Raw genomic sequence first — 57,671 nt, 5'->3', positions numbered from 1 at the left:
GATTAAGGAAGCAGGGATGAAAAACGTATTGAACGTATTTAAGGCGCTATTGCTTATGGCAGTCAGTGCTCAGTTGGCTTTTGCTGGAATAACGGATGAAGCTAGCTTTACCAAGGCGCTAGTTGGTAAGAAAACATCGGATAAAGAATTGGCTATCGATTGGGTCATTGAGGCACAAACTGAAGACGTGTCGAAACCTATTTTGGATGGCTGGTTAAACGGAAATCTCTATTACTTTAATGACAAACAGAGCGAGCAATATAAACAGCTCTACCTGATTCAAAGCATTAAAACAGCAACCTCGGCTCAGTCGGTGTGGGATGAGTCAAGCCTCAGTATCGAGAATGCTAGGCAGTTTAAGAAGGTTCGCGTGAACAACAAGCTTCGCGGGATCTTGCGTGGGGAAATTGCCTCGATTGGACTGAACAGCAGTAACCCAGATACACGTTATAAAGCGGTTCTGGATCTGCTCGGTACCAAAGATCCTGACATTATCGATCGTTTAGCTGTGCTGAGAACCAGTGAGTCAGAGGGCAAAGTCGCTGAGTTGATGGACTTGTCGTTAGCCATTTTCACCTCTCTTGATAAGAGCGCCACAATTGAAGCTCGTGTGGCTTCAATTGAACGAGTTGGCGACTTCAAACAATCCGTCGTGCTAAAGACGCTAAACCAGCTGCTCAACAGCGAACAAGCTCCAAAGGTCTTGGCTGCAACTGAACGTGCAATGGACGATTATCAACAGAGCCAAGCACTCTATTCGGGTGTTGAGACCGTGTTCTTTGGCTTGAGTTTGGGCTCTGTGTTGGTGTTGGCAGGCATAGGCTTGGCGATCACTTTTGGTGTGATGGGCGTAATCAACATGGCCCATGGCGAGCTGATCATGATTGGCGCTTACACCACCTATGTACTTCAGTTGCTAATGCCGAACCACATCGGTTTAGCGCTGATTCTATCTATTCCGGCTGCATTTATTGTGTCTGGTCTGGTCGGTATTGCGATTGAGCGCAGTGTGATTCGTCATCTCTACGGCCGTCCACTGGAAACCTTGCTCGCGACCTTCGGTATAAGCTTGATCTTGCAACAAGCCGTTCGCTCTATTTTCTCTCCACTTAACCGCTCAGTGAGCACGCCTGAATGGATGTCTGGCGCACTTCAATTGAACCCAATGTTATCTCTGACCTACAACCGACTTTATATCATCCTGTTCTGTGGTTTGGTGTTCATGGGCTTGTTGATGGTTCTGAAAAAGACACCACTAGGTTTACAGGTTCGTGCCGTTTCTCAAAACCGTGGTATGGCGCGTGCGATGGGTATTCGATCTGAACGAGTTGATGCGATGACCTTTGGTTTAGGTTCTGGCGTAGCGGGTGTCGCGGGTGTGGCACTGTCTCAGTTGACTAACGTTGGCCCGAATATGGGGCAAGCGTACATCATCGATTCTTTCATGGTGGTGGTGTTCGGCGGAGTCGGCAACTTGTGGGGAACACTCGTCGCAGGCTTAAGCCTTGGTTTATTCAATAAGATCTTAGAGCCCTGGGCTGGCGCAGTACTCGCTAAGATTTTAGTACTGGTTTTCATTATTCTATTTATTCAAAAACGCCCACGCGGATTGTTCCCGCAACGTGGTCGTGCGGCTGAAGGTTAAGGACAACATCATGCAGTCTAAATCATTTGTACTTTTGGCGATGCGTGGTGATAAAGGTGGCCAACTGACCATCCTTGCCATTCTTGCGGCCGTGATTCTTATTCCACTGGCTAACACCATGTTGCCAAGTGGACACCCACTTCATGTTGAGACCTTCACTATCTCACTAATGGGCAAATACTTGAGCTATGCGATGTTGGCTTTGGCGCTCGATCTGGTGTGGGGCTACCTCGGAATACTGAGCCTAGGCCACGGCGCTTTCTTTGCGCTTGGCGGTTATGCGATGGGCATGTACTTAATGCGTCAGATTGGTGACCGTGGGGTTTATGGTGATCCAATCCTACCTGACTTTATGGTGTTCCTTGATTGGTCAGTGTTGCCGTGGTTTTGGCAGGGCTTTGATCAGTTCTGGTTTGCTTGTCTGATGGTGGTGTTGGTGCCGGGCGCATTGGCTTATTTGTTCGGTTATCTGGCTTTTCGCTCTCGTGTGTCAGGGGTTTACCTCTCTATCATGACTCAGGCATTAACTTACGCATTGATGTTGGCGTTCTTCCGCAACGAGATGGGCTTTGGTGGTAACAACGGATTGACGGATTTCAAAGACATCGTCGGCCTGAGCTTGCAGAGTGATGCCGTTAAGATTGGCCTGTTTGTCGCGACGGGTATCTCGCTGATCCTAAGCTACATCGCGTGTCGAATGGTAGTGACCAGTCGATTAGGTCGTGTGGCACTGGCGATTCGTGATACCGAGTCTCGTACTCGTTTTATGGGGTACGACGTCGATGGTATCAAGTTATGGGTCTTCGTTTTGTCTGCAGTTATCGCGGGGATTGCGGGTGCTTTATATGTTCCTCAAGTCGGCATCATCAACCCGGGAGAGTTTGCGCCACTTAACTCGATTGAGATTGTGGTTTGGGTTGCATTGGGCGGTCGCGCCACTCTGTTTGGTGCCATTGTTGGTGCGTTGATCATCAACTACGCCAAGAGCTGGTTTACGGTTGAATTCCCAGAGGTATGGCTTTTCGCTCTAGGTGGTCTATTCGTTCTCTCGACCATGTACTTCCCACAAGGTGTGATTGGCTTTGTCAGTGAAAAGTGGCAACAGTTACGCAAGGCATCGAATTCAAAAGGCGAAGGACAAGGTAAGGATGATCAACATAAAGGCAAGGAGGTGATCGCATGACCACATTTAACAGCGTAAAGGAATCGGTTCAGGCGTTCACTCGTCGAGACGAAGTTTTTGATTACCTCAAACCCGATGTTCATCCCGCCATCGATACCCGTCACAACGTGTTGTTGTACGTGGAAGGCGTTAATAAAAGCTTCGATGGTTTCCAAGCGATAAACGACCTCAATCTTTATATCAAAGAGGGCGAACTGCGCTGCATCATCGGTCCGAATGGCGCAGGTAAAACCACCATGATGGACATCATTACAGGCAAGACTAAGCCCGATACTGGAGAAGTGTGGCTAGGTTCGAACATCAACTTATTGAAGATGAACGAAGCTGAAATTGCCAATGCAGGCGTTGGGCGTAAGTTCCAAAAACCGACCGTGATTGAGTGTTTAACTGTGTGGCAGAACCTTGAGTTAGCGATGGCCGGTGACCGTTCAGTGTGGGCGACGTTCACTGCTGTGATGTCTGGTGAGCAGAAAGACAAGCTGACCTCGGTACTTGAGTTGATTCACCTCAAAGACGAAGCGGCGAATTTGGCAGGTAACCTGTCTCACGGTCAGAAACAGTGGTTAGAGATAGGCATGTTATTGATGCAAAACCCTAGGCTATTGCTGGTGGATGAACCCGTTGCAGGGATGACTCACCAAGAGATGGACCGTACCTCTGAGTTACTCAATTCACTGGCAGGTAAGCACTCGGTTGTGGTAGTTGAACACGATATGGATTTCGTTCGTTCTATCGCAAGCCATGTCACCGTGCTTCATCAAGGTCATGTGTTGGCTGAAGGCACCATGGATCAAGTGCAGGCCCACCCTGAAGTTAAACAAGTTTATCTCGGAGAATAGGATGCTAGAGGTTAAATCAGTTAATCAATATTACGGTGAGAGCCACACGCTGTGGGATTTGGATATGCAGATCCCTGAAGGCAAGTGCACAGTGTTAATGGGACGAAACGGTGTCGGTAAAACGACGTTGCTGCAATGCATCATGGGGCTAGTTAAGGTCGAGAGCGGTGACATTTCGTTATCGGGTGAGTCTCTTCTTAAAACCGATGCCGAAGAGCGTGCTCGCCAAGGTATCGGTTATGTGCCGCAAGGTCGCCAGATCTTTCCGATGCTCACGGTTCAAGAAAACCTAGAAGTAGGCTTGCCGATTCGCGAAAAGGGCGACCGTAAGATCCCAGAGTTCATCTTCGATATATTCCCAGTGTTAAAAGAGATGCTGCATCGTCGCGGTGGTGATTTATCTGGTGGTCAGCAGCAGCAACTGGCGATTGGGCGTGCGCTGGTAGTTAATCCAAAACTGTTGATCTTGGATGAACCGACAGAAGGTATTCAGCCCAATATCGTGCAAGAGATTGGTGACATCATTCGTATGCTCAACGAGAAGATGGGACTCACCGTCCTGCTTGTTGAACAGAAGCTGCCATTTGCGAGAAAGGTCGGTGACCGATTTTGCATTCTCGACCGCGGTCGTCAGGTAGCAGAAGGTGAAATGAAAGGGCTCAATGAGTCTTTGATTAAGGAGTACCTAACCGTATGAGCTCTCTATATTCTTCGAGTGAAGCAATAAACACCTCTTTAGCGGGAGTGTTGTCTCTGAATGAGACCATCGAGCAAGATATCCGAGACGGTTGGCAAGCGAGTTTAAACCTCACCTTTGTCGACCGTGGTGATAAAACTGTTTTAAAGAATCGTCAGCAGTCTGGTCCGCTTGCGGTGCAACGCCCCTTGTATCCTGATGGGGAAACGTGTCACACCTACTTACTCCATCCCCCCGGCGGAGTGGTAGGTGGTGACACTCTCAATATTGAAGCGATCATCGAAAGCGGTGCGCATGCGTTGATCACCACACCCGGTGCGACCAAGTTTTACCGCTCAAACAACAAGTACGCCAAGCAGAAGCAGACCTTACGAGTGAAGAAATATGCTCGCTTGGAATGGATGCCGCAAGAGAACATCTTTTTCCCGAATGCACACGTTCGTTTAGACACTGAAATTCGCCTAGAAAAGGGAGCACAATTTTGGGGTTGGGAGATGCACTGTTTTGGACGTCCTGCACAGAATGAGGGATTCGAGCATGGTCACCTCGTTGGGAAAACAGAAATCTATCTTGATAATCAAAGGCTTCTGACTGAAGGTTTTAATTTTCACGGTGGCGATAAGTTAATGATAAATATGGGCTTACTTGATTATTCAATGATGGGAACCTTTTATATTACCTCAAATGAGAAGCAAGATTTAGAGTTGGTACAGAGCTTGCTCTTATCTATTACACAGCAAGCTTCACAGCAATCAGTTACATCAAAAACGTCGAGTGAACCCACATTAATATTGGGCGCGACTCAGATAGAAGGATTGATTGTGGTGCGAGCCTTGGGTAATTGGAGTGAAGACATCCTCCAGGCCTTTGGTCAGATATGGCAAGCAACTCGCTCTCATTTATGTGGTACGACTCCTGATTTACCAAGGATTTGGGCGACTTAGCGATTAGCCCTTTTTGTACCTAGGGTGACTTCCGACCCTAGGTACATTTTTTCAAGCTTGCTGTGATTGAATCCCACTTACTGCTCATGTGTTTTTGAGCACTAAGAAAACAACACTAACAGCGGGCGGCTAAATGGAATTAACACCAAGAGAAAAAGATAAGCTACTTATCTTCTGCGCAGGAATGCTGGCACAGCAGCGCAAACAAAAAGGCTTAAAACTCAACTATCCAGAATCTATTGCACTGATCAGCAGTGCCATTCTTGAAGGTGCCCGTGAGGGTAGAACAGTTTCAGAATTAATGGATTTTGGGCGCACACTGCTTACTGTCGATGACGTTATGGAGGGGATCCCTTCTATGATCCCTGATGTACAAGTCGAAGCCACTTTTCCTGATGGCACCAAGTTGGTGACCGTTCATGAACCTATCGTGTAGGGGGAAGTAATATGGCTGGTTCCACAAAAAAATACTCAGGATTCGTTCCCGGAAAAGTCGAAACCGCTCCCGGTGACATCACTCTCAATGAAGGCCGCGACACAACGTCCGTTAAGGTGCAAAACATTGGCGACCGTCCCGTGCAAATCGGCTCTCACTACCACTTCTATGAAGCAAACCCTTCGCTGATCTTTGACCGAGAAGCCACTAAAGGCTTTCGACTCAATATTCCTGCAGGTACTGCAACCCGCTTTGAGCCGGGTCAGTCGCGCAGCGTCGAGTTAGTGCGTTACGCCGGTAAGTTAGAGATCTATGGCTTCCAAGGAAAGGTGATGGGCAAGCTCTAAGCGCTCCCACGGAATAATGAAAATAACAAAGGATTGATCATGGCGAAGATATCCAAACATGCTTATGCCGAAATGTTTGGGCCTACAGTCGGTGACCGAGTGCGTCTTGCTGACACCGATTTATGGCTAGAAGTTGAAAAGGATTACACCGTATACGGTGATGAAGTGAAGTTTGGCGGCGGTAAAGTGATCCGTGATGGACAGGGACAAAGCCAACGTCCAAGCGCCGAAACACCTGACTTGGTGATCACCAATGCGATTGTGTTGGATTATTGGGGCATCGTAAAAGCCGATGTCGCCATCAAAGACGGCCGAGTTCAAGCTTTAGGCAAAGCAGGTAACCCAGACGTTCAGCCGGGCGTCGATATAGTAATTGGCCCGGGCACGGAAATTTTGGCAGGTGAAGGCTCGATTCTCACCGCGGGTGGTATCGACTCACATATTCACTTTATCTGCCCGCAACAGATTGAAGAAGCCTTAGCATCTGGTGTTACGACCATGATAGGCGGTGGTACGGGGCCAAACACAGGGACTAACGCGACGACATGTACACCGGGTCCATGGAACATGCACCGCATGCTGGAATCGCTCGATCAATTCCCAATGAACTTTGGTTTGTTAGGCAAAGGCAATGCCAGCCAGCCAGAAGCTCTACGCGAACAAGTAGCGGCAGGTGCAGTGGGTTTGAAGTTGCACGAAGACTGGGGAACAACCCCTGCTTCAATCGATACCTGCTTAAGTGTTGCTGACGAGATGGACGTACAAGTTGCGATTCATACCGACACTCTGAATGAATCTGGTTTTGTTGAATCGACACTTGGCGCAATCGGTGATCGCGTGATTCATACCTATCACACCGAAGGTGCGGGTGGTGGTCATGCTCCCGATATTATTCGCGCTGCAGGTGAGCCGAACGTTCTGCCTTCCTCAACTAACCCGACACGTCCTTACACTATCAATACCGTCGATGAGCATTTGGATATGTTGATGGTGTGTCATCACCTTTCACCATCGATTGCTGAAGATGTCGCGTTCGCCGAATCGCGTATTCGCCGTGAAACCATTGCCGCAGAAGACATTCTTCATGACTTAGGCGCGTTCTCGATGATCGCTTCGGATTCACAAGCTATGGGGCGAGTGGGTGAAGTAATAACTCGAACTTGGCAAACCGCGCACAAGATGAAAGTTCAGCGCGGCAGCCTAAAAGAAGATTCAGACTACAGCGATAACTTCCGATTAAGGCGATATGTCGCTAAGTACACTATCAACCCAGCGATCACTCATGGTATGTCTCATGAAATCGGTTCTATCGAAGCAGGGAAATTAGCAGACTTAGTGTTGTGGAAGCCCGCTTTCTTTGGTGTGAAACCGAGTGTGATTTTGAAAGGCGGCATGATCGCCATGGCGCCGATGGGTGACCCAAACGCTTCAATCCCAACCCCTCAGCCAGTTCACTATCGCTCTATGTTTGGTAGCTATGGTAAGGCGTGTCAGAACACATCGATGCTGTTTGTTTCGAAAGAAGCCAAAGCACAGAACATTGATAAGCAGTTGGGACTGAAGAGCCTGATTGGTGTTGTGAGCAACTGCCGAAACATCAGTAAGGCTGACATGAAGCTGAACGACTGGATGCCAAAAATAGAGGTCGACTCTCAGACTTATCAAGTGCGCGCTGATGGTGAACTGCTGACGTGTGAACCTGCTGAAGAGCTGCCAATGGCTCAAAGATATTTTCTATTTTAATAACTCGGCTGAAGCTCGTATTTTAGCTCTTGGCTGAGGGCTCTTATTTTGAACGTTATAAATCTCACAAGGAGATTGAGGTAATAGCATGATTGAACTGACTCAACTGAATACTCAAATACAAAATGCACCGGACGGCTATTTAAGCCTGCCTATCGATAGCCGCATTAAAAGTCGCCTTAAGGTGATGCTCGATGATGGGCGAAATGCTGGATTGTTTCTACCACGCGGTCATATCTTGCGTGGCGGAGAGCAATTAACTAGTGAGTGTGGCTTAACTGTCGAAGTAAAAGCGGCGCCGGAAACCGTGTCGACCGTTTACTGTGAAGACTCGCATCTGCTAACTCGTGTTGCTTACCACCTTGGTAACCGACATGTTCCGCTTCAAGTAGAAGCGGGCTGGGTGCGTTATCAACACGACCATGTTTTGGATGAAATGGTTGAAGGTTTGGGCGCGACAGTGACGACCGAAAAACAACCGTTTGAACCTGAAGGTGGCGCTTATGGCGGTCGCTCAGGTGGACATCATCACCATCATTAATCGAGTCATTGATGACTCACTAAACGATTTATATAACAACGATATTAATAACTATAAACGCAAGGAACTCGCGATGAACTTTAAAACAGCTGCAGGCTTATGTACTTTCACACTGGCTTCTCTAACAACATCGACATTGGCTTTGGCTCACCCGGGACATGGTTCGCATTCGGTTCATGAGTCTCACTCATTTATGTCTGGCCTAACTCACCCGGTAACAGGTATGGATCACCTGATCATGCTGATCGCTTTCGGTCTGTTAATTGGCGCACTGTCGTTTTCAACCAAGATAAAAGCCGCGTTGATTGGCGGTGGATTGGCTTCACTAGTCGTTGGGCTTATCGCAGGCCAAGCCTTAGGTTTCTCTGTGATTGTTGAACCAGCAATCATCGCTTCTCTGTTCGTCGTCAGTTTATGTCTATGGCACGTATTCTCACCATCAACCAAGCGTGTAAACAGCGTATTAGTCGCTTCCATTGCGATGTTGTTTTTTCATGGTTACGCACACGGCGTTGAAGCTGCGAGCAACCTAACTCAATTTGCAACAGGTATGAGCATCACTGCTTTGGCATTAATGGTTGTCGGTACGTTTGTTGGGCGCGCAGTTTACTCTAAATGGTTGTCAGTCGGTGTTGCTTCAGCAAGCGCAGTATTACTGTTAGGCGCGTAAGCTCTCGAACTTTTCGAATTTAGAAGACAGAGAGCAGAGTATGAGCACAACAGAAAATGTCGCGATTTATCGTCTGTTCCAATTGATCAGTCCCTCTTTGCCGATTGGTGGTTTCACTTATTCGCAAGGGCTAGAGCTAGCGGTTGAGGCGGGGTGGGTGACCAATCGCGATAGCATGGAGCAGTGGCTTAATACCATCGTCAGTTCCAGTGTCGCGACCTTGGAATTACCTATCTTAGAGCGTCTTTACCATGCTCTAGAAAAAGGTGAACTCGATGAGATTGAGCACTGGTGTAACTACTTGTACTCAAGCCGTGAAACCAGTGAATTGCGAGCAGAAGAAAAGCAGCGCGGGCATGCATTGAATGCCTTGTTGAAGCGCTTAGATATCGATATTTCGCTGGTGGACTCTGTTGATAGTCACCCAAACCAGCTGTTAGGAATGTGCATCGCGGCTCAACATTGGGATATCGATTTAGAAAGCCTTAAGCAGGGTTATCTATGGAGCTGGCTTGAGAATATCGTTACGGCAGGAGTCAAACTGGTGCCTTTAGGCCAAACCGATGGGCAGTTGGCGCTGATTAATATCACTAACACCTTTCCTGAGGTGATTGAGAAAGCACGCATGATAGAAGATTGGATGATAGGTAGCTTTTCGCCTTCGATGGCATTAGCGAGTTCACTGCACGAAACACAATACACACGACTATTTCGTTCGTAGCGATCAGCGCTAACGAGGTAGCAAGAAAAGAATATAAGGAAGTAGATTATGGAAAGTTATAAGCAACCACTTCGAATTGGTATTGGTGGCCCTGTGGGGTCTGGTAAAACCGCACTGTTGGAAGTGCTGTGTAAGGCAATTCGCGACAAGCTAAACATTGCCGTAGTAACCAACGACATTTACACCCAAGAAGATGCAAAGATACTGACACGAGCTGAAGCTCTCGAACCTGACCGTATTATCGGTGTGGAAACAGGCGGTTGTCCGCACACTGCGATCCGTGAAGATGCGTCGATGAACCTCGCGGCAGTCGAAGAGCTGGCTAAGCTACATAAGAACCTTGATGTGGTGTTTGTAGAGAGTGGTGGTGATAACTTGAGTGCGACGTTCAGTCCTGAGTTAGCCGACCTTACTATCTACGTGATTGATGTAGCGGAAGGGGAAAAGATCCCACGTAAAGGTGGTCCGGGTATCACACGTTCTGATCTGTTGGTTATCAACAAGATCGATTTGGCACCGTATGTTGGTGCGTCACTTGAAGTCATGGAGCAAGACACACAACGTATGCGTCCAACCAAGCCTTACGTGTTCACCAACCTCAAAGAGAGCCAAGGGTTAGATTTCATCATCAACTTTATCGTGACCGAAGGGATGCTAACCATGAAAGAGCCTTCTACTACTGAGTAGGGTTGGAATCATTGAGTTTTTAAGCCGTTAGATACTAAAAAGCCCTGTCGATTATTGATAGGGCTTTCTGGTTTCAAACGTTCGAGTCGAACTTAAAGCTCGCTCTTAGTCACTCTTGTGGTCACTTGCGACTCAATCACACCGTCTTCAACTTGAGTGGTGATCACTTCACCTACTTCTACGTCATTAATCGATGACACGGTCTTGCTCGATGCTGAATGAGTAATGCTGTAGCCACGCTTTAGGGTTGCCAGCGGACTTACGGTTTCTAACTTCTCTGCGGCCATAGCGAGCTGGTGGCGAGTCGTTAGTAACGTCTTATCCATCGCATCTAATAGCTTTTGCTCTGAACGTTGTAGATGCAGCTTCTGTTCGCCAAGGCGCTTAACAGGTGAGCTCAATTGAAGCTGGTGCTGTTTACGTTCCACACGTTGTGCATGCTGTTTTAGGTATTGAGTCATACCACGACGCAAACGCATGTCTAGGTCATCAAGTTGCTGGCTCTGCTTTTGCAGTTGGTAGCTAGGATGCTGCTTCTCTAAGCGGTATTTCAAGGTTTGAGTGGATTGCGCTTGTTTGATTAACACGTGACGAATAGCACTGACTAAGCGAGCACGTTTAGAAGCAAAAGCTTGTTCTTTATGGCTGTTGTCGCGGCTAACTAATTCAGCAGCTGCAGATGGTGTTGGAGCTCGCATATCAGAAACGAAATCGGCGATAGTTACGTCAACTTCGTGGCCTACGGCGCTGATAATCGGGATTTGGCTTGCTGCGATTGTGCGAGCTACGAGCTCGTTATTGAAGCACCATAGGTCTTCTAAAGAGCCGCCGCCACGACCCACAATCAACACATCACACTCATTACGTTCGTTAGCTCGTCCAATTGCTTGTGCAATCTGAATAGCTGCCTCTTCGCCTTGAACCATGGTTGGGTAAACCACCACTGGCAGCGAAGGATCACGCCTCTTCAAGACATCAAGGATATCAAATAGCGCTGCACCGGTTTTCGATGTGATAACGCCAACACGCTTTGGATGCTCAGGAAGCGGTTGTTTACTGGATTGAGCAAATAGCCCTTCTGCAGCGAGGTTCATCTTCAGCTTTTCAAACTCTTGCTGAAGCTTACCATCACCCTCTGGCTGCATGCTTTCGATGATTAGTTGATAGTCACCGCGTGGCTCATAAAGAGACAAACGTGCTTTGACTAAAACTTGATTGCCGTTCTGAGGCTTAAAGGTGACTCGGCGGTTATTGCCACGAAACATAGCGCACTTAACTTGAGCGCGAGAGTCTTTAAGCGTGAGGTACCAGTGACCAGAGACAGGTGCAGAGAAGTTTGAGATTTCACCAACGAGCCACACTATTCCCATTTCGTTTTCTAATAGGAGACGAACCTCTGAGTTGAGGCGAGAAACAGTAAAGATGTTTGGATTAGTCATAGAAGCACTATCTTTCCTTGAAGGAAGGTCTTTCTTGGAATCTCACAGGGCGTGAGTATGGAAGATAGCGGCAATATAATACATAGCAAGGGGGTAAATGCAAATTAAAAATACAAAAATGTGTAGCCAAGCGATTTCGCCGTGCGTATAATCCGTCTGCAATATCAAATCCAAATCACTTTATTATGCGAAACGATAAAGTTGGGTTTACTCCTTTTAACACCTTTGTTGTGAGATATTGCAAATGCTACGAATCGCAAAAGAAGCTTTAACTTTTGATGACGTTTTACTCGTCCCAGCACACTCAACCGTTCTTCCGAACACAGCTGATCTTCGCACTCAGTTAACGAAAAACATTTCTTTAAACATCCCAATGATCTCTGCATCTATGGATACTGTTACGGAAGCACGCCTAGCAATTGCCCTTGCGCAAGAAGGTGGTATTGGCTTTATTCATAAGAATATGTCAATCGAGCAGCAAGCTGAAATGGTTCGCCAGGTTAAAATTTACGAAGCTGGTGTGGTTTCTCACCCAGTAACTGTAAGCCCTGACGCGACAATCGCTGATGTTGTAGCCCTTACTCAAAAACACGGCTTTGCCGGTTTCCCTGTTGTTACAGAAACAAACGAATTGGTTGGTATCATTACTGGCCGTGACGTTCGCTTTGTTACTGACCTTTCTAAGAAAGTTGATGTAGTAATGACACCTAAAGCTCGCCTTGCTTCTGTTAAAGAAGGTGCAACTCGTGAAGAAGTTCAAGAGAAAATGCACGAAGCGCGTGTTGAAAAAGTTCTTGTTGTAAATGATGACTTCCAACTGACTGGAATGATCACTGCAAAAGATTTCCACAAAGCAGAACGTAAACCAAACGCTTGTAAAGATGAGCGCGGCAGCCTACGTGTAGGTGCAGCTGTTGGTGCTGGTGCTGGTAACGAAGAGCGCGTTGCTGCTTTAGTTGAAGCTGGCGTAGACGTTCTACTTATCGACTCTTCACACGGTCACTCTGAAGGCGTACTTAACCGTATCCGCGAAACTCGCGCTGCATACCCAGATCTACAAATCATCGGTGGTAACGTAGCAACTGGCGCTGGCGCTCGTGCTCTTATCGAAGCGGGTGTTAGTGCGGTTAAAGTTGGTATCGGCCCTGGTTCAATCTGTACGACTCGTATTGTTACGGGTGTTGGTGTTCCTCAGGTAACAGCAATCGCAGACGCAGCTGAAGTTGCAAACGAATACGATATTCCAGTAATCGCAGATGGCGGCATCCGTTTCTCTGGCGATATCTGTAAAGCTATCGTTGCTGGCGCATCTTGTGTGATGGTTGGCTCAATGTTCGCTGGTACTGAAGAAGCACCGGGTGAAGTTATCCTTTACAACGGTCGTTCTTACAAGTCTTACCGTGGTATGGGTTCTCTTGGCGCTATGTCTCAAGGTTCTTCTGACCGTTACTTCCAATCTGACAATGCTGCAGACAAGCTTGTTCCAGAAGGTATTGAAGGTCGTATCGCATACAAAGGTCGTCTAAAAGAGATCGTTCACCAACAGATGGGCGGTCTACGCTCAAGCATGGGCCTAACCGGTTCTGCAACTGTTGAAGACATGCGTACTAAAGCTGAGTTTGTTCGTATCTCTGGTGCGGGCATGAAAGAATCTCACGTACACGATGTTCAAATCACGAAAGAAGCACCTAACTACCGTTTAGGTTAATAATACGTCCAAACGTTTGAATAATGTGCTGATTTAGTCGGCACATTACTATACCAATCGTAGTAAATAACTGGTCATCCTAGCTTGTTAAAAAACTCGATAACTTCGTTAGGATTTTTGATTGTAGAATAACTACTTATCAGAAAATCCTGCCTTGTTCTCAAGCTTTTTTCCTGCGCTATTCCTGAACACTTACTTACTGTGATTGGTATCATATCTACCGCCTGTTTTGATGAAAGTCTGATTTTCTCAAAATACGAGGTTAAAGATATCCAACGAAAACGTTTGCTTTATTTCTTGAAGAGTTAATCAGAGGTGAGTAAACTCGCCTCCGTTTTATCACATAGCCAATAAGACTGCTTACAATGACTAAAAATATTCATGACCAACGTATTCTAATTCTGGACTTCGGTTCTCAATACACACAGCTAGTAGCTCGTCGTATTCGTGAGATCGGTGTTTACTGTGAACTTTGGAGCTGGGACGTAGACGAAGCGGATATTCGTGAATTCAATCCAGACGGTATCATCCTATCTGGTGGCCCTGAAAGTGTAACGGAAGAGAACTCTCCACGTGCACCTCAGTACGTATTTGATTCAGGTGTTCCTGTATTTGGTATTTGTTACGGCATGCAAACTATGGCTGAGCAACTTGGCGGTAAAGTAGCAACGTCTACTGAGCGCGAGTTCGGCTACGCTGCTGTACAAGTGACTGGTGAATCTGCACTTTTCGCTGACCTTGAGTCTACTCAAGATGTTTGGATGAGCCACGGCGACAAAGTAGTTGAAATCCCAGCTGATTTCACAAAGATCGCTGAAACAGACACTTGCCCATACGCTGCAATGGCAAACGAAGAGAAGAAGTACTACGGCGTACAATTCCACCCAGAAGTAACACACACTAAGAACGGCCTGAAAATGCTTGAGAACTTCGTTCTTAACGCATGTGGTTGTGAAGGTCTGTGGACTTCAGCTTCAATTATTGAAGATGCTGTTGCACGTATTAAAGAACAAGTAGGTGACGACGAAGTTATCCTTGGCCTTTCTGGTGGTGTTGATTCATCTGTAGTTGCGATGCTTGCTCACCGCGCTATCGGCGACAAACTAACATGTGTATTCGTAGATAACGGCCTTCTTCGTTTAAACGAAGCAGAGCAGGTTATGGAGATGTTCGGCAACAAGTTTGGCCTAAACATCATCAAAGTAGACGCTGAGCAACGCTTCCTTGACGCTCTTGAAGGCGAAGCTGAACCAGAAGCTAAGCGTAAGATCATCGGTCACGTATTCGTAGATATCTTCGATGAAGAGTCTAAGAAACTGAAGAATGCTAAATGGCTTGCTCAGGGTACTATCTACCCAGACGTAATCGAGTCTGCTGCATCTAAGACAGGTAAAGCACACGTAATCAAATCTCACCACAACGTTGGTGGTCTTCCTGATGATATGGAAATGGGCCTTGTTGAGCCTCTACGTGAGCTATTTAAAGATGAAGTACGTAAGATTGGTCTAGAGCTTGGTCTTCCATACAACATGCTTTACCGCCACCCATTCCCGGGTCCAGGTTTAGGTGTTCGTGTACTTGGCGAAGTTAAGAAAGAGTACTGTGATTTGCTGCGTCGTGCTGATGCTATCTTCATTGAAGAGCTTCATGCTGCTGACCTTTACCACAAAGTATCTCAAGCATTCACGGTATTCCTACCAGTACGTTCAGTTGGCGTAATGGGCGATGGTCGTAAGTACGATTGGGTTGTATCTCTACGTGCTGTAGAAACTATCGACTTCATGACTGCTCACTGGGCACACCTACCATACGACTTCCTAGGTAAGGTATCTAACCGTATTATCAACGAAGTTAACGGCATTTCACGTGTTGTTTACGATATTTCTGGTAAGCCACCAGCAACTATCGAGTGGGAATAATCTCTTAGAGATTTAACCAGCGTTGATTAAAACCTTAAGCCTCGAACTCATTTCGGGGCTTTTTTCTTTTCGATTCATTATATTGATTCATTGCATTAAAGGCTTATGAGCAATACCTCGAAATCAAATGAACAATACCTAGAAACCAAATGAGTTGGAAACTAGATATCAGCTCAAGAAACCATGAGACGCTTTGTTGTGTTGAGCTATATATCAAAAATATCACTCGCACTTTTTATAAATTCATACAGCTACAGCTAGGCCATTTCACATGTGAAGCATACTCTTTGATGGACTTATTAAGGACAGATAAGAGAATCCATCATGTTAAAAATCAAATATTTGGCGACAGTACTGGGCTGCACTTTGGCAGCACAAAGTCATGCGTCTTTGAACATTCAACCTGATCCGCAAAACCCGAGTGGTTACCTTGTTGAAAAGTCGGCATTACAAGCTGCTGAACAAGCGAAAACCTCGGATCCTATGTACGCGATCTGGTCACAAGCATTACAAACTCGTTCGAACACTATCGTTGAAGCGATTGCACCCGGTTCACCTTCTAACCCTGAAAACGTAAAACGGGTTGAGCGTGTATTCCCCCAATCTGAATGGGACTTCCTCACTCAAATGGCTGCGCCAGAATACACATACACTCGTTTCTTACGTGCGATTGGTAAATTCCCAGCCTTCTGTGGGGAGTACACCGATGGCCGTGATTCTGATGCCATCTGTAAGAAATCCATCATCACCGCTTTTGCCCACTTCTCTCAAGAGACGGGCGGTCACATTGCAATAGACAACACTTCTGATAACCCATTAGCTCTTGAAGAGTGGCAGCAAGCGCTGGTGCATGTTCGTGAAATGGGGTGGTCTGAAGGGCAAGAAGGCTACACAACAGGTTGTGGCCAGAACGATTGGCAAAATGCACGCTGGCCATGCGCCGCGGGGCAGGGCTACTTCGGTCGTGGTGCTAAACAGCTTTCTTACCACTTTAATTACGGTGCATTCTCGGAAGTGATGTTCGATGGTGACGCAACCGTGCTTCTCAATAATCCGGGCTTAGTGGCGGATTCTTGGTTGAACTTGGCTTCTGCTATTTGGTTCTTCTTAACCCCACAAGCGCCTAAGCCAGCTATGCTTCATGTGATTGACCGTACATGGACGCCATCTCAACGTGAACTGGATGCGGGTATTGGTTATGGCTTTGGTACCACAATCAATGTGATCAACGGTGGTATTGAGTGTGGTGAACAGAATAAAGACAAAGGCCAACCAGTTAACCGCATTCGTTACTGGGAAGGGCTCGCGGCGCACTATGAAATTCCTGTAGAAGCTGATGAAGCGAATACTTGTTGGCAGCAAACTCCATACGGAAGCTTGAACCTCAACGGCGCAACAGATGTGCTGTACACCAACTGGGATGGTAACTGGAAATACTACGCAGACCGCCCTGAAGGATATTCATTTGAATGTGAGCTTGTTGGATTCCAAACGGCTTATTCAGCTCTGGTTGCTGGCGATTACGAGAAGTGTGTGACCAACTTCTATGGATCTCATGCAAGCTGGCCTGAAGTGAAGGTGGTCGATAAGCTTGATCCGGTAGACCCAGGAACCGATCCGGGTGGCAATGGTTGGAACGCGACTAAGGTTTACAATGCGGGCGACCAAGTGACTCACAATGGTGCAACCTACGAAGCGAAATGGTGGACACAAGGGGATGACCCTGCCAATGGCGGCCCTTGGAAATTAGTGGCGGGTGAGCCAACACCACCGGTAGTGACTGATCCTGCGCCAGTCGACCCAGCTCCTGTTGATCCTGATCCGGTAGAGCCAACACCAGTTGACCCGCCTGTTACCGAGCCACCTGTCGTTGTTGACCCGTCGGTGTTTATCACATGGGAAGCGGGCGTTAGCCAAGTGAGTAACGGTGACAAGGTGACACATAACGGTAAGTGCTTCTTGGCTAAAAATGCTCCGGGTGTTTGGGAGAGTCCTGTTCAGTCGAATTGGTTCTGGGATGAAATCAGTTGTAATTGATAGTCTGAATACCGAAAAGGCGGTTTAAATGACGAGTTCAATATTACGACTGTAGCGATATAAATAATTAAAAGCCGAAAGTTTTTACTTTCGGTTTTTTTTCGTTTCGAACTTGGTGGCCTAGGAAGGTCGACTGGTCTATTAGGCTATGTTAAAGCGTATTTAAAGACTAATTATCCAGTTAGAGAATAAAGTCCTGTACAAATGATGGTTGTGAATTTATATTCAAATTTAATTTATATTTATTCTTTTATTTTAGGGTTAAGGTGTACCTATGGAACAGACAGATATCACGTCACTCATCCCCATTGTGATTACTTTGGTGTTGTCGTTGGCGACAAGGAATGTAGTGATAGGCCTATTTGCAGGCGTGCTGAGTGGTGTGGCAATGCTCACTGGTTTGTTTAGCGAACTTAACCCGCTTGATACGTTTGGTACCATGGTGAAAGGTTACTTAGTCCCTCAACTTACCGACAGCTATAACGCAGGTGTGATCATGCTGTTGGTGTTCATCGGTGGCTTTGTTGCTTTGATGGAGAAGTCGGGTGGTGGTGTTGCGTTTGCCAAGCGTGTTACCCAATGGGTCAGCAATAAATGCCAAGCTCAAATCTCAGCATGGTTTGGGGGAATCGTGATATTTTTCTCTGACTTAGGTACTCCGTTAATTGTTGGTCCTGTCTTTCGTCCCCTTTTCGATAAACTAAAACTTTCAAGACAGAAGCTAGCATTTATCATCGACTCAACATCATCACCTGTCGCGATTCTTATCCCTTTTATCGGGTGGGGCGTTTACATCATGAGTCTGATTCAAAAAGAGTTTACCGCCTTGAATGTCAATATGTCTGACTGGGATGCCTTTATCGGTGCGATTCCTTTCCAGTTCTACGCATTCTTAGCGATTTTCATTGTTCCTTTGGTTTCTGTTAAAGGTTTAGACTTCGGACCAATGGCAAAAGCTGAACGTGATTGCCAAGCGGGAATTAATTCTGGCGTGAATAGCGAATCACTTAATCCTTTCTCGCATAAAAATGCAAAGGCCTCTTTTGTTTGGGCTCCGTTGTTAGTGATGCTTATAGTGTTGTGTGCCATGTTGGTTCCACAAGGCTTCCCATTTCAAAAGGTCGCAGGCTCATCATTCAGAGCAGCGCTGTCTTCGGCTTATTTCTTTGCTGCGATTACCTTGATCTCGCTGATGGCTTACTACGGAGTGAGAAAGCTGTCGGATGGTGTTTCTGTGTACCTAAAAGGCATGGGCAACATGATGCCGGTTGCGATTATTTTGGTACTGGCGTGGGCATTAAGCACGATTGGTAAAGAGTTAGGTGCGGCGGCTTATATTGCAGAACAAGCGCAGAGTGGTTTCCCTTACTGGTTAGTGCCTGCGGTCGCGTTTCTACTGTCTGCCATTATCTCATTCGCAACGGGCTCTTCATGGGGAACCTTCGCGATTATGATGCCACTGGTTATTCCAACCGCGATTGCGATTGACGCACCGCTACTTGTCGCAATTGGTGCAGTGTTGTCTGGTGGTTTGTTTGGTGACCATTGCTCACCGATCTCAGAAACAACGATTCTTTCTTCAACAGGATCTGGGTGTGATCAGTTTGAACACTTTAAGACACAACTGCCTTACGCATTGATGAATGGTTCTATCGCTTTAGTGAGTTTCGTAGTGGCTGGTTTTACTGGAAGTTCGTTGGTTGTGTTAGGTGCGCTTGTCGCTCAGTTGGTTGTTGTAACGCTGCTGGCCAAGCGTGATGCAAGTAAGCATGCTCAATCAGAGGTGCAATCTCAAGTCTCTGAATCTAAAGCTCAACAAGCGTAGTTTAAGATGACGGGTGAGTGAATAGATACGGGATGCGAGTAAACGAGTAACGAAAAGCTCGCTCTCTTGTTCTTCATCTCACTTACTCGAACCTAAGTAATCCTCGTCATTCCCCACAGTGAGGGACGAACGTGATAGGGAATCTCTTTAGTGCGCCAAACGTGCTTATATCGAAGAGGAGATTCCAGGTACCTCGTTCCTCGATTCTGGAATGACGACTGAGAGCTAGGTACGGGATGTGAGTAAACGAGTATCGAAGAGCTCGCTCTCTATTGTCTAAGCTTGCTATTAAGCAGTCTCGCATACTCAAATCTAAAGACTCTTTTCGTGTCTCGTATCTCGTTACCCGCACCTTTTTCATATGCATATCACTTATTTCAATCTCAATACGCTCCTCTTATCCCGCTTACTCGAATCTACAGACTCTTTTCGCATCCCGTATCTCGTTACTCGCATCTTTTTTATAGCGTGACAGGGAATTTGTTTACTTATAGTTTCTATGAATTGATTGGTGTTGTTATGAAACTAATTTTCCATAGGATCATTTATACAATCTTAGTTTTCGATAACTGGATTACCTAGTTGAGCGGTTTATAGATTAAAATTTTCTTACAAATTTTATCGATTTTTTTAATCAACCACTTTAATAAGGTAAATTCGCAATGTCGACCAAACTAGCTAACCCAGCGCCACTAGGCTTAATGGGTTTCGGTATGACCACTATTCTTCTTAATATCCACAACGCAGGTTTCTTTCCAATCGATTCAATGATTCTTGCTATGGGTATTTTTTACGGTGGTTTGAGCCAAGTTATCGTGGGCACAATGTGTTTCAAACGTGGTGACACGTTCGGTACAACTGCGTTTACTTCTTACGGCCTATTCTGGTTGTCTTTGGTTGGTTTAATCGTGATGCCTTACATGGGCCTTCCTGCAAGCCCTGCTGCATTCATGGGTTGGTACCTACTACTATGGGGCATCTTCACAGGCTTTATGTTCATCGGTTCTCTATGCTACCCAGTTGCGAAGCAAGTAGTATTCGGCTCACTGACTATCTTGTTCTTCCTACTTGCAGCTCGTGATTTCACTGGCAGCTCACTGATCGGCACTATCGCTGGTTTTGAAGGTATCTTCTGTGGTGCTTCAGCTATCTACTTTGCAATGGCACAAGTAATCAACAACGAATACGGCCGTACAGTACTGCCTATCGGTGAGAAGAAAGCACCTCAAATGGCAACACAAGAAATCGCTGCTTAATACTCCAACTCGGGAACAGTTAGTTTGTTATAAGCCGTTTATTGGTTATGAATAAAACAAAAGGGGTTAGCCGAAATGGCTAACCCCTTTTTTATGCGTTATGAATAGCGCTATTTGTCAAAGCGATCTATTTGCTAAGGAAAGCTTAAGCTGAAGGTTGCTCTACAGGTTTAGTGTCTGTAGCTTCTGCTTCAGGAGACTTGCCTGTTTTACGTTTGTACTTCTCTTCCCAGTAAGTTGCACCTTTAATGCCTAGTTTTACAGGGTTGAATGTGTACTCAGTTACGCCTTGTTTCTGCTGTTCTTCGTAGTCAGCTAGAGCTTTAAGCGCAGGCTTAGACATGAAGAAGATGATCAGAATACCCACGATGTTTAACCATGCCATCAAGCCAACGCCAACATCACCCATTGCCCATGCAAGGTTCGCTGTTTTAACTGTGCCATAGAAAACCGCAGTGATAAGAACAAGCTTAAGTACGAACATCATGCCAGGGATCTTGATGGTACGACGTAGGTAAGCAATATTCGTTTCTGCGATGTAGTAGTAAGCAAGAATCGTTGTAAATGCGAAGAAGAACAGAGCAAATGCGATGAATGGCTTACCAATGCCTGGTAGTGCACTTTCAATAGCAAGCTGTGTAAATACAGGACCATTCGCACCGATGTTTGCTGCTAGATTCTGAACAAGGAATACCCCCTCAGCGCCGCCGTGAACGTTGTATGCACCAGTGATGATGATCATGAACGCTGTAGCAGAACATACTAGAAGAGTATCGATGTAGATAGAGAATGCTTGTACCAAACCTTGCTGAGCTGGGTGATCAACACTTGCAGCCGCTGCCGCGTGAGGACCAGTACCTTGACCCGCTTCGTTTGAGTAAACACCACGCTTAACACCCCAACCAATTGCAGCACCGAAGCCTGCCATAGGTGTGAATGCATCACCAATAATCATTGCGAAAACAGTTGGCACTTGGCTGATGTTTAGCAGAATGATAACGAACGCGATAATGATGTAAGCCAATGCCATGAAAGGCACAACGATCTGTGTGAAGTTCGCAATACGTTTAACACCACCAAAGATGATGAAAGCAAGGATGATAGCAACAACAGTACCGGTGAAAATTTTAGCGAAACTGAATGTACCGACAGCTGTTTCAATCATATCACCTGAGCCAAATGCAGCTTCTACAGCATTACCAATACTGTTTGACTGAACACCTGGAAGCAAAATACCACATGCAAAAATAGTCGCGATTGCGAAGATCCATGCGTACCACTTCTGACCCATTGCTTTTTCAATGTAGTAAGCCGGACCACCACGGAACTGGCCTTCGTCTTCTTCTTTGTAGATTTGCGCTAGCGTAGATTCTGCATAAGCAGTCGCAGCGCCAAAGAAGGCTACAACCCACATCCAGAATACTGCACCTGGGCCACCGAAACCTATAGCGGCAGCAACACCTGCAATGTTACCTGTACCTACACGGCCAGATAGCGAAACGGCTAGAGCTTGAAAAGACGAGATGCCTTTTGATGAGCTTTTACCCGATAGTAGCAAGCGCCACATTTCAAAGAAGTGACGGATTTGAACAAATCGAGTCATGATGGAGTAGAACAAACCTGCACCTAAACATAGGTAGATAAGTACTGGGCTCCAGATTATTCCATTCAAAAAATCAACGAATGACTGCATGAGTATTTTCCCTGTTAGTTTTACTTATGATTGTTTTTCGAACAACACAATACTTCACTTGTAACCCAAGTGTTAAATTATTTAACTGCTCATTAGGATTACTGTGACATAAAGCAAGTTATAGAGGGCGTTTGTTAATGCTTAGTGCTAATTCTATAATCATTCCATTTAACTTGATATGCAACTAGTTTTGCTCTGTGGTGTTTTGCAAAGTGAATAAATAGTGATTAATACAAAAAGGGGGAATTTGAGGTGCGCATAAGAAACGAAATTGCGAAAAATAACGATTAAAGCCGCTTAGCATGAACGGCTGATATAGGAGTGGTGGGATAAGTAGGTTGGAATATATCACCTCTATCGTATGAACTAGCAGGCCTAAGAGATTGTGATTTTTGAAAGTTCGATAATTAAGGCTTTCATGTTTACCTAGTGAAAGTTGCTAATTTGATGCCTGTTTCAAACAACCACGAACCCTCGCACCTGCAATTCTTTAGTGAAGTCAGACTGAGTGTTTGGTTCGCCGTGAATCAAATGCACCTTTTTCGGTGGAGTCGCGATGCCCTCTATAAATCGATAGAGATCCTCTTTATCGGCGTGAGCCGAGTAGCCAGACATGCCATGAATTTGAGCATTCACTTCCACTTGTTTGTTGTCGATTGAAACCTGCATTTCACCTTGTTGCAACTCTCGTCCGAGCGTCCCTTGCGCTTGATAGCCCGCTAAAATTACATCGGTTCGTATATCGGGAAGCAAAGCCGATAAGTAGTTCATTATCCTGCCGCCCTGACACATTCCAGAAGCTGCAACCACAATCGCGGGTTCACCTGTCGACTTAAGGCGATTAACGATTTTCTTGTGCATTCTATGCCCATCAACCGTAATGCACTGCTCAAATGCAAGTGGGTGACGTTTCAGTTCTAGCCGTTGCTTTGCTTCTTGTCCCCAGAGTTCTTTAAAACGTCGATAGGAACGTGTCACTTTCTCTGCCATAGGAGAATCGAGGATGATAGGAATATCGGCGCTGAGTTGATGCTCATAGATCAGGTGTTCGATATCAAATAGCAACTCTTGTGTTCGACCGATACTGAAGGCCGGAATTAGGATGACACCGCCATCGAGTAGTGAACGATCAATGATCGCTTTAAGACGCTGCGCTCGTGTTGCAATATCATCATGTGTACTGGCGCCATAAGTGGATTCGATAAACAGATAGTCGGCCTGTTGTGGTGGTTTTGGATCGGGCAGCAGTGGTGTGTTACTTGGGCCCAAGTCGCCAGAAAACACAACTACTTCTTGGCTTGGTAATTTTATCTCGATATAGGCAGAACCTAAGATGTGCCCAGCGGGTTGAAAACGGGCATGCAGAGTATTTGGCCTATGATGATCCTTTCCGTTGTTTTGCTGTTTAGATGTGATTGGAAACCATTCCCCGTAAGGCTTGGGAGCCATTAACGAATGAATTTTTTGAGTATCAGCTTCGATTGTTTATTGCTGAGCCCTTGCAGTTTTAAACCATCCTCAATCATTAAAGGGGCGAGTTCAGCGGTCGCTTGCGTGCAATAAATCGGTTGGTTAAACCCACTGGCGAGTAACCAAGGTAATCGACCAATATGATCAATGTGAGTATGGGTCAGCAGCAGAGCGTTGAGGTGGGACGTTTCAAATTCAATATCAAGAGGGCGGGTATCTTCTCCTTGAAGCTTTTTACCTTGAAGCTTTTTACCTTGAAGATCTAAACCTTGAAAAAGGCCACAGTCGATGAGCACCGCTTGGCCTGAATCTCTTAACTCGTGACAAGATCCGGTGACAGTATGTTTGCCGCCATGGTGAATCACTTCCATCGTTTACTCCCATTGCTCTATAAAGCCGTTAACGCCTGTTTTTATTTTGCGGATAAGCGCCAGCAAGTAAAACAAGAACAATGAGAGTTGCGATCGTTGAGTATCTTTTTAAGTAACTGAGCGATGACTCAGTGGGTTCGTTGTGAGTTAGTTCGTAGAAGAGCGGTCTGAATCCAACTCTGGGTTTTGCTGCGCCGCTAAACGAGCCACTTCGGCATCAAGCTCTGCTATTTTCTCTGCCATGAGTGCGTGACAGCGATTGGCCAGCTCCCTTGCATCACTAAGCTTGTATCCGGATACATCGATAGGTTCCAGCATCTCGGTGATCACAATGCCATTATTGGCACGATTAAAGTCGATCTTATTGTGCGTGGTGCTCGTGCACATCGGGGTGATAGGCACGCCGGCTTCAATCGCCATTCGGAAAGCGCCTGTTTTGAATGGCAGTAATCCACGCCCTTTACTACGGGTTCCTTCAGGGTAAACCCAAACAGACAGATCTCTCTGATGAATCGCTTCCGCCACTTGCTTGATGGTATCGCGTGCTTTGGATTTGTCTTCACGGTTAATCATGATGTTACCGGTGATCCAATACAGCAGGCCAAAGAAAGGCACGTACAACAAATCGCGTTTGCCCAATGAAACAGTGCGTGGTCTTAGCATTCCTGGATCGGTCACAAAGTCCAATATGCTTTGGTGGTTAGATATGTAGACGCTGTTCTCTGGCGTTGGGGCATTGTCTAGGCCGCGCTGTACCAGTTTTACACCGATGATCTTTTGGAGTTGGTTGAACCAACGACAGAAAACGTACACATGCTTGGGGTTCTTGGGGCTAAACAAGCAGTAAACAAAAGCACATAGAGTGGTGAAAATAATAAACACCGTAGCCAAAATAATACGAAGAACAGCAAGCACAATTCACTCCTTACTCACCGCAAGATTGCAGTGATTAAATAGTTTTAGATGCTTGAAGTTTTCACTCTATTTAACCGAATTGCAACAATTAACTGTTATAGGGTTCTGTTTTTAGATCTTTATATAAAACAAGGACTAACAATGGGTGTTTGACACGATCATCGAGCTTACACGTGTTCACTAGTAGCGAGGCATGTTCACCAATACTGTTTATTTGGATCCAACTTTTCTACCCATTCAGGATCTTGACGCGATTCCAAGTAGAGTTGTAGGCCGTTATAAGACATGAAAGCTGCAGGGCCACCAAGATGTTCGAAATAGTCAAAATAATCATCTTCGAGTGAACAAAGGTGAGCTAAATCTTTAACGTTATTCATCATTGCCCATTGAATAGCGAACACCGGAGCCGTCGAACCTGAAATGCTGACTTCTTCGACATTTGGGTTGAACAGTGAATTGGCTTGCTCAAGCTGTATCTCTTCTTGCTCAGACTCTTGCTGTAACACCTCTTCGATGATCTCTGAGCGTTTGGTATTAGAGACATTCTTATTCAGCTTGGCGATTCGAAGCGCGTAGCTAAAACGGTCAGTTGAAACGATGTCGACAAGTTGCGATAGCAGCTCTTTGTCTACGCCCGCAGCCTTGGTGAAATAATCGATACACGAATTGATTGAAGCATAACGAGTACCGTCAAATTCAAAGCCACTGGTTTCGTCGTAGACCTCTATTACAATGTCATCAACCGATAAAGGCCAACCTTTATAGTCGACTCGCTGCTTGGCGATTTGATACATCTTCCAAGCACTGCGCCCAAACCCGCCAAGCGTCGAACCCGAGAAATCAGAATCAATAAGCTCTTGCTCCGTCCAGTTCTCACCGATGCCAAGGTGCTTGGCATACTTATCAATGAGCGCATGTTTTATCTGATCGCGCACAGACCAAATTGAGGTCAGATTCTTTGAATAGTTAATTCTCGCACACTCATTACAAGCCGGCAGTGTTATTGGTGAATGGCCAATCTTGGCAACTGCTTGCGCTGTCTTAGGAAATTCAATAAGGTTACTGGAAGGTTCACCACAAAACCAACAGGTGTGGCGCAGGTTGAATGGGGTATCTATGTACGAGTATGTGTTCATTAGTCTTTATCGGCTAGGTGCTTGAGGAGAGTTAATCATCTTCAAACAATTATCTCTGTTCGCACGTCAGCTTGCACCTTGTTTGTTTTTGTTTTTCTGACGAGACTGATTCGAGGTGTGACTCGCCTGATGAGCTCATTAGGTGGATATTGATATAAAACAGTCACTAACGATAAATGTTGCTCGGTGTGGCTGAACTTACATGAGCTGCTAGCAATCGCCTAAGCTCCCCATTACTATTTAGATAGACTCCTTACTCCAATAGTGCATATGTCCTCATCGATTCCTTTTTACGATAAAAATGCTCACACACTTTGTCAGCAGTACAACTCCGTGACGTTCGAGACGGTGCACAAAAGCTGGCAAGCTTATTGGCCTTTAGATGGCGATAAGGTGCTAGATGTAGGGGCGGGAAGTGGCCGTGATGCGTTATGGATGCACAAGGCTGGTGCTGAAGTCATCGCGATAGAACCCAGTGCGTCATTACGTGAGCAGGGCTCAGAATATACTGGGCCAAATGTTACATGGTTAGATGATTCACTCCCATCGTTGAGTCGAACTGAAAACCTCGGAATGCGTTTTGACTTGATACTGGTGAGTGCTGTGTGGATGCACCTTGCACCGTCATATCGAGAGCGAGCATTCAGAAAGTTATCTAACTTACTCGCTCCAAATGGCAAATTGGTGATTACCCTACGTCACGGAGAGTTTCATGACGACCGAGAGGGTTATGAGGTCTCGGTTGAAGAGCTTGAGCGTTTGTCGAAGAACAGTGCTTTGTTGGTGCGTCATGTCGAGAATAGCCAAGACACCTTGAAGCGCAGTGAGGTTTGGTGGCAAACCGTAGTGATGACGTTACCAGATGACGGCTCTGGTGACTTAAACAAGGTGCGCCACATTATTGTGAATGACAATAAGTCGGCCACATACAAATTGGCTCTGTTAAGAACCTTACTGAGAATTGCAGATGCTCACTCTGGTGCTGTGCTTGATCGAACCGATGGCAAGATATCTCTACCTGTGGGTTTGGTTGCTCTGTATTGGGTTAGGCAATTTAAGCGTCTAATTGATATCGATATAGAAGGCATTGGGATTCAGCAAAACAGCAATACGAGTAAAGGCCTAGGCTTTGTAAAAGATGATGGCTGGAACAAACTCAAGCACCTCAGTGCTGATGATTTAGCGATAGGCACTCTGTTTATTGGTGATGAAGCCAAAGCATTACAGAAGTTGTTTTCACAGACGATCAGCACCATTAAATCGGGCCCAGTGACCTTTATTTATCAAGGTTCCAAAGAGAATAAGTTATTTGAGATACTCTCTCCTCAGCAGCGACGAAAGAGTCGAGAGTCACTGGTCATCGACAGCGAGTTCTTAGCAAGCTTTGGTTACTTCACGCTGGATGAAAGCTTATGGGAATGTTTCAGAATCTATCACTCTTGGATTGAGCCGCTAGTCGTGAATCAATGGGTGATGGAGATGCAGCGTTTTGAGTTAAATCGACAGCGCAACATTTCACTACAGACCTATCACGACTGCTTAGTCTGGATTGACCGAAACCACGACACTCGTGACGTACGCAAAAGAGTTGAACAACTTAGATCTGAACATGCAGACATTGTCAGCGTCTGGAGTGGAAAATCGTTAAAAAATGAGTATCACGTTGATCACTGTCTACCTTTTGCTTACTGGCCGAATAACGATAAGTGGAACCTCTTTCCAACCACAAGCAAAGAGAACTTGAGCAAAAGTGACAAAGTGCCTACCGCTGAAAAACTTCGCGCGTCTAAACCTCGTATTCTCGAATGGTGGCAATTGGCGTGGAGTGATTCGGCTCATTTTGAACAGCAATTCTTTTCTGAAGCGGCCCTTTCTTTACCCAATATTCCACCACAGTGTCGAGACTTCGAAGAGGTGTTTGATGCAATGGGTCTGCAGGTACGTGGTGTGAAAAGTCGACTGTTAATTAATGAGTGGCAGTGATCGCCACGCTTACCCGCTAATTTAATCCTTTAAGTAACGGTAGAGATAACAATGAAATACATCGGAATTGATGGCTGTAAGGCGGGTTGGATCGCTTGGATTGTCTCTGATAATCAGACGCCAGTGTTCAAAGTGGTAAAGGCGCTTGATGAGCTTGCGAATGATCTTATCGGTTCAACAGCGCTTATCGATATGCCGATTGGTTTTAGTGACGCGAAGACTCCAGATCGCTTGTGCGACAAAGCAGCAAGGCGTTTTCTAACCAGCAAACGTGGTTCTTCGGTGTTTCCTGTGCCGTGTCGTGAGGCGGTTTACCAAACAGATTATATCGCGGCGTGTAATGCCAATGTGCAGCAGCTTGGTAAGAAGTTCTCTAAGCAAACTTGGGGTATCGTTCCTAAAATCCGAGAGCTAGATAAACTCATCGATGATCACCCAAACTTATCGATCAGAGAGTCTCACCCTGAGGTGGCATTCGCTGCTTTGAAAGGGGAACCGCTAACCTTCTCTAAGCGAACCCAAGAGGGCAAAGAGGAAAGGCTTTCGATTATTCAGCAACTCGCCCCGAAATGGTGTGAGGGCTTGGCGCTAGCTATCTCAAACACCAAGCGTAAAGATGTCGCGATAGATGATATTTATGACGCATTCATATTGATGTTGATTGCGTATCACGCTCCAACATTGTTGTGCTTGCCTGAACTTGCTGATATTGGCGGAAAGGCTGATAAGGATCAGAATGGTCGAGCTCGTGAAATCGTTTATTGGAAGAAAACGCATTAGCAAAGTATGCGCTCTGTTATGTTGAGTGTGTTACTTTCCACTCCCTGTCTTTTTACTCTTACTGTTTTTGAGCCTTGATATGAAACGTTTAATTGTTGGTTTGTTGGCAACCTTGATCAGTGCGGCGAGTTACGGCCAAGTTGCACCTGTTTCTCAATGGCAGTGTGACATGATGAAAAAGAACAAGGTATTGAATAGTGGAGCACCTGTTGGTTGTGATCGGCTATCCAAAGTAGACTTTGATTTCGTTAATTTTAAAGGCGAAACGCAGCAAGGGAACATGATTGTGCTTGATGTTATCGCCCCTTCTGTTGAACAAATCTTTTTAGAGCTTAAACAGCGTAACTTCCCACTGCATTCTGCACGCCTAATGCGTGAGTTTAACGGTGATGATAATGCTTCTATGGAAGCCAATAACAGCAGCGCGTTTAATGCTCGGCCTATCACTGGCGGAGGAGGTTGGTCGAAGCATGCTTATGGTGTGGCAATCGACATCAACCCAGTTCAAAACCCTTTCTTAGCGTTTGATAGCAACGGAACCATCACGGTAAAGCCATCACAATCGGCAACCAGCTATGTAAATAGAACGCGCTTTCGTGCGCGCAATGACATTGAACGCCGAGGCATGGCGGAAGATGTGGTCGAGCTGTTTGCACATCATGGTTTGATGATCTGGGGAGGGGATTGGAATAGCCCAATCGATACTCAGCATTTTGAGGTCGGCTCAAGAAAGTTTGTTAACCAACTGCTCTCTAAACCACAAACTGAAGCCAAGGTGTTATTTGAGCGCTACGTCGAATCTTATCGACAGTGCTATCTCAAAAATAAAGGTGAGGACGCAGAAAAAGCTCGAGCTATCTGTGCAAAGAAAACAGTTGGGACTTTTTAGTGCTATGTTTATCTAGAACCGTTTGTGTTTTAGCAAGTTAAACTCGCTTCAGGTGTGTTTTGAATAGCTAAGGTCAGCGCTCGTCGTTGGCCTTTTTTGTATTCATTTCTTCAATAGAACGCCGAGTATTGAAAGGTTATTGGGTATCCATTAGTCAATAATCGATAAGCGAATGCAGCGCAAAGTCATCGGTTTGTCATTGAAAAAGTCATAGCGTAAACGTTATGTGAGAACCATCGCTGGTGGGGAACTTCTTGCCTATTCGCCAGTATTATTAGTGAACTGATCACAACGGACCAACTAATGAAAAAGATACCTTTGGCTCTAACTCTTTTAAGCACTCTACTTTTTTCACAATATTCTTTGGCTACAGACACTTCACACACCACGCAAAATCCGACTTATGAACTCGATGGTAAGGCGGTATTAGGCCGCACTGAGAATGTGTACCTCTCTAGCGTTCAAGGGCTTAAAGACGTTCCTTTCATTGGCAAAATCGACACCGGTGCCGAAACCACTTCCATGCATGCTGAAGACATCCATGTAAAAAGTACACATGCAGATTATAAGAACCTCAAAGACAAAGAGTTAATGGCGGCATTAACCGAAGATGTGTTGAACAATAGCGACGTTGATTACGACGATTGGGATGGCAGCACCTTTGCGAAATATGAAGCTGTGGTCTCTTTTAAGGTTCAAAACCCACGTACGGGTGACATGGTATTAATTAAAGCGCCTTTAGAGCGTGTCAGCATGATACGCAGTCGCACCAGCAGCACGCCTTTGCTTCGCCCGACTATTAAAATGTCGCTGACCATTGCGGATCAAGAATTAAAAACAGACGTTAACCTTACCGACAGAAGCCACTTCTCTGCGCCTGTGCTGATTGGTAAAACCTTCCTTGCTGATAACGCTTTGGTGTTTGCGGGTTATGACTACTTGCAAGAGCAAGAAAATGCGACGGTTGTTGGCCGTAAAGAGGTGGTGTCTATCTCTGGAATGGCGATGAATGCGACCTTCTCTTTAAAGAACCGCTACAGTATTTTGCATGCTAAAGACATCGACATAGACAAAAAGAACAAAGAAGTGACGTTTGATATGTTCGATAACGACGGCAAACAAAAAGAGATGACATTGCCGTTGGTTCGTATGTTAAGCGTGAGCGGTAAGAAGAGACCTTTAGTCTATGTGCCAGTTCAACTTGATGAGAACATCACTAAAGATGTTCTTGTTTATCTGCGTGACCGTTCAGACAGCAGCTCACAGCTAAGGTTGGGTACCAACACAGCAAGTGAACTCTTCATGATTGATACCAGTGCTGAAAACATTTTATCAGAAGGTTCAGAGAGCTTTAGTGATGTTGCTGAGTCTGGTGAGCCTATGATTATCTCACCGGAAGAGGACATCACCCTAGATGACTTCCCGCTTAAGGCTGTGGCTTCTTTCACTGTCAATACGCCTTTGCTGAAGGTCGACAGTTTTGAAATGTCAGGTAAAGGCAAAGAGGCTTCTGTTGAATTTTATCTTACGGATGTAAATGGTGAGAAGCAGAAGGTAACAAAGCCAATTATTAAGAAGCTTAAAGTCGGTGATGATACTCGTCCGGTTGTAAGTGGTGAGTTTGCGGTCTCTGGAAACGTTCGTACGCAAGAGTTTGCCATCGACGTGCTCAACACAAATGAGAAAGAAGCGTACTTTATTTTAGGTAAGAAGATGGCAAAAGAAGGCGTTTACGTTAATACGCGTTCTGACTACCTTCTGAAAGCTGAGCCACTGTTTAAAGTTGGGCACATCGAAGTTGTTGAAGTGAATGGTATGAAGTTCCCGGCCAAGCTAGATACTGGCGCGGATGTAAGTTCAATGAACGCAGTTAATATCAAACGATTCAAGAAAGATGGCCAAGACATGGTGAGTTTTACCTATCAAAACAACCAAGGCGATAAGCAAGATTTCACTAAGCCAGTGATTGATGTGATGCGCATTAAAGCTAAAAAAGGCGAGAAGGTGAACATTCGCCCTGTAGTAGAAATGAAGGTTAAGTTGGGTGACCTAGAAAAAGAGGTGAGGGTAAACCTTCAAGACCGTTCGCGCTTCGAATACAGCATGATTCTAGGTAAGAACTTCTTAAAGCACGGCGCAGTAGTGAGTAGCGATGAAGATTATGTGCTGGGTGATATGGAGTAACACCTAAACTTATCTAAGTTCGTATCAGAACAGTTCTAAACGGCCACACATTTCAGCAATAGGATGTGTGGCTTTTTGTTGATTGTCTGTTTTTTGATATTGATGCGCTGGTAGTTAAGTGTTTGTTATAAATGAATTTACCCACTAATTCATAAGATGCAGACAAACAAAAAGGGCCAACTCTTTCGAGTTGGCCCTTTCCAAACGTTTGGTGGGCTGGCGTCATCTGAATTAAGCCTTTATCTATTTGTTTTTATGGTTTTTATTCTTGGTTTGATAAATTAAATACTGCTAATGGTACTGCTAATTGTTAGGGCTAGGCTAGAGCTTCATAGGCCCAGTGAACATATTTTTTATTTCCGCTTTGGATTGTAATTCTCCTGTTTCTTCCGGGGCTATTTTTTTCAGATTTTCAGCAAGTTGTTCAATATCTTCGATACTGAGTGAGGTGATTGGGTTTGTTTGTTGATTCAAATCTTGATTATTTTGAACTTCTATTAAAGTGTTGTTTACTAGGGACTCTAAAATTTCTCTATATGTGCTATCACCGGTAAGTTTTTTTAGCTTTTTAAGGTTTTGTTCGAACTCAATACTTAGCTCAAAACTATAGAACTTAGTGCCATTGGTACTAGCACTATCTCTTCTTACTTTTTTGAGCCATGCATTATTTAAACGTCGCCATATCTCCCGACCTTCCGCGCTAATATCGAGTGCATCAATTAAGTTTTCGAACCTTTCTTTTATAGTTTTTTCATCAGTTGATAATAAAGGGGCAAAGTAGTGGTCTTGTACTAATGGAAGCCTATCAATTTTGCGAAGATAGTCATTTAACCAAGTGATATGAGCCTTATTATTGTAGCTAAATTTATTGAGTTTTCTCAAAGCTATCTACCGTATTGTCTATAGGTTATATATACAATAATACTATGAGTTTTTTATGACTACGTCTGTGGACTATGTCACATGACATAGTCCTTTTTCTTGCTATAAATACCATTCAAATGTGACTTTAATTGGGGTTTTAATTGGAATCTATACTTTATCAGCATATTCCTAAGTTGGATGCCGAATCAAAGATGCTACTGATTTTGATGTGTAAAGATGCTGACAACCGCAAAAAATACAATAAACCATTATTGGATATGGTGAGGGATTACGGAGTTAGCAAACCTCAAATATTGAAGAGTTTGTTTCAGTTAAAAGAGCTTGGAGTTATAGAACCAGCAGGAGCCTCCACAGAACTTAGAAAGCCAGGTAGACCAGTTTCTAGTTATCAAATTAATCTTGAATTTCTTGAGCTATGGAATAAAACACTAAATTCGAACTTTGAACCTTTTGTTAACGCTAGGGTGCAAGGTTTATATTCAATGAGATCTAGAAAAGTGAAATTAGCAAATCGGCTTTTATTAATACTATTGGTAAGTAAAGCGGATAAGTTTGGAGCTGTAGATTCTGTTAGTTCTAGTGAGTTGTCTTACTGGATGGGGTGTACCATGAATCGAATCCAATCAATAGTGAAAAAATTAAAGCAAGAAGACTTTCTTTCTCACTATATCCCTGGTGTCTCCCATCAGTTGATAGGTAAACAGAGGTCTGTATACTTTTTAAATCTGAACAAACTGAATAACGATCAAATTAAGATTACTCATAGCATCGATTTACCACGACAGAATACGGTAGCTTCGCTAATAGATTTTAGCGATCGGGATTTGGTTTATCGGGACAGAGTCTTGAAAGGAAAGTCTTTGGAGGGGTTTATTTACTATTTACTTAGCAAGCAACAGGTAACGAGCGGTATGGCGCTTCAAATTGATTACCTGTTAGAGAAATATTTCGTAAGTATCCTTAACAGAGGAAAGTTATCTAGCTCTAGTACAATTGAGCTCTATCGACGGTATGTAGCTCTTGGCTTTACTAATTTGAATATTAACGATAAATATAAAGTTGAGATGATAGATCTCATATCTAATCGGGCTAAGACTATATGTGATGAGGTGTTTTATATGCAAGCAGCCATGTCAGCACCGAAAGCTAGTCACTGTGGTTTACGATATAACTCATTACATAATGGAGTTTTACTTTTTATCACGTAGTTTTTATCAGAGTAACAATTGCAAGTTTATACCTAAGAGAATCCCTTACTATGCAAAGGAACCTTACTACAGGTTAGGGGCGAAAAACTGTCGGTAATAATATTATTACCTTTAATCTTATCTAATTAATTACAACAACCTATCTACCTATTGAGAACACTAACCAATAGGAATGCTAGAAATGAACAACCATCTTGAACATGCAAAAATACTCACCATTGATGATATGGACTTACCAGTATACTCCAAGAAAGGACAGCTAAAAGTATCCTATCTCTCTTCAATCAAGAAAGCGTTTGATAATGCACTGGGTCAACATCCACGAACGTTATTACTGCGTGTGGATTTAAAGTACCCCACTGTGCTTTCAACAGGGGGAGTATCAAGTAAGCAAATCACTAAATTTCAAGAATCCTTTAAAGAGATGTTATCTGCCTACTTAAAGCGGAAGGGTAACAAACGACAATGTAAGCCAAGATTTATTTGGTGCAAGGAAGTAGTGACTTCTGAGCATCCTCATTACCATGTTGCTGTATTGCTTAACGGAGATGTTTTTCAAAGTATCGGGCCTTATGACAACATTACGAGTGATTATATTTCAGGCATGATTTCTAAAGCTTGGGCAAGCGCTACAGGTCTTAAGGTCGAACAAGTAAATAGTGTTATTAACTTCCCAGATAATGGTCGCTATGAAATTAATAGGCGGAACGATAGCAAGATCTTTGAGGAACAATACAAGCAAGCTTTCTATCGAGTCAGTTACTTTGCTAAGGGAGAAAGTAAACAGTATGGGAGCAGAGAGAAAAACTTTGGTAGCAGTCGTAAGTGATAAGGCAAAAAAGAAAGGCCCCTGTGGCCTTTCAGTTGTTTAATCCGCATTAAAGCGGTAACTCCCCTCACTAGAGTGAATATCAATTTGTAGGACTCTACAGGGTGTTGTAGTGACATAACCAGTAGACTCTCCGTACTTCAAATCCACTTCGGGATAAGGAAGCCATTTCACACCACTAGACTTGCTATTATTGGATGGCTTTTTGTAATCAGGGTTGCTCATGTTTTTGAGTAACTCTTCAGATTGGCTGTACTTATTCTTGTTGACGGTAATCTTTGGTGTTTCTGGTCTAGCGATTTCACAGTTACCTCGGTTAACTTCGATACCGAAGACAGTAGAGTAGTCAAAGAGAGACGTTACATATATTTTCGTCTTTGGTCCCCATCGGGTGTTGATGTCTTTGTATTCGACTTTGTAGCCCTCAGCAGATGCAGTAAAGGTCACAAGCAGTGTTAGTGCAGCGGTAAGTACAATAGGTTTCATGAGAGATATCCTTTATCTATTATTCAATGAGTTGATACTAAAAGATGGCTACGACAACTTGTGTCGAAGAGAGTGTTGGTTTGTGAGATTGGGCAGTATGAGACTGCCTACCAGCTGAAGATGTAACGCAAGCCACCCAGGCAGGCTCCTAGCGCGCCTCCTATGACTTTTCCAATGTGTTGGCCTGTAGTGCCAAAGATGCTTCCTATTTCCTCCCCATACTCTGCACCTTTAGTTGTCGTATCGAAGATGGCTTCCCATAAGCTAAAACTGGTTTTGTTGTTGTAATCACTGGCATCGTTGTCTTCCCAATTCTCATGTCGAGGGGAAAGCGTACGATTCGCCAGTAGGAGCCGTTTATTTTTTGGTAGGCGTTCAACAATCAGATATAACAGCTTGGAGAGGTTATAGGGACGTTGTTTGGTTGTGCCATCACAGTGACCAGCGACGTAGTAAATCGGTTTTAAATAAACCCCTGTAGCGCGTAGTACACGGCGATGAATGGAGTTCACCATGGCTTCTAGGTGAGCTTTGGCTGCGGAAGTTGGCGTATTACTTTCATGGTCCCACGCTTGGTTCCCTTTCAAAGCATTATCTGCTTGATTGATGGCAATCATTAGACGGTGCTGAGCTTCTTTCCCTAATGCAGGAATAAGTACGTCGTTGATTAAAGTGGTGGGTGTCCCTAAGTCACGTGAACCCCCATCAAGAACGACAAGGACTAAGTCGATCACAAAACGTTTTTGGTCATCTTTGGCTTTCAATGCCTTTTCTAGTAAGCGAGCGTGTTGCTCATCTTCTTCGACTCCATCCCCTAAGCCCGGACTGTCCCAAAGAATTAGGTTGTTCAAGCGGTACTGACTGATTCCTTGTGTGTGTGGCTCACAGCTTGTACCTACTTCTGCAATCGCCATGTCGAAAAGGGCATTTATCGTAGAACTTTTTCCAGCTCCAGTAGCTCCCGTGATCAGAATGTTGAGTTCTGTGGTTTTCATTTGTTCAAGGTTATCGAGTAGCTTAGTTCGCGTTTGTTCATTAAGCGGTGCTTGACGTATCTCGCTTTCAAGCGTGTCGAATAGGTCGTGATGTTCAGGCATAGATGCTCCTTGGTTAGAATCCGGAAAATTTACAACTAGCTCTCTCCTTATGACGAGTAATTCATGAGGAAAGAAAAATGAGACTAATTCGATTAAAAGAAGTAATTGAAATGACGGGCTTGAGCCGTTCGTATGTATATAAGTTGATGGATGCAGACCAGTTTCCTAAGTCTGTCTCGCTTGGCTATCGATGTGTGGCATGGGTAGAAAGTGAGGTTCAAGGTTGGGTGATAGAGAGAGTGGCGGATCGTGATGAGCGCTTAGGAGTACGCTCACCAATCTTGGATCAAGAGAGAATAGCCTAAGCGGTTTTCTCAGAACTTTTCTGTTTAGTAATGTCCCAAACATCATCCCCAAAACCACGTAACCATCTATCAAGTTGAGGTGAATCGATCACCGTTGCAGTGATTTGATATCCTCCATCCACTAGCTCAGCACATTGTTTCAACGACAAGGGTGTTTCAAGTAGGTGATACCCGCTTTCATGGGTAATGCAAAAAGATAGGTTTACTTCATTTCCTTCACCAAAGTAAAAGCGGCCATCTAGCTCATACCGTTCAAGGTCAAAGTCACTTGGGTAAGTAAAATCAAAAGTAGATACATTGACTTTATTGATGCGATGTAATGCTAGAGAGCGTTCGTTGGTGTGACCATGGAAGCGGCACACCAGATACAGACGACTGCCTTGTTGTGCTAGACCCAATGGCATGACGTCTTTGCTTTTGTACTCTAAGTTGGCATTGGTATAACAAAGAGATAGATAACGATTGTGGAAGAGAGCATAACTAACCTTCTCAAATATTTCGTTGTCGATATGGGGAGGGAGTAGTGGTACGCCCTCATTAACAAAGCACACTTTTCTTAACCATTGGCGTTCTTTCATATTGCTGGTGGTTGGGAAAAGGTGTTGTTTAGCATCATTGAAAACACTGTCGAGCGTTTTCATTAAATTGACAGGAAGAAGATAGCGTAGATAGTTTTCAGCTAGGCTAAGCAGTACAGCCTCCTGTGGTCCATGTGATAACAAGTTCTGTGAGCGGCGACTGTAACCAAAAGGTTTATCGCGCGTATCTACATCGACATCATCAAAGAACTGAGCAATATCGGTAAGATTACGCTGAATGGTTCGCTCTGAACGAGCAATGCCGATTTCACTGAGTTGCAGTTGGATCTCTTTTGCTGTGATCTTGCGACTGTTAGGAATACGCTTATAAATCTCAAGAACCAGCTGTATGTAATGTTGTGAGCGATTAAGCTTGGTATCGTCCATAGATGGCTTTATTTTTTTTAAGCGCACACCTCTCCGCTCATGTATGAAATGAGTAAAGACAATGAGCTAACGAATTGATTGAAGAGAGTTTACGAGGTGCTGCGTTGACTTGTGTCGCAGTGTTTTTGACTAAAATAAAGAAAGAATCGGACACGGAAGTTTACCGTGTCCCTTAGTTATCACTAGCGGTGACGACTTATCATGCTTTGAATCGCATCATCACTATATCCGCGATTTTTAAGCTCCTGACGAGCGGCTCCTATAGCCCATGTACCGCCTGAACGATTTGCAAGGGTACGTGCCAACTGATCATCCCCCTTACTTGCCGCATCGGCTTGTGCCTCTTTCATGTCACCGTACGTGTCAGAAGCTACTTTAGCTCCTACTTGTGCGCCTGCTTTCGCAAGCTTTCCAACGTTGTCCCAAAATCCCATTTGGTGATCCTTTTTATTAAGTGTTGAGTGCCAATGCATAATACAAATTGATGCGTTAACTTATGTCGCCTTCGCTAAAGGTTGGTCTTAAAAATGAATGTGCTAGCCAGTATCCTGAAGCTTTAATGGAGGGCATACGATGCAAGACACCCAGCACCAAAGACATTTTAATGAGCACTCGTTTTGGAATAAGCTCAAACGCTACGCCAGAAAAGCAGGACGCGAGGTTATTGAAACAGCCTTAACCCTTTATTGCTGTGCAAAAGACAGTGATACACCACGTTGGGCTAAAACGGCGATATTGAGTGCTCTGGGTTACTTTGTCTTCCCTATTGATACCATTCCCGATGTGTTGGCTACAGTGATGACATTAGTGTATTGATGGTCGCGTTAACTTCTGTCGGAGATCATGTAAAACAAGAGCATAAGGAAGAAGCAAAGCAACAAGTGGAAGTCTGGCTAGAAAGGTAGGGGTTAGTGGGTAAGCTCGATGTTGTCGAAGCATTCAGATTCAACGTAATACAGAAAATTTTGTTCCCACATTTTGTACAGTTCATCAATTCCTTCAGAGCGAATGCTTTGCCATCCGGTTGCCACTGTAAAGACCACTTGATTCCCAAAATCAAAGTCTATGCAGCGTTCTAGTTCTGGGTAGTAGTTACCCATATAGGCAAAGTCAGTGATGTAGAGAATGTCTAGCGTGTAGTCTTCCTTAATGTTGAGGCTTATTTCTACAGGATGGTAACCCCCTTCCTCGGCACTATAACTCTTGTCTCGAAAGTTAATCGTGACTGTAGGGCTGGTGGCTTTGGTCTCTTCTGAAGAAAAGAAATTCTGGCAGTACTGACTAAGTAAAGTTTGGAGTTGTTTTGATACTGGTAGAGATGGCGGGGCAAAGTTTAGAGTCGACATATTACGTCTCCTAGTGTTGGTGATAATGGGGTATCGATCTATGAAGTGGCGTCAAAGGTGCTGGTCATTGTTAGTTGGATATCATCATAACTACACTGCGTTAAATGACAGGCTAAGGTTTGCATCCACGCTTCTAATAGCGTTTTAATTTTGGGGTGCTCAAGACTTACCGACCCACAATCGGGCTGATAGCACCAAAGGTTAGGCAAGTGAAAATAGAGTTCAGGTTCTAGTTCGTGGCTTTGAGTATCTGAGTAGGAAAAGCTTGTTAAACAGATAAGCTGCCAAGGAGTGGAAAGGGATATTCGGTAGAGCTGAATTTCAACCGGGTGTAGCCCTTCTTTGGTTCTGTAGTAGCTTGTTTCTCTACAGTTAAGAATAATTCGCTGAGCATGACTAGGGATATCATACTGCTTGATAATCGCGAGTAAGCAATGATGAAAGGTATCGTGTAAGGCAATGTCTCCATATCTTTTCTGAATCATAGTAGCCCCCTTTCTGCAAAAGAGACGGCGCTATCCCCAATGACAATATGATCGAGAACACGGATATCCACCAGAGCTAATGCATCTTTTAGTCTTTGAGTGATTCCCTTATCAGCTTGTGATGGTGTTGCATCCCCTGAAGGGTGATTGTGAGCAAAGATGACTGCTGCGGCATTTGTCTTTAATGCGGCTTTTACCACTTCTCTAGGGTAGACACTGGCTGAGTCAATGGTGCCAAAGAAAAGCTCTTCAAATGAAATAAGGTGATGTTGGTTATCAAGAAACATTACAGCAAAGACCTCTCTCTCATAGGCTTTTAATTTGCAAGAAAGGTAGGTTTTAGTGAGTTCTGGATTGCAATATTGATCGCCTCGGAGGCCCCGTGCTGCAAGGATTTCTGCGGCTGCGTCGAGCACCCTGTCGGCTGTGACAGGACCATCAAAATAGTAGTTGTTATCGTGCATGAAACACTCCTTAGAATGAGTTGAGTAGTAGGTGCACGAAGATGATATATATCTGAAATTATTTATGTTTTTAGCGTGGTCGGGTAGTAATTAAAAAACTCTCCAGTTGCCCCCGTGCGTTTTTAAGCTGCGATTGTTAACTTGTTTGTGTTCAAACATACAAGGAGAAATGAACATGTCTAAAGCGAAATCAACACCAATGACCCCGTCAGCCGCTGCACGTATTCAAGGCGGACAAGCGAAAGCAAATGGTGGTCAAGTAGCCAAAGGAAGTTTTGCTGCGAGAGCTCAATCAGCCGCTGTGAAAAACAGTCAGTCGTAGGGAGTGCGGGGGAGATAACATTTCCCCCTCATCAATTATGAAAAGATATAGCAATAACAAGGATATACAGAAGTTGGTTTGCCATTTGGTGAAAAATAACTGGCGATTCCAACGCTGTAAAAAACATGGCTCTATTTTCTCGCCAGCAGGGAAGCGATTCACAGTGCCAAGTACGCCAAGTGATAGACGAGCTTTTCAAAACTTTAATAAAGATATTCAACGTTCAGTATGACTAATAAAACAAATAACACGCCGTATTACTCTGTACAGCATTTACTTAGAGAATTTGCTAAAGGTCTAGGAACCAAAGCTTTAGCAGGTAAGAAGATTGATGATGCATGTAAAAACACAGAAATAAATCCATTTCATTTGGAGGCTTTGAAGAAAAGCCTAATCCACGATCCCCTTACAAAATGTGTCAATATTTACTTTGCCGATCATGTGCTGGAGCAATTTGAGAGGGTTACAGAGTTTTATTTAAACTTGATAAAGTCAGTACCTCTCGACGGGGTAGATGCCAATCTAGCTCAACAGTTTATTGATCGCTACTTTATGACATTCGCTGTCGCTGAGATTTGTTTTAGTTCTTTAAATGGTATGAGGCTTACATCGAGAGATATTGCTTGGAGCGACAAGACCTTGATGTCACTTGTTTTAGAGAACCTTGAGAATTCAATGGAGTGGCAGCAGTTCCTAATAAATAGCACAGAGTCTCAAAAGGAGTGTTTGAGGGCATGGGCACTAGGCCCTGGAGCTGAGTTACCTAAACTCTCCAGTATTACTTCTCTTGGGGAAAGTTGGCAACGAGGAAATAGTTGGGGGGCTTTTAAGGCCAGACTGATAACCGCTCGCCTGTGGGATTACTTTTTTTATCGTAGTGGTTATACCGACCTCGCTCTACTTAGACATAGCTCCCCCAAACAGTGCTTAGAGAAACTGGTTAGTCAACTACTCAACCTGCTTCAGCAAGGAACGATAAAATATGAAGCTACATCTCCTTTAGCATTGGGGTTGTTTGATTTACTTAGGTTAAGAACACTTAAAGTTGCAGATAGCCAAGGGCGCTGTTTCGAATTACTGGATCAACTTAGGTCGCAACAAGAGAAGCTCGATATCAATAAAGAAGCGACATACTACTACCATTGGATGAATGCTCGTTACTTGTTGCATTCAGGAGAGCTACTCGCAGCGGTTGATGAGTATAAGTTAGCATTTGAACAGGTGATCTATAGGCAAGGGGAAAATGCCGAGAAGATTATTATCGAGGCGATCGTTACAGCATGTCGATGTCCTAAACCAAACAAAAGGTTCATTAACCGTTTGAGGCGAATGGCTGTGGTGTTAAAGATAGATCTAATGCCATCAGAGCATAGTGGTGATGAGGACAAAGCGAAACCACAAGAGATTGAAAGTTGGGAAATTGCTGCATTTAGTCAGTATTTCAGTGCTTTCTTTACTAGAGACTCGTTCTTCCCAGGTGCGTCATATCCTGCAAATCCACATGACACAAATGGGGTATGGATGGTGGATGAAACGACTCACCAACTAGATATTGAAAAACCAAACAAAGTACTCTCTGTTGGAATGGAAGGTGGGTTAGTAAAACAAATGCCACAGTTGGTTTATTTCTCGATGCTTGAGGATGTAAATGCTATCTCGACTCTTCTAAATTCAAGTGCAGACGTTAACCGACTGTCATCACGCAATGAGTCGGCAATTCTGTTAGCTATCCAATCAATGCAAGCTAACGTGATGCCTTTGAATTCAATGAAGGAAGAATTATTCCAGCTACTGAGCCAGAAGCCACATAAGAGAAGTGTACTGGATACTCTAACGGAAAAGAAAAAACTGTCTCCCCTCGGCTGCGCTATTCAGACAGGTCGAATAGGTGTTGTAAGGAAACTAATTGAGATGGGGGCTTCAGTTGATAGAAGACATGACACTATTGGGGAAACCCCGCTATTTACAGCCATAGGCTTAATAGCACATCATACTCGGCCTCATCTCAATGCAGGGCATTGGGAAAAGATGAAATATTCTAAAATGAACTTGCAATCGGTACGCGCTCACTCTGCAGGACTATTGCCTCATGATCTTGAGCATTTAAAAACAGTAATGGCAAAACAAGACAGCGACCCAGTTTTTCAAAGTATACACGAGGTAGTGAAGAAAACTGAGATCGGTAATATCCTAAAATACACTTCAGCAGATGGGTTTCGGCAAATAGCGAAATTGCTTATAGAGGAAGGGGCAGATCCCAATGCCAAGCATGACACTGCTATGCTTGGATACACACCATTGATGTTAGCGATTGAACTTGATGAAGCTGAGCTGGTGGAGGCTATGATAGACTCAAAACAGTATCAGGCTAACTTTCAAGATACCTGTATTGATTCACGAACTGGTCAACGAGTCGATATTGAACGATTAATAAGAGAGTGGCGAGCGTCGAATGTAGCTAAAGCGCTTAGTGAAAGGGTATAAGTCAGTTGTAATATAGTCGCCTCATTTAGGAGTAAATGAATAATGAGGTCGACTACTTTGAGTAGGAGCCGTTACAAGAACTCTAAAAGCTCGTTCATGTTATTAACGACAATTTGTTGTCCTTGAGGGTTTGAATCCAATATATGGGTGTTGATGTTATAAGTGTCTAGGACGTAGCGTATTAGCGATGCATTGGTGGGTATATTTAATACACCATTCACCATTCCAAAATCTTTTTCAATGACGGCTTTTTGGTTTTCATTAAAACGGAGATCAGGACTAAGCTTTACGTTAACTTCAGTATTCCAAAGTTTATCATTCGATTTATTGTGTACTGCGTGGTCGTTTAAGTCCGGTACTTCGTGAATTCGACTAAGTACAAAGTCACGATAATCATTAGCGTATTCACAGTATGCTCGTACATGCCAGCGAAGAGGAGTACAAACTAATGTGTGGGGGGAAATGATCCTCTCAACTTTGTTACCATCCTTCAGTGGTGTGTAGCAAATATCGACACGTTTTTTTCTCGAATGGCTTGAACTAAAGGTCGTAATACTTCTGGTGAAATATTACGGGTGATGGGCCGCACCATCGCTGTATGCTCGAAGCCCATATCAAGCTCATCAAAAGTTACTGTCATATCCTCACTTCGAGACAGTATGTGCAAGTATTCATCAGCATGACCACTGGTAAGCTTAGGTGTAAAGGTCTCACTGGGTTTATACCCTTTGATCTTTTTATCGTAAACAAGGTTTCCAGGAGCAACTTCTGCCAGGTAAGTGTTGATGTCTTTAGATGCTTGCTGTCTACCGATACCAAAGCTTTTTATCAAATGATTGGTATTTAACCTGCCCTCCCAAAGTACGATAACTTCGATCATTCTGTATCGAAATAAAAGATCCCATCTAATAGGCCACTTACTCATAACTCACTCCTGCTTGTTTATGCTACATGTGTATGTAATCAGTGTTTACCTGTAGCCTGTGACGTCATATTATTTTCTGGTCAATATTACGTCAAGGGCAGTTGAGGAGAAAACCATGAGTGAAATTCACATCACAAGAGCGGTATATCAAGACACCAAAGAGTCGGTGTCAATTGAGGACGTCGATCGTGGTCTTCAAGCCAATGTTGTATGCGCTTGCTGTGGAGCTAAATTAGTTGCGAATAAGGGACAAAAGAAAGCTTGGCACTTTTCTCACTATTTTGACGAAGCATGTGTTTTGGCGTACGAGACGCAACTTCATTTAACTGCCAAAGAGTATTTTGCAAAAGCCGGAAAGATACCTATACCGCTTGATACGGGATGGATTACCCCAGATGTTTGCGCAGAACTACAAGTCTCTGATGTGAAAATTGAAGTCTATATGGATGGGAGAAGGCCGGATTTAGTGGCGACGGTCGGAAGCGAACAGTATTGGATTGAGATAGCCAATAAGCACAAATGCGATGACGATAAAGTTTGGTATTGCCGAAGTCATGATAAGAATGTCATTGAGATAGATGTCTCTGAGTGTGGTTATCTAGACCAGTTCGACTCTTTAGAGCACTGTTTAGTGCGAACGCAGTCGCTCAATGCCTGTAATGATTACCTTGATGAAATAGCAAAAAGTACAGCGCATAAACACGAAAAAGTTAGAAAACAAATTGAAGTCTTGAAGCGTTCAGAAAAGAAACTTGAAGAGCGAGAAATAAAGCAAGACAAAGTAGAGAAAACGTTAGAAGAGCGTATCGAAGTACATCAGAAAAAGTATGAAGATCGCTTAGAGAAAATGAAACTTCGCAAAGATGCTCAGGATGAGATTCTTGCTGAATTGGAGAAAGCGATAGACTCTCATCAAACCCTATTAGATTCAGTTCAGGCGCGACATGCCCAGATTGAATATGAGATAGAAGAGAAGGTTACATCGAGGCTTAAGCAGCTTGATGAGCAAAACCAAGCCGTGCTTATTCAGTTAAAAGGGGAGTTACAACGAGAATGGAATCTGGAGTTGAGAAAAAAGAAAGAGGAGTTTGAACAACAACTAGCGGGTGAATTTAATCGACGATTTCAAAGTGAAATCGTGGCGATGGAAGAAAGACAACTAACACATCAAAAACTAGCTCAAGAGTTAAAGGTTTTGGAACACGAAAAATTTTTTCTGTGTGATGAGATTGAGTCTTTAGGTCTACGTAAGAAAGCAGTTTTGGAGCAACAAGGGCATGAGTTGCGAGAATCATTTGCTCCACTTCTTGAACAAAGAAATATTTTGACTGATGAAGTTACCGAATTGACAAAGCAGGTAAAAGAAAAATTGATAGAAGCTGATCTTGTCGATACTTATGCCAACAACCTTGTTGAGGTGAGAGACTTCTGTCTAGCTCGTTCTGACTACCGACAAACGATCAATCAACGAATGAATAAGCTCAAGTCAATAGATCGCAAATGTAAGGAGCTAGAGTTTGATTATGAGCAGAAATTCGAACGATTAGATGTAATGGTAAAACTCTCAAATGAATTCGCTAAAGCATTTAAGACTACCTTCGATTTACTACAAAAGAAGGAGCTTTTAAGTGAGCTACCGGAGGTCTTAGTTAATCGAGTAAATAAGCACTCCATTATGCTATCAAGAAATGCTCAAGAAGAGCTCGATGACCTTGAACAGATTGAAGCTTAGTTGTATCGCAAACACTGAGTTGAGAGCTGTGCTCACAGCTCTGAGTGGTTATTAATAAAGCGTTAGATTGCATAATGGAAGAGAGATCATTGTTCTACTCTAAGTTTTCTCATACCCTATTAAAATCAATAGCTAAAGTGGATTAATGCCTTGAATGTTAAATTTAGGGTTAGAAGGTGTTCATCTTAGTCAGGGCACTAGCTTGTTATATTTAAGCAAATGAAGCGCTCTGCAAATTGAACCGGTTAACCCACAACTCTAGGTGTCAAAATGCTTCCAAGTTATCAAGAGTTAATGAAGCCAGTGTTAGAGGCTGCCAAGAATGAAGAAGTTAAGCTAAGCAACACCATCGACTTGCTAGCTGAGCAATTCAATCTATCAGAAGAAGAAAGAACGGAGCTTCTTCCTAGCGGGCGACAAGCTGCATTCACCAACCGAGTTGGATGGGCCAAAACCTATCTAGCCAAAGCTGGGCTTTTGGATTCCACAAGGCGTGGTCATTTCGTGATAACAGACTTGGGGAAAGATGCTCTAAATAGTGACGAAGAGATTAATAATCATTACCTTAAACGTTTTGATGACTTCAATGCGTTCACTAAACAAAAGAACGGTGATTCAGACAAAGTCGAAGATACAACTGTGTCTGATAATGATGCGACGCCAGATGAAGTGCTAAGAGCTGCTTATAAACAGATTAACGACGCGTTAGCCTCTGACATTTTGACCCGAACACGTAAAGTATCTCCAGCCTTTTTTGAGCAACTACTGATCGACCTGCTACTAGCAATGGGTTATGGCGGAAGTGATGAGGGTATGGCTCACACCCTTGGTAAAAGTGGTGATAATGGTGTCGATGGAGTCATCAACCAAGACCCTCTAGGTGTAGATCAGGTTTACATACAAGCTAAGCGTTATGCAGAGGGCAACAATGTAGGCTCTAGTGAAATACGGGATTTCTTTGGTGCCCTTAACTTAAAGAAAGCGCAAAAGGGTATCTTCATTACTACTTCCGATTTTACATCCTCAGCCTCACAAACAGCTAAAGATTTAGGTATGCGTATCGTGCTTATCAATGGCAAGGAGTTGGCTAAGCTAATGCTTCGCTACAACATAGGTAGCCGAGACGAGCAAATAATTTATATCAAACGCATTGATGAAGAGTTTTTTGAAGGATAATACGTCATGGCAGACTTCAGTAATTTTGATTTTCTAAGATCACATCAAGATTGGCTTTTTAAATTAGCCGAGAGTGCAGAGCGGAATTTTGTCCCATTTCCAAATACGACGTTGGTTAATATTCGACAACTTGGTGAAGCGATTGCTCAGACCATTGCTTCTCGAGTTGGCGTTGAGTCTGGCGCTAATGTCAGGCAAATAGACTTGCTCAAAGAGCTAGACAGCGTTCTTCGTCTTGATGATAACGTTCGAGATGCCTTTCATACAATTCGCAAGCTTGGAAATAACGCAACACATATCTTTGACAGTAGCACTCACAGAGATGCACTTAAAGCACTAATGGTAGGCCATGCCTTGTCCATGTGGTTCCATATTACTTTCGGTGGAAGTACGGCAAAAGGCTTTAAAATTCAGAAGTTCGTCAAACCAGAAGACCCATCAGACTATGTTCGCGAACTTGAAGAGCAAGTTAATCGACTAAAAGTTGAATCACAGAGAACGCAAGATCGTATTAAGGTCGCAGAAGAGCTCAGTAAAGTTGAAGCGGACAAAGCGCAAGCTGAGAAGTTACGTGCTGAACAAATGGCTGAAGAAAAGGCTATTTGGGAAGAGTTAGCAGAAGAGCATGAGAATACTTTATCCTCGTATCGTCTCAAGATGGATAAAGCAAACATTGTTTACTTCCAAGCTTTCCGTTCTAAATCTAAAGAGGATCAAGTCTCTGAAATTCAGCGTATCGAGAAGTCTCCCTTTGAGATGGATGAAGCCGAGACTCGTGTCATTATTGATCAGCAATTGGTTGATGCAGGGTGGGAAGCCGATACCGAAAACCTTCGATATTCAAAAGGTGCCAAACCAGAGCCAAACAAGAATAGAGCAATAGCGGAATGGCCTACAAACTCAGGTCCAGCTGATTATGCGCTATTTATGGGAATGACTCTGGTAGCAACGATTGAAGCGAAAAAGTCAGCTAAGAATGTATATGGTGCAATCGATCAAGCAAAACGTTATGCAAAAGGCATTCATAACTTACCAAGTAACGTTGAAGTAGCAAACTATAATGAATTTTTGGTGCCCGTGGTATTTGCGACGAATGGCCGAGCGTATTTAAAACAGCTTAAGCAAGAAAGCGGCATCTGGTTTTTAGACGTCAGAGATAATACTAATCGAAGAAAAGCCCTCAAAGGCTGGTACACACCAGCTGAGCTGAAGGAATACTTGCGTCAAACACCTCAAAAAGCCAACGCAGAGTTGAATGGCATGGGCTTTGAGTACGAACTAAAGCTTCGTGATTATCAAAAAGAAGCCATCCTCTCGGTTGAACAAGCAATTAAAGAAGGAGAAGAAAAGGCGCTGGTGGCAATGGCGACGGGTACCGGTAAAACCAAAACCTGTATTGCTTTAGTTTACCGATTATTGAAAGCGCAACGTTTCCGCCGAATTCTGTTTTTAGTAGATAGAAGTGCCTTGGGCGTTCAAGCATCGGTGGATTTTGGCGAAGTGCGTATGGAAAACCTCAATACGTTTGCTGATACCTTTGATGTGATGGGGATGGAGCCAGATAAAGCTCCTAAAGCTGTACCTGATGATGATACAAAAGTTCACGTGGCAACGGTTCAAGGTCTGGTCAAGCGGATTATGTACCCCTCAGGAAATGGTTCAAAGCCAGGTGTAGGCCAGTACGATTGTATTGTGGTAGACGAATGTCACCGAGGTTACTTGCTCGATCGTGAGCTTAGCGACACAGAGATTAAATTTCGAGACCAGAAAGACTATATGTCAAAGTACCGAGCAGTTATTGAGTATTTTGATGCCTTTAAAGTTGGCCTAACAGCAACACCAGCGATTCACACAGTAGATATATTTGGTGAGCCAGTATTCTCATACAGCTATACCGAAGCCGTTATTGATGGGTACTTAGTCGATCACTTACCGCCTGTCCGTATTCACACCAAGTTAAATACGGAAGGAATCAACTATCAGGTTAACGAAGAGGTTCAAGTTTATGATCCGCAAACTCAGCAGTTTGATTTGATTCATACGCCAGATGAGTTGGATTTTGAGGTCGCTGATTTTAATAGAAAAGTAATCGCCCCAGAGTTCACCAAAGTGATATGTAAGTGGCTAATCGAAAGCGATTCTCTAAATCCGTACTCACAAGAAAAGTCGTTGATTTTCTGTGTCACAGACCGCCACGCCGATGAGGTCGTAGAAGCGTTAAAACAAGCGTGTGAAGATTACCACGGCGAAGTTGAAGATGATGCAATTCAGAAAATTACGGGTGCCTCTGATAAGCCGCTAGAAAAAATACGTCTATTCAAAAATGACCGCTTACCGAATATTGCGGTAACCGTGGATTTGTTGACGACTGGTGTCGATGTGCCGAGCATCTGTAACCTTGTATTCTTACGACGTGTCAACAGCCGCATTTTGTTCGAGCAAATGCTTGGTCGAGCCACGCGCCGTTGTGATGAGATAGGTAAAGAGCGATTCCGCATCTACGATGCTGTAGATATCTACAAACAACTTGAGAAAGTGAACACAATGAAACCTGTTGTGACCAAGGTCGACGTTACCTTCTCTGAGTTGGAGCAAGAGATCACCAAGGGGGGAGATACCAAACTGCAAGAGCTGGCTAAAGATCAATTTCTTGCCAAACTGCAAAGCAAAAAGAACTACTTAACACCACTTCAACAGCATGAATTTGAGCGAATCGTTGGCAAGCCGCCTAAAGAGTTCGCCAAAGAACTGAAAGCAATGAATACAGAGGATGTGGCGAGTTGGTTTGTTAGCCATCCTGGCTTAGGCGAGCTTCTTGATATGAAAGTGCAGGGCGGCAGTGGACGAAACAAAATAGTGATATCAGACAAGCCTGATGATGTGACTGGTACATCAACGGGCTATGGCAGCGGCCAGAAACCAGAAGATTACTTGTCATCGTTTTCAGCCTTTGTAAATGCAAATAGTAACCGGATGGTGGCATTACAAACGGTTATCCAAAGACCGTGGGAACTGACACGAACTGACCTCAAGCAACTCGTTGTAGAGCTGGAAAAAAACGAATTTAGAGAGGAAGAGCTAAAAGTAGCCTGGAAAGAGGTGAAAAACGAGGATATTGCCGCCCGAATTATTGGTTTTATCCGACAAGCCGCAATCGGTGAGGCCCTTATTCCGTATGAGCAACGTGTTGACAAAGCCTTGCAGAAAATACTCGCGATTCGTGCCTGGAAAACGCCGCAACGAGAGTGGTTGGAAACTATCGCTGCCCAGATGAAAACTAACATTGTTGTTGATGAATCTAACCTAAACGAAGGTATTTTTAAGCAACGCCTTGGTGGTATCCAACGAGCGCACAAGCTTTTCGAACAGCCTGTAGTTGATGTCCTCGCGCAATTTAACCGTGCGCTTTGGTCTAACGATGACCTCCAAGTAACTGCGTAATGGGTTACAATACCCAACAATTTAGATTAACTAAGAAGAATTATGAGCACACAAGATTTAATCAACAAGCTTTGGGGTCTATGTAATCTATTACGTGACGATGGCGTTACCTACAATGAATATCTAAATGAGCTTACATTCCTCGTTTTCTTGAAAATGGTAGAAGAGACGGGACAAGAAAAGCTGATTCCTGAAGGATACCGTTGGAAAGACATTGAAAAGTTCAATGCTGCAACACGTCTTGAAGAATACAAAAAGCTACTGGTTCACCTGGGCTCGCACGGCTCACTTATCACTAAAGCGATTTTCAACAATGCTTCAACCTGCATTCGTAAACCGGCAACGCTAACAAAGTTGGTAACTGAAATAGACAAGCTGGATTGGTACTCGGCTAAGCAAGAAGGCTTGGGCGACATGTACGAAGGCTTGCTTGAAATTAACGCCAGCGAGAAAAAATCGGGTGCTGGCCAGTACTTTACCCCGCGTGTGTTGATTGAAGTCATGGTTGAGCTGATGAAGCCAACCCCGAAAGATAAGCGAAATAATCAGAAAGGCGACGTTATTGTTGACCCAACCGCGGGTACAGGCGGCTTTTTGATTGCAGCCCATCAATACATGGAAAAGAACTTCGATGTGAAAGGGTTGGATGAGTTGGATTACGACAGCTACCAGCATGAAACCTTCTTTGGTATGGAGTTGGTACCTGATACGCGCCGTTTGGCAATGATGAACCTGATGCTACATGACTTGGCCGTCGATGATGAAAACTCAGGTGTTTTGTATGGCGATACGCTCTCGAAAGAAGGTAAAGTGTTACCTAAGGCCTCGCTCATTCTTGCTAACCCACCATTTGGAACCAAGCAAGGTGGTGGCGTACCAACCCGTGATGACCTTGTGCACTACACCAGCAACAAACAACTCGCATTTTTACATGCCATGTACAAGGTTATGCTCAAACCAGGTGGTAGAGCAGCCGTAGTATTGCCTGATAATGTGCTATTTGAAGGCTCGACAGGTCGCAAGATTCGTAATGATTTAATGGAAAAATGTAACCTGCACACTATTTTGCGTTTACCTACGGGTATTTTCTATGCAGCAGGTGTTAAAACCAATGTGCTTTTCTTCGATAAGCCAACAAATATTAATCAAGACAAAGGCAATACAAAGAAAGTTTGGGTTTACGATCTTCGCGTTAACATGCCGAAATTTGGTAAACGCACAGTATTGGAAAAAGAACACTTTGAAGAGTTTTACCGTGCCATGGGAAGCGACCTAACGCAAGTGGACGAAGCTAAACGCCAAGCCTTTATTGATAACCATCAAAACGGTAGTGCTATCGGTAATATAGATACTTGCCGCTTACGAGCTTTCACGCGAGAAGAAATCAAAAAACAAGAGGACTCCCTGGACCTGGCTTGGATTCGTGATGATAGCTTGGAAGACTCAGCGAGCCTACCGGAACCTGATGAATTAATTGCAGGAGCGATTGAGGAGCTGGCGGGCGCAATTACTGATTTACAGTCAATTATGGTGGACCTTGGTGGCGCAGAGTCTTCTGAAGAGGTTGTGCTATGAACAATTACCGTCAAGGGTGGCAAGAAAAGACAATAAAAGAAGTTACAAAGAAAACTACTCAGAATAAGCCTTCAGAAGATGAGCAATTGATTTATGTCGATATTGGCAGCATTGACAGGAATTTGAAGGCGATCGCTTCTCCTCAACACTTATTAGGTGTTGATGCCCCAAGTCGAGCACGGAAGAGAATCCATACTGATGATGTATTGGTATCCTTAACACGTCCAAATCTCAATGCAGTTGCTATTGTTCCGAAGGAATATGACCATCAGTATGCATCTACAGGCTTTGACGTACTAAAGCCATATACTGTAGTACCTAGGTTTTTATACTATCTCGTACGGACTCAAGATTTCATTGATACTGTCTCGGGAAAAACTCAAGGCGCATTGTATCCAGCCGCCAAATCAGCTGATGTGCAAAGTTACTCGTTCTTTATGCCATCGGAAAAAGAGCAACAGCAAATCACGGATAAGCTAGATTCAATCTTTGATAAATTAGAGATGGCCAAGTCTCGTTTAGAGAAAATCCCTTTGCTGTTAAAACGATTTCGTATGTCTGTTTTGTCGGCGGCAGTATCGGGAGAGCTAACGGAAGAGTGGCGGGACGAGAATGATGTATATGACTGGGAATATGTAAGCCTGAAAGAGGTTGGTAAAGGTTTTAATTACGGCTCTTCTGCTAAGTCCAAGAAGGAAGGAGCCGTGCCCGTACTTCGCATGGGTAATTTGCAAGAAGGTAATTTAGATTGGTCAGATCTTGTATATACATCGGATGAAAACGAGATTGAGAAATACAAGCTTGAGCCTGGTGATGTTTTATTTAACCGCACCAATAGCCCGGAATTAGTTGGAAAGACGTCTATCTATCGCGGTGAGAGAGAGGCCATTTTTGCTGGGTACCTAATCAAAGTTCAGGGAACCGAACGCCTCAACAGTGAATACCTTAATATTCAGCTGAATAGTCCTCGCGCGCGAGATTACTGCTGGCAAGTAAAAACTGATGGCGTCAGTCAATCAAACATCAATGCCCAAAAGTTGAAAGCGTACGAATTTAACTTGCCGTCAGTCGATGAACAGGAAGAAATAGTAAGAATTGTTTCAGAGCTGCTTGCTAAATCTGACTTGGTTAAGAAGCAGTATGAAACTGCAAAACTTCGTGTTGATAAACTTACGCAATCAATCCTTGCGCGAGCATTTCGTGGTGAGCTGTTTGAACCTTTTTCTGATAAGGCTGAACGAGTTGCTCAACCGCAATTATCAGATTTAGGTGAAGAGCAGCGTAAAGAACAAGAAGTACTGGCTGAGCACGTTGACGAAGCGCCAGTTCGGACTCAGCCGACATTAAAAGCGGTCGATGATAAGAGTGAACTGCTGTCTAAGTTAAAAGTTGCCAAAAAAGCCATGTCAGCACAGCAACTATTTGATAGTGCGTCAGTCGAGACATTTAAAGTCATTGATGATTTGTTTGTTGAGCTTAAACGTCTTTTAGAGCTCAACTTGATCGAAAAAATGGGTGAAGGCGAGAGCAGTCAGTTTAAGGCGACCAAGTAGTGAAAATAGATTACTTGCATATTCGCACTAGTTTTAAAAACGTTGAAGACTTAGAAATCGATTTTGATAATAGGCAACTGCTAACGGTTCTAATTGGACGAAATGGCTCCGGTAAATCGAACGTGATTGAAGCGTTAGTTCGCATTTTTCGTGCGTTAGACCTAGGTGATGAACCCGCGCCATTTAGCTATAAACTCAGGTATTCACTGGGATCATCTTCCGATAGGCTTATCGAAGTTGATGCGTCACCAGAGTATGGCTCGACGCCAATTCAGCAACACAAAATACAAGTATCGATTTTGGGTGAAAGTGGTCAATACTCTCTGCCAGAAAGCATTTCTTTATCCAAAGTGACACGAGATAAGGAAGGTAATTCAGATTATCTACCAAAGCATTTATTTACTTACTACTCTGGTCCGAGTGATCGCTTGGAGGACTTGTTTAAGCCACACAGGACCAAGTTTTATAACCAATTGCTAAAGAACCAGGTGAAAATTGAGGACGAGGTTCGTCCTCTTTTCTATGCTAAACCTTTTCACAGTCAGTTTGTGTTGTTAGCATTCTTTTTAAGCCAACAACGGGGTGTAGGTCGGGAGTTTCTTGAAGACCATTTAGGAATAATGGAGTTTCATTCTGTACACTTTGTTTTCCGAAGACCAACAGAATGGAGCAGTATAGATAAAAAGGACCTATTTTGGGGGGCTCGAGGAGTAGTCAGAGAGTTCCTAGACAGATTGTTACCACATAGTTTAGGGGTGATTAAAACGGAGCGGGCAGAATCAACATCACTGACAGGCAAAGGGAAAGACAATGAGTTTATGCATGTGTTCCTGCCTGACATCTACAGCCTAAAAAAGGTGGCGCGAGGGCTGGGGGCAAAGAACTTTTTCAAAATGCTCGAAAGTACCTTGCTTTCTGACCTGTTAAGTAGCGTCCACATCAAGGTTCGATTAAAAAATGGGGAAGTCGTATCGTTCAGCGAGCTTAGTGAGGGCGAACAACAGTTGCTAACAGTACTTGGATTGCTGGAATTTACTGTTGAAGAAGACTCTCTATTCCTGCTTGATGAGCCGGATACGCACTTAAACCCTGCATGGGCTGCCAAATATCACTCGTTCCTGAAGCGATTCATACCCGACAAACGTTTTTGCCATATTTTGATGGTTACACACCACCCGCTGGCTATTGCAGAGCTGAAAAAAGAACAGATTCAAGTCCTCAGGAAAGATGCGGAAGGATTGTCACTAGCTGAAACACCGTCAGAGAGCCCAATTGGTATGGGCGTCAATGGTATACTGACCAGTGACATGTTTGATATGGCAACAACACTGGATCAGCATACAAGTAAAGTGATTGAAGATAGACGAGAGCTGCTGGAGAAAGAAAGCCTGACAGAGGCTGAGATTAGAAAGTTGAGTGAGCTAAATAACTCACTTGATAGATTGGGTTATAGCTACACCCACCCAGATGAAGATTATCGACAGTTCCTAATTGCTCGTAAAAAAGCAATGCAGCAGTTAGAGGCCGAAAACAAGGATTCAACAGAGTATCGCGTCAAGTTGATTAACGCGATTTTGAAAGACCAAGGATTGATTGAGTAGTGCGTTATATAGATTTAAACGTTATAGGCCAATGCAAACCAGAGAACTGGGATGTTAATTCTCAGAGTTGGGCTCAACGAGTACAACGAGCTGCTGACAAGTCTGCCGAAATTAAATCTATTGGCAGTAAGTGGAGTGACTTTAAACCTAACTTTATTCGCGAGTTTGGGGATAAATGTTGGTATTCTGAAGTACCCAGAATAGGTACAGATTTTGATGTCGACCATTTTAGGCCGAAAGGTGCTGTAAAAGTATCAAAGCAATCTTACGCGACTCGAGTAGTTCAAGGGGCAAGTCAAAAGCACCCTGGTTACTGGTGGCTAGCATTTGAAGCGAAGAACTATAGGTACGCCTGTATTGAGGCGAACAGGCCAAGATCGAATGGGGGGAAGCATGATTATTTTCCGCTTATGGATGAAGCAACGCGAGTTTGGAACCGTTGTAATATTGCTGGTCACGGGGGGAGGACGTTAAACTCTTAGATCCATGCTGTCCAATGGATGTTACCTTGGTTTCTTATGTGCAACATCCAGGTGCTGTTATGTCTCGCTATAGCGAAATATCGCATCCCGATGAGTATTCTCGTGTTCGTGAGAGCGCGAAAAGATATAACCTTAATAGTAAAACAATTAAGGGGGCGAGAAGCGAAGTAATTAAAAACGTAAGTCAGTCATTAGATTTTATAGCGCTTCATGCCACTTTGCCAGCCGACCAACAAAACGCAATGGATGAGTTTTTGGCTGCGATGGAACAGAATTTGATTGATGCTTGTAATAGAAAATCGCCCTTTTCCGCGACAGCCGTAGCTTTTGTTCGTCAGAAGAGGCATGAGGCTTGGTTAGCTAATTTATTGCCACGGTTAGATCTGTCAGATTAAATTACTACCAATTTTTGGTACCTGTAACAGAGTGGTTGCATTTGTCTGCCTTTTTATATGCCACTATGTCATGTTAATGATGTTCTTCTAGGTATCAATACGAATTCGAGTTGATGACGTTTCCGCAAAGAGTTTTCAGGTATATATCACTAAGTGACATTAACTGCCATGAAGGTGAATATATGCAAGAGCAATCAACGCGACTAATCAGGTTAAAAGAAGTCATAGCTATGACTGGACTTTCGAGAGCGAGTGTTTATAAATTTGTGAGTGAGAATAGATTTCCTTCACAAATATCACTGGGCTATCGCTGTGTAGCATGGGTAGAAAGTGAAGTTCAGCAATGGATTGATCAGCGAGTTCAAGAAAGCCGACGTAAAGTGTGAATATTTGAGCTAACCTTGGTGGTTAGCTCTTTTTTTATTTTTTACCCGACAGCGCGAAGTGTACGAGTACCTGTAACTGAAAGGTCACCCTGAGATGCTTTCGAGATGTGATTGCTCCACCAAGCCATGAGCTTTTTACGTCGGTCTAAGTAGTCAGCTCTGTTGTACGCTTTACGCACTTCATTTGAATCAATATGAGAGAGTGCAGCCTCGATAACGTCTGAATCAAACCCTTGCTCATTGAGCGTCGTACTTGCTAAAGCTCTGAGTCCATGTGCAACTAACTTCCCTTTGTAGTTCATACGCTTCAATGCCATATTCGCCGTTTGAGGGTTGATATGAGTTTTTGGATTTCTATCTGAAGGAAAGATAAACTCACGATGACCACTGATTGGTTTCATTACATCCAATAATCCCAAGGTTTGCTCTGTGAGCGGTATCACGTGTTCTTTGCGCATTTTCATACGCTCGACAGGTATCACCCAACATTTATTATCAAAATCAATTTCATCCCACTTAGCTCCAGCAGCTTCATTTGGACGCGACATAGTATGAAGTTGCCATTCAATAAGACATCGAGTCGTGAGTTTTATGTTGGCTTTGTTAATGGCGAGCATTAAACCAGGTAACTCTTTCGGTGTTATTGTCGGCATGTGTTTTTTCTTCGGTGTTTCAAATGCCGCCTTTATACCGGTTAGGCGGTTTGCATCCACCAGCCCTGTATTCAATGCAAAGGTCATAATCTCATTGAGACGTTGAGAAAGCCGCTTGATGGTCTCTAAGTTACCTTTGTGGGCTAGAGGCTTCATTGTATCTATAGCGTGCTGAGGGCGTAGTTCTGATACTGGATACGGTCCGAGAGCGGGGAAGATATGAAGCTCCAGAGAGTTCCAAATATCATCTGCATAGTTTGGTGTTACTTTTTTCTTTTTATTTCGAACCAATCTTTAGCGACAACTTCGAGTGTTGCGCTACGGTGGCCTTGTTGCTCTAAAGCGATTTGTTCTCGGTGTTCTTTTGGATCGATATTATCTGATAGTAGCTTTCGTGATTGTGCTCTAAGTTCACGAGCTTCAGCTAGAGAGACTTCTGGGTAGCTACCAAAGCTTAGGGTAGTACGCTTTTTGGTGTATGGTCGATAGTAATCAAACAGCCATAGCTTTGATGAATTAGGCTTTATACGGAGTACAAGCCCTTGACCATCTCGCAGGTCATAAACCTTCTCTTTTGGCTTCGCTTGTTTAATTTCCGTATTGGTTAGAGGTTTCGTTGTTCTCGCCATAGCAGTACCAAAGTTAGCATTATCGAATCGGTACTGCTAAGCGTACTGCTAAAAAAATGAGCTGTCCAGAACGAGATAGGACTAGTGTGCACGCTAAGTTATTGATTTACTTTTCTTTGGGTATAAAAAAAGACGCCCTAGGACGTCTTTCTCTATGAATTGGTGGAGCTGGCGGGAGTTGAACCCGCG

Annotated in this window: 47 protein-coding genes, 1 other RNA gene and 3 pseudogenes (1 of these 51 cut by a window edge); 35 read left to right on the top strand and 16 right to left on the bottom strand. The window is 44.0% G+C overall.

Features of this window, described 5'->3' with window-relative positions; all coding sequences use genetic code 11:
* Nucleotides 1–16 precede the first annotated feature (16 nt).
* The 12 genes from urtB (at nucleotide 17) to ureG (ending at nucleotide 10,453) form a co-directional block, all read left to right on the top strand.
* Nucleotides 17–1,645 carry an urea ABC transporter permease subunit UrtB gene (urtB, locus tag AB8613_RS05475; RefSeq protein ID WP_146489678.1) on the top strand — a complete coding sequence of 543 codons (1,629 nt, stop codon included), beginning with the start codon at nucleotides 17–19 and terminating at the stop codon, nucleotides 1,643–1,645.
* Between the two features lie 10 nt (nucleotides 1,646–1,655).
* Nucleotides 1,656–2,828: an urea ABC transporter permease subunit UrtC gene (gene urtC / locus AB8613_RS05470; protein WP_372384626.1), complete on the top strand. Its 1,173-nt coding sequence runs from the start codon at nucleotides 1,656–1,658 to the stop codon at nucleotides 2,826–2,828.
* Nucleotides 2,825–3,667, top strand: coding sequence for an urea ABC transporter ATP-binding protein UrtD (gene urtD / locus AB8613_RS05465; RefSeq protein WP_146441338.1), 843 nt, complete (start codon nucleotides 2,825–2,827; stop codon nucleotides 3,665–3,667). The genes urtC and urtD overlap by 4 nt, the downstream gene beginning before the upstream one ends.
* A 1-nt stretch (nucleotide 3,668) precedes the next feature.
* Complete coding sequence (urtE, locus tag AB8613_RS05460) at nucleotides 3,669–4,364, top strand: urea ABC transporter ATP-binding subunit UrtE (RefSeq protein WP_017079878.1); 696 nt, start codon at nucleotides 3,669–3,671, stop codon at nucleotides 4,362–4,364.
* Nucleotides 4,361–5,308 (top strand): urease accessory protein UreD, encoded by a 948-nt coding sequence (locus tag AB8613_RS05455; protein WP_372384625.1) that lies wholly within the window; start codon nucleotides 4,361–4,363, stop codon nucleotides 5,306–5,308. Before urtE ends, AB8613_RS05455 begins: the two co-directional genes overlap by 4 nt.
* 133 nt (nucleotides 5,309–5,441) lie before the next feature.
* Nucleotides 5,442–5,744 carry an urease subunit gamma gene (gene ureA, locus AB8613_RS05450; protein ID WP_017092435.1) on the top strand — a complete coding sequence of 101 codons (303 nt, stop codon included), beginning with the start codon at nucleotides 5,442–5,444 and terminating at the stop codon, nucleotides 5,742–5,744.
* 11 nt (nucleotides 5,745–5,755) lie between these two features.
* Nucleotides 5,756–6,091, top strand: a complete 336-nt coding sequence (locus AB8613_RS05445) for an urease subunit beta (RefSeq protein WP_372384624.1) — start codon at nucleotides 5,756–5,758, stop codon at nucleotides 6,089–6,091.
* Nucleotides 6,092–6,130: 39 nt separating this feature from the next.
* Nucleotides 6,131–7,834: an urease subunit alpha gene (ureC, locus tag AB8613_RS05440; protein ID WP_372384623.1), complete on the top strand. Its 1,704-nt coding sequence runs from the start codon at nucleotides 6,131–6,133 to the stop codon at nucleotides 7,832–7,834.
* An 88-nt stretch (nucleotides 7,835–7,922) separates the two neighbouring features.
* Nucleotides 7,923–8,375: an urease accessory protein UreE gene (gene ureE, locus AB8613_RS05435; protein WP_048669212.1), complete on the top strand. Its 453-nt coding sequence runs from the start codon at nucleotides 7,923–7,925 to the stop codon at nucleotides 8,373–8,375.
* 73 nt (nucleotides 8,376–8,448) lie between these two features.
* A complete protein-coding gene (locus AB8613_RS05430; RefSeq protein WP_146489684.1) occupies nucleotides 8,449–9,045 on the top strand; it encodes a HupE/UreJ family protein in 597 nt (198 codons plus the stop codon).
* 40 nt (nucleotides 9,046–9,085) lie between these two features.
* Nucleotides 9,086–9,766, top strand: a complete 681-nt coding sequence (locus tag AB8613_RS05425; protein WP_372384622.1) for an urease accessory protein UreF — start codon at nucleotides 9,086–9,088, stop codon at nucleotides 9,764–9,766.
* A gap of 48 nt (nucleotides 9,767–9,814) precedes the next feature.
* Nucleotides 9,815–10,453 carry an urease accessory protein UreG gene (gene ureG, locus AB8613_RS05420; protein WP_017062498.1) on the top strand — a complete coding sequence of 213 codons (639 nt, stop codon included), beginning with the start codon at nucleotides 9,815–9,817 and terminating at the stop codon, nucleotides 10,451–10,453.
* Nucleotides 10,454–10,545: 92 nt separating this feature from the next.
* Here ureG and xseA read toward each other — a convergent pair whose 3' ends face one another.
* A complete protein-coding gene (gene xseA, locus AB8613_RS05415; RefSeq protein WP_372384621.1) occupies nucleotides 10,546–11,892 on the bottom strand; it encodes an exodeoxyribonuclease VII large subunit in 1,347 nt (448 codons plus the stop codon).
* Nucleotides 11,893–12,136: 244 nt separating this feature from the next.
* On the opposite strand from xseA, the gene guaB reads away from it, so the two are divergent.
* The 5 genes from guaB to AB8613_RS05390 all read left to right on the top strand — a co-directional run bounded on the left by guaB (nucleotide 12,137) and on the right by AB8613_RS05390 (nucleotide 20,637).
* Nucleotides 12,137–13,600 (top strand): IMP dehydrogenase, encoded by a 1,464-nt coding sequence (gene guaB / locus AB8613_RS05410; protein ID WP_327784184.1) that lies wholly within the window; start codon nucleotides 12,137–12,139, stop codon nucleotides 13,598–13,600.
* Nucleotides 13,601–13,965: 365 nt separating this feature from the next.
* Complete coding sequence (gene guaA / locus AB8613_RS05405; protein ID WP_146489687.1) at nucleotides 13,966–15,519, top strand: glutamine-hydrolyzing GMP synthase; 1,554 nt, start codon at nucleotides 13,966–13,968, stop codon at nucleotides 15,517–15,519.
* A 324-nt stretch (nucleotides 15,520–15,843) separates the two neighbouring features.
* Nucleotides 15,844–17,556: a glycoside hydrolase family 19 protein gene (locus tag AB8613_RS05400; RefSeq protein ID WP_372384620.1), complete on the top strand. Its 1,713-nt coding sequence runs from the start codon at nucleotides 15,844–15,846 to the stop codon at nucleotides 17,554–17,556.
* A 274-nt stretch (nucleotides 17,557–17,830) separates the two neighbouring features.
* The gene (locus AB8613_RS05395; protein ID WP_372384619.1) at nucleotides 17,831–19,381 is read left to right on the top strand and encodes a Na+/H+ antiporter NhaC family protein; all 1,551 of its coding nucleotides are present in this window, start codon (nucleotides 17,831–17,833) and stop codon (nucleotides 19,379–19,381) included.
* A gap of 662 nt (nucleotides 19,382–20,043) precedes the next feature.
* Nucleotides 20,044–20,637, top strand: a complete 594-nt coding sequence (locus AB8613_RS05390) for a GPR1/FUN34/YaaH family transporter (protein WP_060983311.1) — start codon at nucleotides 20,044–20,046, stop codon at nucleotides 20,635–20,637.
* A 145-nt stretch (nucleotides 20,638–20,782) separates the two neighbouring features.
* On the opposite strand, the gene AB8613_RS05385 is transcribed toward AB8613_RS05390, so the two are convergent.
* The 4 genes and pseudogenes from AB8613_RS05385 to AB8613_RS05370 all read right to left on the bottom strand — a co-directional run bounded on the left by AB8613_RS05385 (nucleotide 20,783) and on the right by AB8613_RS05370 (nucleotide 26,222).
* On the bottom strand, nucleotides 20,783–22,330 hold the full coding sequence (locus AB8613_RS05385; RefSeq protein WP_146489691.1) for a sodium:alanine symporter family protein: 1,548 nt from the start codon (nucleotides 22,328–22,330) through the stop codon (nucleotides 20,783–20,785).
* Nucleotides 22,331–22,786: 456 nt separating this feature from the next.
* A pseudogene (locus AB8613_RS05380) lies at nucleotides 22,787–24,171 on the bottom strand (MBL fold metallo-hydrolase).
* A 147-nt stretch (nucleotides 24,172–24,318) separates the two neighbouring features.
* Nucleotides 24,319–25,086: a 1-acylglycerol-3-phosphate O-acyltransferase gene (locus tag AB8613_RS05375; protein ID WP_285954995.1), complete on the bottom strand. Its 768-nt coding sequence runs from the start codon at nucleotides 25,084–25,086 to the stop codon at nucleotides 24,319–24,321.
* A 197-nt stretch (nucleotides 25,087–25,283) separates the two neighbouring features.
* Nucleotides 25,284–26,222: a hypothetical protein gene (locus tag AB8613_RS05370; RefSeq protein ID WP_372384618.1), complete on the bottom strand. Its 939-nt coding sequence runs from the start codon at nucleotides 26,220–26,222 to the stop codon at nucleotides 25,284–25,286.
* A gap of 270 nt (nucleotides 26,223–26,492) precedes the next feature.
* Here AB8613_RS05370 and AB8613_RS05365 point away from each other — a divergent pair, with 270 nt between their 5' ends.
* The 4 genes from AB8613_RS05365 to AB8613_RS05350 all read left to right on the top strand — a co-directional run bounded on the left by AB8613_RS05365 (nucleotide 26,493) and on the right by AB8613_RS05350 (nucleotide 32,058).
* Complete coding sequence (locus AB8613_RS05365; protein WP_372384617.1) at nucleotides 26,493–28,205, top strand: class I SAM-dependent methyltransferase; 1,713 nt, start codon at nucleotides 26,493–26,495, stop codon at nucleotides 28,203–28,205.
* Nucleotides 28,206–28,256: 51 nt separating this feature from the next.
* Nucleotides 28,257–28,985 carry a DUF429 domain-containing protein gene (locus AB8613_RS05360; RefSeq protein WP_372384616.1) on the top strand — a complete coding sequence of 243 codons (729 nt, stop codon included), beginning with the start codon at nucleotides 28,257–28,259 and terminating at the stop codon, nucleotides 28,983–28,985.
* Nucleotides 28,986–29,064: 79 nt separating this feature from the next.
* Complete coding sequence (locus tag AB8613_RS05355; RefSeq protein WP_372384615.1) at nucleotides 29,065–29,874, top strand: M15 family metallopeptidase; 810 nt, start codon at nucleotides 29,065–29,067, stop codon at nucleotides 29,872–29,874.
* A 303-nt stretch (nucleotides 29,875–30,177) separates the two neighbouring features.
* A complete protein-coding gene (locus tag AB8613_RS05350) occupies nucleotides 30,178–32,058 on the top strand; it encodes an ATP-dependent zinc protease (protein ID WP_372384614.1) in 1,881 nt (626 codons plus the stop codon).
* Nucleotides 32,059–32,379: 321 nt separating this feature from the next.
* On the opposite strand, the gene AB8613_RS05345 is transcribed toward AB8613_RS05350, so the two are convergent.
* Complete coding sequence (locus AB8613_RS05345) at nucleotides 32,380–32,940, bottom strand: hypothetical protein (protein ID WP_372024394.1); 561 nt, start codon at nucleotides 32,938–32,940, stop codon at nucleotides 32,380–32,382.
* Nucleotides 32,941–33,083: 143 nt separating this feature from the next.
* Here AB8613_RS05345 and AB8613_RS05340 point away from each other — a divergent pair, with 143 nt between their 5' ends.
* Together AB8613_RS05340 and AB8613_RS05335 are read left to right on the top strand one after the other, a co-directional pair.
* Nucleotides 33,084–34,151, top strand: coding sequence for a hypothetical protein (locus AB8613_RS05340; RefSeq protein WP_372024391.1), 1,068 nt, complete (start codon nucleotides 33,084–33,086; stop codon nucleotides 34,149–34,151).
* Nucleotides 34,152–34,332: 181 nt separating this feature from the next.
* Nucleotides 34,333–34,980, top strand: a complete 648-nt coding sequence (locus AB8613_RS05335; protein ID WP_372254447.1) for an inovirus Gp2 family protein — start codon at nucleotides 34,333–34,335, stop codon at nucleotides 34,978–34,980.
* Between the two features lie 39 nt (nucleotides 34,981–35,019).
* Here AB8613_RS05335 and AB8613_RS05330 read toward each other — a convergent pair whose 3' ends face one another.
* A complete protein-coding gene (locus tag AB8613_RS05330) occupies nucleotides 35,020–35,466 on the bottom strand; it encodes a hypothetical protein (RefSeq protein WP_372384613.1) in 447 nt (148 codons plus the stop codon).
* 107 nt (nucleotides 35,467–35,573) lie between these two features.
* On the bottom strand, nucleotides 35,574–36,563 hold the full coding sequence (locus AB8613_RS05325) for a GTPase family protein (RefSeq protein ID WP_372384612.1): 990 nt from the start codon (nucleotides 36,561–36,563) through the stop codon (nucleotides 35,574–35,576).
* A gap of 77 nt (nucleotides 36,564–36,640) precedes the next feature.
* Here AB8613_RS05325 and AB8613_RS05320 point away from each other — a divergent pair, with 77 nt between their 5' ends.
* Nucleotides 36,641–36,868, top strand: a complete 228-nt coding sequence (locus AB8613_RS05320) for a helix-turn-helix transcriptional regulator (protein ID WP_372384611.1) — start codon at nucleotides 36,641–36,643, stop codon at nucleotides 36,866–36,868.
* Here the strand turns inward: AB8613_RS05320 and AB8613_RS05315 are convergent.
* A complete protein-coding gene (locus AB8613_RS05315) occupies nucleotides 36,865–37,833 on the bottom strand; it encodes a YafY family protein (protein WP_064624600.1) in 969 nt (322 codons plus the stop codon). The genes AB8613_RS05320 and AB8613_RS05315 overlap by 4 nt on opposite strands.
* Nucleotides 37,834–38,015: 182 nt before the next feature.
* Nucleotides 38,016–38,267, bottom strand: coding sequence for a hypothetical protein (locus AB8613_RS05310; RefSeq protein ID WP_019823999.1), 252 nt, complete (start codon nucleotides 38,265–38,267; stop codon nucleotides 38,016–38,018).
* Between the two features lie 139 nt (nucleotides 38,268–38,406).
* Here AB8613_RS05310 and AB8613_RS05305 point away from each other — a divergent pair, with 139 nt between their 5' ends.
* A complete protein-coding gene (locus AB8613_RS05305; protein WP_372384610.1) occupies nucleotides 38,407–38,649 on the top strand; it encodes a YkvA family protein in 243 nt (80 codons plus the stop codon).
* Nucleotides 38,650–38,741: 92 nt separating this feature from the next.
* Here AB8613_RS05305 and AB8613_RS05300 read toward each other — a convergent pair whose 3' ends face one another.
* From AB8613_RS05300 to radC, 3 genes are read right to left on the bottom strand one after another with little or no spacing between them, the layout of a single operon-like run.
* The gene (locus AB8613_RS05300; protein ID WP_372384609.1) at nucleotides 38,742–39,179 is read right to left on the bottom strand and encodes a DUF2787 family protein; all 438 of its coding nucleotides are present in this window, start codon (nucleotides 39,177–39,179) and stop codon (nucleotides 38,742–38,744) included.
* A 38-nt stretch (nucleotides 39,180–39,217) separates the two neighbouring features.
* Nucleotides 39,218–39,664, bottom strand: coding sequence for a DUF2787 family protein (locus AB8613_RS05295; protein WP_372384608.1), 447 nt, complete (start codon nucleotides 39,662–39,664; stop codon nucleotides 39,218–39,220).
* Nucleotides 39,661–40,128 (bottom strand): DNA repair protein RadC, encoded by a 468-nt coding sequence (gene radC, locus AB8613_RS05290; protein ID WP_372384607.1) that lies wholly within the window; start codon nucleotides 40,126–40,128, stop codon nucleotides 39,661–39,663. Before radC ends, AB8613_RS05295 begins: the two co-directional genes overlap by 4 nt.
* Before the next feature lie 175 nt (nucleotides 40,129–40,303).
* Here radC and AB8613_RS05285 point away from each other — a divergent pair, with 175 nt between their 5' ends.
* A complete protein-coding gene (locus tag AB8613_RS05285) occupies nucleotides 40,304–40,450 on the top strand; it encodes a hypothetical protein (protein WP_372384606.1) in 147 nt (48 codons plus the stop codon).
* 228 nt (nucleotides 40,451–40,678) lie between these two features.
* Nucleotides 40,679–42,934 carry an ankyrin repeat domain-containing protein gene (locus tag AB8613_RS05280; protein WP_372384605.1) on the top strand — a complete coding sequence of 752 codons (2,256 nt, stop codon included), beginning with the start codon at nucleotides 40,679–40,681 and terminating at the stop codon, nucleotides 42,932–42,934.
* Between the two features lie 71 nt (nucleotides 42,935–43,005).
* Here AB8613_RS05280 and AB8613_RS05275 read toward each other — a convergent pair.
* A pseudogene (locus AB8613_RS05275) lies at nucleotides 43,006–43,859 on the bottom strand (helix-turn-helix transcriptional regulator).
* Nucleotides 43,860–43,974: 115 nt separating this feature from the next.
* Here AB8613_RS05275 and AB8613_RS05270 point away from each other — a divergent pair.
* From AB8613_RS05270 to AB8613_RS05235, 8 genes are all read left to right on the top strand, one after another.
* Nucleotides 43,975–45,591, top strand: a complete 1,617-nt coding sequence (locus AB8613_RS05270) for a competence protein CoiA family protein (protein ID WP_372384604.1) — start codon at nucleotides 43,975–43,977, stop codon at nucleotides 45,589–45,591.
* A 270-nt stretch (nucleotides 45,592–45,861) separates the two neighbouring features.
* Nucleotides 45,862–46,767, top strand: a complete 906-nt coding sequence (locus AB8613_RS05265) for a restriction endonuclease (RefSeq protein ID WP_372384603.1) — start codon at nucleotides 45,862–45,864, stop codon at nucleotides 46,765–46,767.
* A gap of 6 nt (nucleotides 46,768–46,773) precedes the next feature.
* Entirely contained in the window at nucleotides 46,774–50,208 is a 3,435-nt protein-coding gene (gene hsdR / locus AB8613_RS05260) for a type I restriction-modification system endonuclease (protein WP_372384602.1), read from the top strand.
* Nucleotides 50,209–50,250: 42 nt separating this feature from the next.
* On the top strand, nucleotides 50,251–51,783 hold the full coding sequence (locus AB8613_RS05255) for an N-6 DNA methylase (RefSeq protein ID WP_372384601.1): 1,533 nt from the start codon (nucleotides 50,251–50,253) through the stop codon (nucleotides 51,781–51,783).
* Nucleotides 51,780–53,336, top strand: a complete 1,557-nt coding sequence (locus AB8613_RS05250) for a restriction endonuclease subunit S (protein WP_372384600.1) — start codon at nucleotides 51,780–51,782, stop codon at nucleotides 53,334–53,336. Before AB8613_RS05255 ends, AB8613_RS05250 begins: the two co-directional genes overlap by 4 nt.
* Nucleotides 53,336–54,937, top strand: coding sequence for an AAA family ATPase (locus AB8613_RS05245; RefSeq protein WP_161685759.1), 1,602 nt, complete (start codon nucleotides 53,336–53,338; stop codon nucleotides 54,935–54,937). The genes AB8613_RS05250 and AB8613_RS05245 overlap by 1 nt, the downstream gene beginning before the upstream one ends.
* 541 nt (nucleotides 54,938–55,478) lie before the next feature.
* On the top strand, nucleotides 55,479–55,814 hold the full coding sequence (locus tag AB8613_RS05240) for a hypothetical protein (protein ID WP_372384599.1): 336 nt from the start codon (nucleotides 55,479–55,481) through the stop codon (nucleotides 55,812–55,814).
* 182 nt (nucleotides 55,815–55,996) lie between these two features.
* Nucleotides 55,997–56,200: a helix-turn-helix transcriptional regulator gene (locus tag AB8613_RS05235; RefSeq protein WP_372384598.1), complete on the top strand. Its 204-nt coding sequence runs from the start codon at nucleotides 55,997–55,999 to the stop codon at nucleotides 56,198–56,200.
* Nucleotides 56,201–56,241: 41 nt separating this feature from the next.
* On the opposite strand, the pseudogene AB8613_RS05230 reads toward AB8613_RS05235, so the two are convergent.
* Together AB8613_RS05230 and ssrA are read right to left on the bottom strand one after the other, a co-directional pair.
* Nucleotides 56,242–57,482: pseudogene (locus tag AB8613_RS05230) on the bottom strand (integrase domain-containing protein).
* 160 nt (nucleotides 57,483–57,642) lie between these two features.
* Nucleotides 57,643–57,671: a transfer-messenger RNA gene (gene ssrA / locus AB8613_RS05225) on the bottom strand; it runs 338 nt beyond the window's last position.

The organism is Vibrio sp. BS-M-Sm-2 (assembly GCF_041504345.1).
Classification (GTDB): domain Bacteria; phylum Pseudomonadota; class Gammaproteobacteria; order Enterobacterales; family Vibrionaceae; genus Vibrio; species Vibrio satsumensis.
Note: the sequence above shows the minus strand (reverse complement) of the source record. Positions and strands in the feature narration are given on the sequence as shown.

Coding starts and splice junctions, on each gene's coding strand:
- urtB (WP_146489678.1), top strand. CDS start 17: ATGAAAAACGTATTGAACGTATTTAAGGCGCTATTGCTTATGGCAGTC.
- urtC (WP_372384626.1), top strand. CDS start 1,656: ATGCAGTCTAAATCATTTGTACTTTTGGCGATGCGTGGTGATAAAGGT.
- urtD (WP_146441338.1), top strand. CDS start 2,825: ATGACCACATTTAACAGCGTAAAGGAATCGGTTCAGGCGTTCACTCGT.
- urtE (WP_017079878.1), top strand. CDS start 3,669: ATGCTAGAGGTTAAATCAGTTAATCAATATTACGGTGAGAGCCACACG.
- AB8613_RS05455 (WP_372384625.1), top strand. CDS start 4,361: ATGAGCTCTCTATATTCTTCGAGTGAAGCAATAAACACCTCTTTAGCG.
- ureA (WP_017092435.1), top strand. CDS start 5,442: ATGGAATTAACACCAAGAGAAAAAGATAAGCTACTTATCTTCTGCGCA.
- AB8613_RS05445 (WP_372384624.1), top strand. CDS start 5,756: ATGGCTGGTTCCACAAAAAAATACTCAGGATTCGTTCCCGGAAAAGTC.
- ureC (WP_372384623.1), top strand. CDS start 6,131: ATGGCGAAGATATCCAAACATGCTTATGCCGAAATGTTTGGGCCTACA.
- ureE (WP_048669212.1), top strand. CDS start 7,923: ATGATTGAACTGACTCAACTGAATACTCAAATACAAAATGCACCGGAC.
- AB8613_RS05430 (WP_146489684.1), top strand. CDS start 8,449: ATGAACTTTAAAACAGCTGCAGGCTTATGTACTTTCACACTGGCTTCT.
- AB8613_RS05425 (WP_372384622.1), top strand. CDS start 9,086: ATGAGCACAACAGAAAATGTCGCGATTTATCGTCTGTTCCAATTGATC.
- ureG (WP_017062498.1), top strand. CDS start 9,815: ATGGAAAGTTATAAGCAACCACTTCGAATTGGTATTGGTGGCCCTGTG.
- xseA (WP_372384621.1), bottom strand. CDS start 11,892: ATGACTAATCCAAACATCTTTACTGTTTCTCGCCTCAACTCAGAGGTT.
- guaB (WP_327784184.1), top strand. CDS start 12,137: ATGCTACGAATCGCAAAAGAAGCTTTAACTTTTGATGACGTTTTACTC.
- guaA (WP_146489687.1), top strand. CDS start 13,966: ATGACTAAAAATATTCATGACCAACGTATTCTAATTCTGGACTTCGGT.
- AB8613_RS05400 (WP_372384620.1), top strand. CDS start 15,844: ATGTTAAAAATCAAATATTTGGCGACAGTACTGGGCTGCACTTTGGCA.
- AB8613_RS05395 (WP_372384619.1), top strand. CDS start 17,831: ATGGAACAGACAGATATCACGTCACTCATCCCCATTGTGATTACTTTG.
- AB8613_RS05390 (WP_060983311.1), top strand. CDS start 20,044: ATGTCGACCAAACTAGCTAACCCAGCGCCACTAGGCTTAATGGGTTTC.
- AB8613_RS05385 (WP_146489691.1), bottom strand. CDS start 22,330: ATGCAGTCATTCGTTGATTTTTTGAATGGAATAATCTGGAGCCCAGTA.
- AB8613_RS05370 (WP_372384618.1), bottom strand. CDS start 26,222: ATGAACACATACTCGTACATAGATACCCCATTCAACCTGCGCCACACC.
- AB8613_RS05365 (WP_372384617.1), top strand. CDS start 26,493: ATGTCCTCATCGATTCCTTTTTACGATAAAAATGCTCACACACTTTGT.
- AB8613_RS05360 (WP_372384616.1), top strand. CDS start 28,257: ATGAAATACATCGGAATTGATGGCTGTAAGGCGGGTTGGATCGCTTGG.
- AB8613_RS05355 (WP_372384615.1), top strand. CDS start 29,065: ATGAAACGTTTAATTGTTGGTTTGTTGGCAACCTTGATCAGTGCGGCG.
- AB8613_RS05350 (WP_372384614.1), top strand. CDS start 30,178: ATGAAAAAGATACCTTTGGCTCTAACTCTTTTAAGCACTCTACTTTTT.
- AB8613_RS05335 (WP_372254447.1), top strand. CDS start 34,333: ATGAACAACCATCTTGAACATGCAAAAATACTCACCATTGATGATATG.
- AB8613_RS05330 (WP_372384613.1), bottom strand. CDS start 35,466: ATGAAACCTATTGTACTTACCGCTGCACTAACACTGCTTGTGACCTTT.
- AB8613_RS05325 (WP_372384612.1), bottom strand. CDS start 36,563: ATGCCTGAACATCACGACCTATTCGACACGCTTGAAAGCGAGATACGT.
- AB8613_RS05320 (WP_372384611.1), top strand. CDS start 36,641: ATGAGACTAATTCGATTAAAAGAAGTAATTGAAATGACGGGCTTGAGC.
- AB8613_RS05315 (WP_064624600.1), bottom strand. CDS start 37,833: ATGGACGATACCAAGCTTAATCGCTCACAACATTACATACAGCTGGTT.
- AB8613_RS05310 (WP_019823999.1), bottom strand. CDS start 38,267: ATGGGATTTTGGGACAACGTTGGAAAGCTTGCGAAAGCAGGCGCACAA.
- AB8613_RS05305 (WP_372384610.1), top strand. CDS start 38,407: ATGCAAGACACCCAGCACCAAAGACATTTTAATGAGCACTCGTTTTGG.
- AB8613_RS05300 (WP_372384609.1), bottom strand. CDS start 39,179: ATGTCGACTCTAAACTTTGCCCCGCCATCTCTACCAGTATCAAAACAA.
- AB8613_RS05295 (WP_372384608.1), bottom strand. CDS start 39,664: ATGATTCAGAAAAGATATGGAGACATTGCCTTACACGATACCTTTCAT.
- radC (WP_372384607.1), bottom strand. CDS start 40,128: ATGCACGATAACAACTACTATTTTGATGGTCCTGTCACAGCCGACAGG.
- AB8613_RS05285 (WP_372384606.1), top strand. CDS start 40,304: ATGTCTAAAGCGAAATCAACACCAATGACCCCGTCAGCCGCTGCACGT.
- AB8613_RS05280 (WP_372384605.1), top strand. CDS start 40,679: ATGACTAATAAAACAAATAACACGCCGTATTACTCTGTACAGCATTTA.
- AB8613_RS05270 (WP_372384604.1), top strand. CDS start 43,975: ATGAGTGAAATTCACATCACAAGAGCGGTATATCAAGACACCAAAGAG.
- AB8613_RS05265 (WP_372384603.1), top strand. CDS start 45,862: ATGCTTCCAAGTTATCAAGAGTTAATGAAGCCAGTGTTAGAGGCTGCC.
- hsdR (WP_372384602.1), top strand. CDS start 46,774: ATGGCAGACTTCAGTAATTTTGATTTTCTAAGATCACATCAAGATTGG.
- AB8613_RS05255 (WP_372384601.1), top strand. CDS start 50,251: ATGAGCACACAAGATTTAATCAACAAGCTTTGGGGTCTATGTAATCTA.
- AB8613_RS05250 (WP_372384600.1), top strand. CDS start 51,780: ATGAACAATTACCGTCAAGGGTGGCAAGAAAAGACAATAAAAGAAGTT.
- AB8613_RS05240 (WP_372384599.1), top strand. CDS start 55,479: ATGTCTCGCTATAGCGAAATATCGCATCCCGATGAGTATTCTCGTGTT.
- AB8613_RS05235 (WP_372384598.1), top strand. CDS start 55,997: ATGCAAGAGCAATCAACGCGACTAATCAGGTTAAAAGAAGTCATAGCT.